We start from the raw sequence: 49,282 nt of genomic DNA on the forward strand, positions 1-49,282 counted from the left end.
AAAAACCGGAAAAGCAAAATAACAGACTTACCGGATCGGACAAAAAAAGGATGATGCGTCACCGAAACGCATCATCCTTTTTTCAGTTCTTTTCTTCTCCCTCTTCATAGGATTTTTCCCAAATCTCGGAAAATACTGCCAGCGGACAGTCTGTCAGCAGGCACATCAGAAGAAAGCACTCATATGGATTCACTATGTAGATCTCACTCATTTCGCAGCGGGCCAGGATCTCCTGGATCTCCTCCAGGAAATGGCGATATCTCGTATACGGATCATCCTCTGCCATCTCCTGAGAGATCACAAAAAACTCCAGCGTGATCAGATCAAACCGCTCCACCGGAAATTTATGGTTCAGGATATTGTTGATCCTCTGGCGGCTGAAGCGCTTCTGGCTGAAATGCTTTGCCAGAATGGATGCGGACATCTTTTTGAGATTTCCCATTTTATTAATAGGGATCCCGCTGCAGATAACCTTTTCCAGATCCGAAGCACTGATATTCTCAGGCTTCCAGATCTTTTTGCCACCGTTTTCTTCCTCATCTTCCTGATACATGGCTGCAATGATCTTCCTTGCCCGCTCCAGAAGGATCATAAATTCCTGAAAAGCCTGGCTCTTCTCTGATTTCAGATCATCATGTCTTCCTTTCAGAAAAGCCAGATATTCCAGAAGCTTTTCTTCACTGTCCAGACAAAGCCCTGTGCCATACACGATCTCTCCGGTCTTTTTTTCCACCGGAGTCATCTGTTTGTAGGTTTCTTTATATTCCTCCGCTTTATAATAGCCAAGATGATTCCGGTAACAATACCAGTAGATCACTTCTTCCGGATTATGAAAATCAAAATCCTGCTCACGAAGCACCCGGGTCAGAAAATCTGAAACATCCTCTGTACTCATCCGAAGTCCGAACCCCAGCAGAAAAACTGTTTCACGCTTCACAGATGCCTGAGTCAGCCAATTATTCACCAGAGAACTCAGCTTGGCTGATGTAGGTGACATGGATTTCGGTGTGTAGGTTTCCTTGAAGGATTCCACAACGATCTCTCTGTAGACTTCCTGCGGCACCTGGGAAAAAGGCTCCTCAAGCTCTGCACGCTCATACACATATCGTTTCAGATAGTCACCAAAGGAAACCAGTTCCATCTCCTTGTAAAGATAATGAAAAATAACATCTGCATCCTCATCCTCAAAGGAATCCAGACTGACAACCTGGCGGAACTTCTGTGCCGCCTTTCTTGTAAATTCAAAGTCCTTCACTGAATCGAAGGCAACTGTCTGTTCAAAATCAAGATCCTGCATTCGATTTCTCATCGCAAATTTTCTCCTTATCCCTTTTCTTACTCCCCGGGTTTATTACCGTCCGGTACTGTGGCGCTCTGCCCAGCGTTTGAGAATATTTTTTTCTTCATAGCCGCTGATCTGTGCAAGGACCAGTGTCACATTATCTCTGCCGCCTCTTTCCAATGCCTGTTCCAGGATCTTACCTACTTTTTCTTCTGCGGTTTCTGTCCCGTCAAGGATCTTCTGAAGCTCCTCATCAGAAAGCATGTCTGTCACTCCATCTGAACAGATCAGATACGAGCTTCCCGGCTGATAACCGATCTCCACGATAGAAGGCTCCAGTGCCATGTTTTCTTCCTGAAAGCCCAGATACTGCGTCAGCGGAGCTTTTCCCAGCATTTTTCCGCCGATCACATGGTCCGTGGAAATCTGCTGGAACTTCCCCTGAAAATGACGGTAGATACGACTATCCCCAAGGTTGCAGGCATAGATTGCCTTTTCGCTGAAAGACAAAAGTGCCATGGTTGTTCCCATGCTTCTGATACGGTTTTCATTGCTGTAGCGACATACTGCCTCATTCATATTTTCGCAGGCTCCTGTCAGAAAAACCACAGGCTCTTTTTTCAGGGTCTTTTTGTTTTCTTCATAGAAGCCTCCCAGCGCTTCCACAGCCGCAGAAGCTGCCATTTCACCGCAGCTTTCTCCGCCCATGCCGTCAAAAACAGCCAGCATTGGAAGCTGCCAGTGCTGTGTATGACCTGCCAGGATTCCGTCAACCCCCTGGTTGTGCACCGGCAGGCGCACTCCGCAGCACCAGAAATTATCCTCATTATTTGTCCTCACCTTTCCGGTGTGACATGTATACGCATAATCAATCTGATAGGCCATTCTTTTTCCTTTCGTAAAAACCCTTCGACATTACTGCTGAAGCTCCACTACAGAATTACTCCAGTATTTGTCTCCCAGTTCTACATATTTGTCGTTATCGCTCTCTTTATCATGAACCTTACCATCTGCATCGATCCATCGGATCAGAAGGCCGTCCTGATAATAAAAATACTGCTTCTCATCTCCGTCCCATACATAAGTATAAAACATCTGCTCGCCCCAGTAAAAATATTCCTCATAAACGCCATCTGCGGAACTGCCGGGATATACAAGTACTTTGGCGATCTCTCCTGATCCATTATAAAAGCGCAGGCGATCCCCCTCTGTACCTTCACGTCTATAGCTGTCCAGAGCATTTTCTATGGTTGTCGCATGGTCACGTATCGTTTCCATTGCCTGTGCGAAACTTTTATCCGAATTGTCTGCAGTACCGAAATTTCCTTTGTTCAGAGCATCAGAATCATCGGAATCTGTATACGAAGGTTCCCCGTTATCCGCAGGTTTCCGTATCGTTCGTACCGCAAGGATCCCGCCGATCAACACAACAAGGATCCCGGCTGTTATAAGCATTCTGAAAATACCTTTCCGTTTCCTTCTGTCATCGTCATTTCCGTCATTCTCTGGTACGGATTCTTCCCACTCCTGGAGATTCTGGTCACGGTCGTCTTCCAGATCTGTGATAGAAGTAACTCTGGGCTTTACAGCTCCGGTTTTTCTTATACCGGGATCTGACTGACGGGAACGTCCTGACGGATAACCGGACAGGCTATCCTTTTCGGATGCTGTTTTTCCGGATGCAGATTTCTGAGGCTTCTGTATTGTGCTCTGAGCCTTTGGCGTATTCCGGGCTGCATTTTTTGCTATTTCTCTGGCTGTCGGTTTCTCCGGCTGTATGAATACCGGCACAGGATTTTTACGTGCCTGACGGATCGCATCCGTATTCAGCTGACTCGTTCTTGCCAGCTGTCTGGCTGCACCCTCCTGAAGAAACTTCGGCATGGACTCCGGAACAGGTCTTTCCTCCACTGGTTTCGGTTTCTCATGAACTCCCTGTTCTCTGTTTGCCGCTCCATACCTGATTTCTTCCAGTGCTTCCCGAAACTTCTCAGGAGTCTGATATCGTTCTTTTGCATCATAAGCACAGGCTTTTAAGATAACGGAGCCGAAAGCCTCTCCTGCATCCACAGGTGGTGGCGGTGTTTCGCCTGACATCCTCCTCGTGAGTGCGTTTTCCTTATCTCTGTATGTGATCAGCTGTTTTTCAAGATTCAGAAACGGAAGCCTGTTATGATTCATCAGTTTATATAACACCAGGCCAAGTGCATAAATGTCCACTCTGCTGTCGTACTGTTCTCCCCTGTACATCTCCGGCGCCATATAGGAATAGGTTCCCTTTTTGGAAAGGGTACTCATGGTTTTTTCCAGTTCTCTGGCGATTCCAAAGTCCCCCAGCTTGAAATCCCCGAACCTGGATACAAAAATATTCTCAGGTTTGATATCCCTGTGGATGATGTGAAGCTGCCCACAGTATTCCAGTGATCTGCAAAGATCGATACCCAGCTTCATCACTTCTTTTTCTGTGAGATTTTTTCCCGCATAATATTCCATGAAGCTTGTGAGATATTCCATGCGGATAAAAATATCCCATCCGATCTCGTCCAGATATTCCATCACCTTGTAATCCTCTACAGATACAATATGGGAATTTCCCCGGAAATACTCCATGGTGCTTACTTCCTGAATGCACTCCTCCACCAGATTTTCAAAATAACCGCGGACAGATTTTTCATCACCGGATTCTGAGCGCACACTGTCCAGCTCCCCTTTACTGGCGGGGATTGTGATTATCTTAATTGCCGAGTAAAAAGAACGTCCCTTCTCAGTTCTCTGAGCTTTATACACTCTTCCAAAAGAGCCTTCCCCGATCTTGCTTACGATCTTCCATTCCGGCCACGGGGAAATTGGCAGTTCCTTGTCCATCGCAATCCCTCCTCTCTCAGAAAATCCCTGCTTATAAACAGAAATCTCCCTCCGGATTTCCGGGGGGAGATTTATTTATATTAGCAAGGTATATCGACTTATTCTTCTACCGGTGCAGTTTCCTCTGCTGTCTCTTCAACAGCAATGGTCTCTTCCTCCGGAGCAGTCTCAGTCTTCTCTTCCTCTACGGAAATTTCCTCTGTATCCTCAGGCTCCTCGGAAGCTGTTTTTACCTCCGGCATTCCTGTGTCAAGACTGATCTCACTGTAACGCTTCATACCTGTACCTGCAGGAATCAGCTTACCGATGATAACGTTCTCTTTCAGACCGATCAGCGGATCGATCTTACCTTTGATAGCAGCCTCTGTCAGGACTTTTGTTGTTTCCTGGAAGGATGCTGCTGACAGGAAGGAGTTTGTAGCAAGGGATGCTTTGGTAATACCAAGCATAACCTGTTTTCCCTCTGCCGGCTGTTTGCCCTCTGCCTCAAGTTTCTCGTTAACTTCCTCAACATCAAGGACATCAACAAGTGTTCCTGGCAGGAACTCTGTATCTCCGTTATCCTCGATACGGATCTTCTTCAGCATCTGATGAACGATAACCTCGATATGCTTATCGTTGATCTCAACACCCTGCAGACGATATACACGCTGAACCTCACGGATCATGTAATCCTGAACTGCACGCACACCCTTGATTCTCAGGATATCATGCGGATTTACACTACCTTCTGTCAGCTCATCGCCGGCCTCAAGAACCTGTCCATCAAGGACTTTGATACGAGAACCGTATGGGATCAGGTAAGTCTTGGAATCGCCTGTCTCCGGATCGTTTACGATGATCTCACGTTTCTTCTTAGTGTCGTTGATCGTGGCAACACCTGGGATCTCTGTGATGATCGCAAGACCTTTCGGCTTTCTTGCCTCAAAAAGCTCCTCGACACGAGGAAGACCCTGTGTGATATCTCCACCGGCAACACCACCGGTATGGAAAGTACGCATGGTCAGCTGTGTACCTGGCTCACCGATAGACTGTGCTGCGATGATACCAACAGACTCACCAACCTGTACCGGCTCACCGGTAGCCATGTTCGCACCATAACATTTTGCGCAGACACCAACCTTGCACTTACAGGAAAGGATGGTACGGATCTTCAGTTTGTCGATCGGTCCGCCTGTCTGGTTGCTTACGCCCTCTTTCATGATACGGGCTGCACGCTTCGGTGTGATCATGTGGTTTGCTTTAACAAGGATTTCTCCGTCTTTATTCTTAACTGTCTCACAGGAGAAACGTCCTGTGATACGCTCCTGAAGGCTCTCGATCTCTTCTTTTCCGTCCATGAATCCACGAACGACCATACCGGAGATCTCTGCTCTGTTCTCACAGCAGTCCGCCTCACGAACGATCAGATCCTGGGATACGTCAACAAGTCGTCTTGTCAGGTATCCGGAATCGGCTGTACGAAGAGCGGTATCAGAAAGACCTTTACGAGCTCCATGAGCGGACATGAAGTACTCCAGTACGTCAAGACCTTCACGGAAGTTCGACTTGATCGGGAGCTCGATGGTATGACCGGTTGTATCAGCCATCAGTCCTCGCATTCCGGCAAGCTGTTTGATCTGCTTATCGGAACCACGGGCTCCGGAGTCAGCCATCATGAAGATGTTGTTGTACTTATCAAGACCTGTAAGAAGTGCCTTTGTAAGCTCATCATCGGTCTTCTTCCAGGTATCAACAACCTCTTTGTAACGCTCTTCCTCTGTGATAAGACCACGTTTGTAGTTCTTTGTGATACGGTCAACAGTATCCTGAGCCTGCTTGATCATCTCCGGCTTCTGCGGCGGCACGGTCATATCGGAAATGGATACGGTCATGGCTGCACGTGTGGAGTATTTGTAACCCATAGACTTAACGGAGTCAAGTACCTCGGCTGTCTTTGTTGCACCGTGAGTATTGATAACCTTTTCAAGGATCTGCTTCAGCTGTTTCTTACCTACAAGGAAATCAACCTCAAGAAGCAGTTCGTTTCCAGGTACGCTTCTGTCCACAAATCCAAGGTCCTGCGGAAGGATCTCGTTGAACAGGAAACGTCCCAGTGTGGACTGAACATTGCCGCTTAAAACAGTTCCGTCCGGCATTGTCTTATGACAATGGACAATGATCTTTGTCTGGAGTGTGATGACCTTGTTCTCATATGCAAGAATTGCCTCGTTGACGCTCTTAAAGAACTTGCCCTCACCCTTGTTTCCAGGTCTTTCCTGTGTCAGGTAGTAGATACCAAGGACCATATCCTGTGAAGGAACGGCTACAGGACCACCATCTGACGGTTTCAGAAGGTTGTTCGGTGATAACAGAAGGAAACGGCACTCTGCCTGTGCTTCCTGGGAAAGCGGAAGATGTACAGCCATCTGGTCACCATCGAAGTCAGCGTTGAACGCGGTACAAACAAGCGGATGAAGCTTGATCGCCTTACCTTCTACAAGGATCGGCTCGAATGCCTGGATACCCAGACGATGCAGTGTAGGTGCACGGTTCAGCATAACCGGATGCTCCTTAATGACGTCCTCAAGGACATCCCATACTGCCGGCTCAAGCTTCTCTACCATTTTCTTGGCATTTTTGATGTTGTGGGAAGTTCCGTTGGCAACAAGCTCTTTCATAACGAAAGGTTTGAACAGCTCGATAGCCATCTCCTTCGGAAGACCACACTGATAGATCTTCAGTTCAGGTCCTACGACGATTACAGAACGTCCGGAATAGTCAACTCGTTTACCGAGAAGGTTCTGACGGAAACGTCCGGATTTACCCTTCAGCATATCGGAAAGGGATTTCAGAGCTCTGTTTCCAGGGCCTGTTACAGGACGTCCGCGGCGTCCGTTATCGATCAGGGCATCTACAGCCTCCTGCAGCATACGCTTCTCATTGCGGACAATGATATCCGGAGCACCAAGCTCCAGAAGTCTTTTCAGACGGTTGTTTCTGTTGATGATCCTTCTGTAAAGATCATTCAGGTCAGATGTTGCAAAACGTCCTCCGTCCAGCTGTACCATAGGACGAAGATCCGGCGGGATAACCGGGATAACGGTCATGATCATCCACTCAGGACGGTTGCCGGACTCACGGAAGGACTCCACAACCTCAAGACGTTTGATGATCCTTGCACGTTTCTGGCCTGTTGCATCCACAAGCTCTGCCTTCAGTTCTTCAGAATCTTTTTCAAGATCGATAGCCTGAAGGAGCTCCATGATGGACTCGGCACCCATACCTACACGGAATCCTTCTCCGTAAGACTCACGTGCTTCCTGGTACTCACGCTCGGTGAGTACCTGTTTGTACATAAGTCCGGAATCTGCAGGATCCAGAACGATATAGTTAGCAAAGTAAAGCACTTTCTCCAGTGTTCTCGGAGAAATATCAAGGATCAGACCCATACGGGACGGAATTCCTTTAAAGTACCAGATATGAGACACCGGAGCTGCAAGCTCGATGTGTCCCATACGCTCTCTACGAACGGCAGATTTGGTTACTTCAACACCGCATCTGTCGCAGACAACGCCTTTATAGCGAATTTTTTTGTACTTTCCACAGTGGCACTCCCAGTCCTTGCTCGGTCCGAAAATCCTTTCACAGAAAAGACCATCCTTCTCAGGCTTCAAGGTTCTGTAGTTGATCGTTTCAGGTTTTAAAACCTCACCGTGTGACCACTCTCTGATCTTCTCAGGGGACGCCAGTCCGATCTTGATGGCATCGAAAGTCATTGGCTGATATGTTTCATTGGCGTTGGTTGTTTCTGCCATGTATTCTTTCCCCTTTCTTATTCCTCATCATCAAAGGACTCTTCAAACTCGATCATATCATCTTCGTCTTCCATGTCCTCATCTTCTTCTACATTGACAAGCTCTTCTCCGCTGAACTCCTGCTTGGTGTAGCCGTGTTTACCGAAGGACTCCTCATCTCTGCGTCCTCTGGAATCGCCCTCGATGACATGACGAAGATCAGTATCTCCGTAATCAGAGGTTTCCATAATGTGTACCTCTGATCCGTCCTCGCTGAGCACACGTACATCCAGACCAAGAGACTGAAGCTCTTTAAGAAGTACCTTAAAGGACTCAGGAATACCTGGCTCAGGAATGTTGTCACCTTTGATGATCGCTTCATAGGTCTTAACACGTCCGATCACATCATCAGACTTCACTGTCAGGATCTCCTGCAGTGTGTAGGAAGCACCATATGCCTCCAGTGCCCAAACCTCCATCTCTCCGAAACGCTGTCCACCGAACTGAGCTTTACCACCCAGAGGCTGCTGTGTTACCAGGGAGTATGGACCCGTGGAACGTGCATGGATCTTATCATCTACCAGATGATGCAGCTTCAGGTAGTGCATGTGACCGATCGTTACAGGGCTGTCGAAGTACTCGCCTGTTCGTCCGTCACGAAGTCTTACCTTACCATCTCTGGAGATCGGAACGCCCTTCCAGAGTGCTCTGTGAGCTTTATTCTCATCGAGATACTGCATAACATCCGGTGCAAGGATGTCTTTATATTTCTCACGGAATTCCTCAAAGTCTTCCGTATTAACGTAATCGTTGGCAAGCTCCAGAGTATCCTGGATATCAACCTCGTTTGCGCCATCGAATACAGGTGTTGCAATATTGAAGCCAAGTGCTTTGGCAGCAAGGCTCAAGTGGATCTCCAGGACCTGTCCGATGTTCATTCGGGAAGGTACACCCAGAGGATTCAGCACGATATCAAGAGGACGTCCGTTTGGAAGGAATGGCATATCCTCAACCGGAAGTACACGGGAAACGACACCCTTGTTACCATGACGACCAGCCATCTTATCACCAACGGAGATCTTTCTCTTCTGTGCAATATAAATACGTACTGCCTGATTTACTCCAGGGCTCAGCTCATCGCCGTTCTCTCTTGTAAATACCTTGGCATCTACGATAATACCATACTCACCGTGCGGTACCTTAAGGGAAGTATCACGTACCTCTCTTGCCTTCTCACCGAAGATAGCACGAAGGAGACGCTCCTCAGCAGTAAGCTCAGTCTCTCCCTTAGGAGTAACCTTACCGACAAGGATATCACCGGCACGTACCTCAGCACCGATACGGATGATACCGCGCTCATCCAGATCCTTCAGAGCGTCATCGCCGACACCCGGAACGTCACGTGTGATCTCTTCCGGTCCCAGCTTGGTATCACGGGATTCTGCCTCATATTCCTCAATATGGACAGATGTATAAACATCATTCTGTACCAGTTTCTCACTAAGAAGAACAGCATCCTCGTAGTTATAACCCTCCCAGGTCATAAATCCGATCAGCGGGTTCTTACCAAGTGCAAGCTCACCATTGGATGTAGACGGGCCATCCGCGATAACCTGTCCTGCCTCAACATGCTCACCTTGGAACACGATCGGTCTCTGGTTGTAGCAGTTGCTCTGGTTGCTTCGCATGAATTTAGTCAGATGATAATCATCTTTTGTTCCGTCATCATTCTTGATAGAGATATCTGTAGATGTGGAACGAAGTACTGTACCTGCTTTTCTTGCAACAACGCATACACCGGAGTCAACAGCTGTCTTGGTCTCCATACCTGTACCAACAACCGGAGCCTCTGTTGTAAGAAGCGGAACGGCCTGACGCTGCATGTTGGATCCCATCAGCGCACGGTTCGCATCATCGTTCTGCAGGAACGGAATCAGGGCTGTAGCAACGGAGAATACCATTCGCGGAGATACATCCATGTAATCGAACATGTGCTGCTCGTACTCCTGTGTCTCCTCGCGGTAACGACCGGAAACGTTCTTATGAATGAAGTGTCCCTCTTCATCCAGCGGCTCATTCGCCTGTGCTACATGGTAATTATCTTCCTCATCCGCTGTCATGTATACAACCTCATCGGTTACACGCGGGTTGGAAGGATCTGTTTTGTCGATCTTTCTGTACGGAGCCTCTACGAAGCCGTACTGATTGATCCTTGCATAGGATGCAAGGGAGTTGATAAGACCGATGTTCGGTCCCTCAGGAGTCTCGATCGGGCACATTCTTCCATAGTGGGAATAATGTACGTCTCGAACCTCGAATCCGGCTCTGTCTCGTGACAGACCGCCAGGTCCCAGTGCGGAAAGTCTTCTCTTGTGAGTCAGCTCTCCAAGCGGGTTGTTCTGATCCATGAACTGTGACAGCTGGGAAGAACCGAAGAACTCTTTTACTGCTGCAGTTACAGGTTTGATATTGATCAGGGACTGCGGAGAAATACTCTCTGTGTCCTGTGTTGTCATTCTCTCACGTACCACACGCTCAAGTCTGGAAAGACCGATGCGGTACTGATTCTGAAGCAACTCACCGACAGCACGGATACGACGGTTGCCCAGGTGGTCGATATCATCATCGTTACCAAGGCCATACTCCAGATGCATATTGTAGTTAATGGACGCAAGGATATCTTCCTTGGTGATGTGTTTCGGGATCAGGTCGTGGATATCACGTTTGATCGCATCACATCTGTCCTCAAATGTGTCATTTTCTTCCAGAATTTTTTCGAGCACTGGGTAGTATACTAATTCTGTAACACCCAGGGACTTCGGATCCTCAAGCTCCGGCAGATAGTGACGGATATCAACCATAAGGCTAGAAAGAACTTTGATCTCTCTCTCCTCACCCTGGATCCATACGTACGGAACTGCGGAATTCTGTAATGTATCAGCAAGCTCTTTTGTAACAAGTGTCTCAGCCTCAGCAAGGATCTCACCTGTTGTTGTATCTACAACATCCTGGGAAAGCTTGTGGCCTACGATACGTTTATTGAAATGAAGCTTCTTATTAAATTTATAACGTCCGACTTTGGCAAGGTCATATCTTCTCGGATCGAAGAACATTGCCATGATCAGGCTCTCTGCGCTCTCTACTGCAAGCGGCTCGCCCGGACGGATCTTCTTATACAGCTCAAGGAGACCTTCCTGATAGTTTGTGGAGGTATCCTTTGTAAAGCTGGCAAGGATCTTTGGCTCTTCACCAAACAGATCGATGATCTCAGCATTGGTTCCAATGCCCAGTGCACGGATCAGAACAGTGATCGGAACCTTTCTTGTTCTGTCTACACGTACATAAAATACATCATTTGAATCTGTCTCGTACTCCAGCCATGCACCTCTGTTCGGAATTACAGTACTGGAAAACAGTCTCTTACCAAGCTTATCATGAGCGATCGCGTAGTAGATTCCAGGGGAACGTACTAACTGGCTGACAATAACACGCTCAGCACCATTGATAACAAAGGTACCCGTAGCTGTCATCAGCGGTAAATCTCCCATGAAAATCTCGTGTTCGTTGATCTCTTCTGTTTCCTTATTGATCAGCCTTACTCGAACCTTCAAAGGTGCGGCATAAGTCACGTCACGTTCTTTACACTGCTCGATGGAATATTTTGCATCTTTTTCATCGTATGTGAAATCGATGAATTCCAGACTGAGCTTTCCGCCGTAATCTGCGATCGGAGAAATATCATCAAATACTTCTTTTAAACCTTCGTCAAGAAACCACTGGTAGGAATCTTTCTGAACTTCGATCAGGTTTGGCATTTCCAGGACTTCTTTTTGTCTCTGGTAGCTCATACGCATGCTTTTTCCAGTTTTTACAGAACGAATTCTGTTTTTTTCCATTGACGTTTCACCCCTGTTTTTTTATTATTTATTACAACATGATCCCGCCTGACCTTTAGGCAGGCATATCTAGCCATAATATAGCATCCTCCACTTTAACATAAGAAAAAAAGTGTGTCAAGCACTTTTTTTGATTTTTTTACATTTTTCAAAAAAAAGATTCTGTTCCTTCTATACATACGATGTATGGATATCCGGAACAGAATCTTTTTTATCACACATACTTACTTCACAACAGTATTTACTGTTACTGTATTTCCGTATTTATCTTTTGAGACAAGTTTCAGAGCAGTATTCTTTTTTTGCTTCTTTATTTTAATAACGTACTGTTTCTTTTTGTTTACGGATGATACACCCAGCTTTGTCTGTTTTCCGGAACGCTGCACATATGCAATAACTGTCTGGCTACCTGATGCAGTTCCGCTTATAGCTGTACTTCTTGATGTAACAGTTCTGCATGAAGGACGGTTGATGCCGTTCCATCCTTTGCAGCTTTTTACATATACCGCCTGAACCTTTCCGTTTTCGCAAAATGTATTCTTTTTCATGACCGGTATTACAGATGCATATGCATAAACACCATTCCCCGTATTTTTCTCCGCACGGTTTCCTGATACTTCGAATACTTTTGATTTCCAGAGCAAAATACCACTTTTTGCATTTGATGTCACACGATTGCTTTTTACCCTGACTCCGCCGGCCACATACTCAATTTTCACGCCATGATTTTTGTTGGATAAACAGATATTACCAAGAACATTATTGTTCTTTCCTGCATTTACACGTATTCCCGAGCCGGCCACTGATTTAACAGTATTCTTCTGTGCAGTGGATGAAGTATTTACAGATTGCAGATAAATTCCATCTCCGCCTGCTCCGGAAACAGTATTCTGCTCTACAAGATTTCTCTGTTCTGATCCTGCTGCATAGACAGAACCGGAGAGATAAATTCCCGTATTTGCAGTTCCGGACACTGTATTCCTGCTGATAACGCTTCCTCTGGAATCCTGGGCATAAATCCCAAAATTGGAATATGAAGAAGTTTTTTTCATTGTTACCTGATTATCTGTTACGGTATCTGTGTCAGTAAGAGACATGCTGATTCCGTTTCCATATCCGCTGATCTGATTATCTTCTACAGTCACACCTTTCACCGGATATATCTTTTTAGGGATCACAGCTCCATCTTTTTTCATATTATAGCCTAAAACTTTTATACCACTGCAGATCCATGCAATTCCACCAATGCTGGTAGTTCTGGCAAGACTGATGTAGTTTCCTGCCACACGAAGATTCCTGTTTTTCAGCATGTCCGGCCCATCATCATAGCCTGGCGTCTGGTGTGTATTGCTGCTCACAGAAGAAATGTCCACTCCATTTCCCACATTTACCATGGTATTATTTTCTGCTGTAGAATCTTCATAATTCATAAACCTTATACAGCGTTTTTTTACATTATGGAAAGTATTATTCGTAACTGTGATCCTTTTATATGTTTTTCCGGACATCATACTGTGCGTTCCCAGCCCTGTAAAGACATCTTCGAACACATTTCCATCGATCACAAAATCTTCACAGGTCGTTCCATCATAAGGTCTGTACTGCGGAAAAACATTGCTCTCATCTGTACAGCAGTCGATCTGAATACATTCCTGTCCGCCTTCCACATAATTCTTATAATAGCCACTGAATGTACAGCCTGTGATCTTGGCATTTTTCACTCCGCCAAATTCCAGAAAATGAGATTTCAGATTATTAAGAAATGTAGCATTTTTAATCGTAACATTCGTAGCATGTCCAATGCAAAATCCCACAAATCCGCCTGGTGCATCCTTATTTTCCACACACTGATAATTGTAGTCCCAGGTTCCTCCATCGATCACAATGTTGCGATATCCATCATATCCGCCTTCTGAATCTTTGGTATTTCCAAGACGGAGGATCAGATGTTTGGTGGTAGACGTTTTTGTAATATTAGCGTCTCTTGCATATAAGTACATATTACTGTACATGCAAAGTGTACCTGTCAGTTCATAATTTCCCGGTGGAATTATGATCTTGCAGGGATTTTCATCTGTGGCCTGATCTTTCAGTTCAAGAAACAGTGTGTTCAAGGGTGCTGTGATATCCTGTCCTTCCTCAACTTCCAGAGTCACAGTCTGATAAGTTCCAAGTTCTCCATCTGAAGCATCTCCTGCGGAAAAATCCCCAGCAGCATTGGCATCATCTGTAAAATCAGCCTGTGCCTGACCTGCGCCTTCATCAGCTTTATTATTATCCGGCTCTGCGACGTTTTCTACATTACCGTTTTCCTGCTGAAGCTGAAGTTCTTCGGAACCGTTATCGCCGTTCTCCGTTCCTTCGGAAAAATCTGCCGGCAATTCTCCGCTGATACTGCCATCTGCTGTCTGAATATCCTCACTGCCAGCTTCCGTTGCTGCATTGTCAGAAATATTCTTATTTGTGTCAAAATCTCCATCTGTGCTTCCATCTGAAAATGTGTCTTCAGTTGAATTTTCCGATATTTCCTCATCCCCCGGTGCCTCTGATACATCCACTGCTTCTACAGCACCTGACTCTATTTTTGTCCAGGATGCCTGTGATGCAGGAACCACACTGCCATCGTTATCCAGCACAAGCGGATCCAGATCCTGTTCCGGCATATTTTCCTCTTCTTCAAGCTCCTCCTGCTGCTGCATTGCAGCTTCCTGAGCCCGAAGTTCATCCAGAGGATTTTTCACGTTTACATTTATATTTTTTACATTTTTTCCGACAGACACTGTCTTGGCTGCCGTCGGAAAAGAAACTCCTGTGATTCCCAACGCAGCAGCAAGGATACAGGCCATTATTTTTCGTTTCATATTCCATCCACCCTTTCCTGTCTCCTTTATTATCCTTTCTTTTTCTTCAAAAAGCAAGATTTACCCTGGATTTTTTCACTAAAAAAGCTGCTGTGCCGCCGGTAAACCGGCAGGCACAACAGCCTCAAAGCTCTTATTCTGACTGGATTATTTAAGTGTAACCTTAGCTCCCTCAGCCTCAAGTTTAGTTTTGATGTCCTCAGCCTCAGCTTTGGATGCGCCCTCTTTAACAACCTTCGGAGCACCATCAACGATAGCTTTAGCCTCTTTAAGTCCAAGACCTGTAACCTCACGAACAACTTTGATAACTTTAACTTTGTTAGCGCCAACCTCTGTAAGCTCTACGTCAAACTCATCTTTCTCCTCAGCTGCCTCGCCTGCTGCACCTGCTGCTGCTACAACAACACCTGCTGCTGCGGAAACGCCGAACTCTTCCTCACAAGCTTTTACAAGGTCATTTAACTCTAATACAGATAATTCTTTGATTGCTGCAATAAATTCTTCTGTTGTTAATTTTGCCATTTTAATTTCCCTCCATTTATAAATTTTAATTAATAATCATGCGGTCGTTATGCCGCCAATTGCACGTTGCTGGGATTACTCAGCAGCTGCTGCGTCAGCTCCGCCGTTCTGCTCTGCGATCTGATTAAGCACACGAGCGAAGTTTGCGATCGGAGACTGCATGCTTCCAAGCAGTTTTCCAAGAAGTTCCTCTCTTGAAGGAATTGTGGACAGTGCCTGAATTCCGGCCTGATCATTGTAGTTACCTTCAACTACACCTGCGATCAGCTCCAGTGCCGGGAACTGTTTTGCATATTTAGCAAGGATTCTTGCCGGAGCAGTTGCGTCTGTCTCGGAGATAGCGATCGCATTTGTGCCATGTAAATGATCACTGAGGCTCTCAAATGCTGTACCCTCGAATGCACGACGCATCATGGTATTTTTATATACCTTGTACTGAACACCAGCTTCTCTTAACTCTTTACGAAGAATTGTATCCTGCTCAACTGTAAGACCGCTGTAGTTTACAAGTACAACAGACTGTGCGTCTTTAATGCTGTTAGAGATCTCTTCTACGATTGGTTGTTTCAGTTCTACTTTTGCCATGAAATGGTACACCTCCTTATAGATTTTGTATACCGCCGTCGCAATAAGTCAATCTGTTTAAAAAAAGACCTTACTGCTTCGCAATAAGGCCTTGTGTAATCTTAACTCAGAATACTTGGACCTCGGTAGGCGTTTTGATCCTTATGCCTTACGGCACCTACTGTCTTCGGCAGCGTTCTTAGGTACAATACCATAACAGTGCCGGGTGTGTCAAGTATTTTTTTAGATTTTTTCAAAATTATTTAGTACCAAAAATACGGTCTCCGGCATCTCCAAGTCCCGGGCAGATATAAGCGTTCTCATTGAGCTCTCTGTCAAGGGAACCACAGTAGATCTGTACATCCGGATGTGCCTCGTGAAGTCGTTTCAGTCCCTCAGGAGCTGCGATGATGCACATAAACTTGATATTCTTTCCGCCCTGTTTCTTGACAAAATCAATGGCAGCTTCGGCAGAACCGCCGGTTGCAAGCATCGGATCAACGATCACTGAAATACGCTCGTCAATAGATTCAGGAAGCTTACAGTAATACTCATGGGGCTCATGTGTTACCGGATCACGGTAAAGTCCCACATGTCCGACCTTTGCAGACGGTACCAGTGTGAGAATGCTGTTTACCATTCCAAGTCCTGCACGGAGGACCGGGATCACTGCCAGCTTCTTACCTGAGATCATCGGTGTCTTACAGGTTTCTATCGGTGTCTCGATTTCCACTTCCTCTGTAGGAAGATCACGAAGCGCCTCATATCCCATCAGGATTCCGATTTCCTCCACCAGTTTACGGAACTCGTTTGTTCCTGTATTTTTATCACGGAGCATTGAAATTTTGTGTTTGATCAGCGGGTGATCCATAATATAAACATTTTTCATTTTTTCCATCGTGATTTCCTCTCTTTGTCTGTGTTTTTTGTAAAGCGAAACTTCTCATTCCACTCTGCTTCATACACCGGAACGCAAGCCTTTCGCTTTTCTGTATTCATCTTTCTACATTATAATATATATGACACTTTTTCAAAAGGGGGAAAAACTATTTTCCCTGGCGTTCCAGAACCTGATCAATAGCATAGGCCACACCAAATTCATTGTTGTTCTTTGTGATGTATTTTGCTGCTCTTTTAATCTCCGGAACTGCGTTTTCCATTGCAACAGTTGCGCCGAAATCCATGGAAATCATGGAATAATCATTAAGGCTGTCACCAAGGACCATCACCTCATCCATGGTATAACCCAGAGACTCGATATATTCTTTCAGCACCGGGCCTTTCTGCGCCTCTACTGCTGTAATCTCCTGATTATATATAAAGGAAGAAGCCACTGCAACGGCTGGATTTTCTTTCAGCTCATCGCTGAGTTTCTCCAGCTGCTCCACATCTGCCGCAAAAATGAAGATCTTATATACCGGCGCACCGCTGCTCTCCAGGGAACGGATATCGGAAATCCCTTTCGTGTTTCCGGCGATCCTGCGGTACTGCGGGGATTTCCGTACAATCTCCTCGCTGGTATCTATGTCCATATTGAAAAGACGGATCTGCTGAATGATCCCGTCTTCAATTTCTTTCTTTGTTCCAATACGGTAATCATAGCGATCCGTAAAAAATGCTACAGATACCGGGTATTTTTTTGCCGTATTGTAAACCTCCTCACACAGCTCAATAGAGATCGGTGTACTCTTTACAACCTCCTGCTGCGGATTTCGTACTTCAGCACCGCTGCTCACCACATAATCACAGGTCAGCTCTGTTCCCTTCAGTTCCTCCATGGCACCGGGGAAATTCCGGCCGGTGGCAACCATAAAGCGGATTCCCGCATCGCAGGCACGCCTGACCGCCGCAAGGGTTTCCGGTGCGATCCTGTGGTCATCACCAAGAAGTGTGCCGTCCATATCACTTGCAATTACTTTTATCATGAAAATTTTCTCCTTTTATCTGTAAAAATTCCGGTCAATCATTCGGATCCATAGCATCCATAGCAAATATGTCCTTTTTTCGGAGAAATTATATCTTATATTATTGCAAAATACAATGATTTTTGCGACAGGCATATGCCTTTCTGATTTCAGAAATACATGGTATAATGAGATTTCATAAATCTGTCCGATGTCGGTCAAGCGTATATCCGCAATCCGCGTCGCTGCTTGATCCGGTTAAGTGAATAACCCCATCCACATGTACTACATAGATTTGCATCAAATAAATGCTCTTCAGTTAAGTCAGTCAATCAGAAAGCAGGAGAATATTATGTCAACTTATTTTTTTCATTCCAAAAGAAGCCGCTCGCATTCCCGTTTCTTCTATTTAATATTGTGCACAGTCCTTGTCTGTCCAATGCTCCTTTTCACAGGCTGCGGAAATATCACGGATGCAGATACATCCACCACCGGAAATCAGCCCATCAGTATCAGCAGTATCAAATTGAATACAGCTGTACAGATCACAATTTACGATTCTCAGGATAAAGCTCTCCTGGATGACTGTCTGGCACTGTGCGATAAATATGAGCTGGTCTTCAGCCGGACAAATGAGAAAAGCGAGCTTTATAAATTAAATCACCGCAAAGATACATCGGATAAAGATTCCAATACCGACCGGCAGACTACTCCATATCCGGTCAGCGGCACAGCAGACACCTGGCATATATCTGAAGACCTTGCCGCTCTGCTTTCCGAAGGACTCGATATCACCAGGGAGTCCGACGGTGCCTTTGACATCGCCATTGCGCCTTTGACCTCTCTCTGGGATTTCACAGCAGAAGACCCGAAGGCTCCGGATGATGCAGATATTCAGAAAGTTCTCCCCCTGTGCAGCTCCGACGGCGTCACCATTGGCGGGCAGGATATCACACTTCCCTCTGATGACATCCAGTTCGATGTAGGCGCCATTGCCAAAGGCTATATTGCAGACCGCCTGAAAGATTTTCTGGTAAAAAAAGGCGTAAACAGTGCTATCATCAACCTTGGCGGCAATGTCCTCTGCATCGGCTCGAAGCCTGACGGCACTCCCTTCAAAGTAGGCATCCAGAAGCCCTTTGCAGATCGCAATGAAACAGAGGCTGTTATGGATATCGCCGGAAAATCCGTTGTATCCTCTGGGATTTATGAGAGGTGCTTTAAGCAGGGCGGTAAATTATATCATCATATCCTGAATCCCCAAACCGGCTATCCTTATGATAACGGCCTGATTTCTGTGACGATCATCTCCGACCAGTCTGTGGACGGCGATGCCTTAAGCACCACCTGTTTCGCCCTTGGCCTGAAAGACGGGCTGAAATTTGCAGAGAAAAAAGGCGTGCAGGCCGTTTTTATCACAGAAGATTATGAACTGCATTATACTGACGGATTCCAGGATGAGATCAATGTCACTGATGTGGAATCCTGAACCATGAAATCTTTTTCAGTAACAACCAAAAACCTTACGGATAGACCATATTTGTCACATAAGTCTGCGGATAATCTTTCAGAAGATTTGCCATTGCTGTCTGTGTCTGTGTCGTTGAAAATGGCTAGGATGGACCGTCCCACAGACATTCATAATCTGCCTCCGTACCGTGGATGTCTCTGTTCCGCAGTTGTAGGGCCACAGGGGGAGGCAAAACCTTCCGGATTCACAATCTGCTCCCAAGCTTCTTCATATCCCTTATCCGGAAGTTCAAAACACCATGGGATAAATCCGAGCAAACATTGATCTTCTGGAAGCAGATAATGCCGAAGATGGCCTGAAGATCATTCTCAAAGAGCATCCTGACATTATTATCACAGATATGAAAATGCCCGTCATGGACGGAATACAGCTCTAAAAAAAGCCGGAAGAACTTCACATCGACAGCAAAATCAGTGTGATCAGCGGATTCAGCGATTTCAAATATACAAGACTTGCGATCCAGGCCGGTGTTATTGATTACATACTGAAGCCTGTTGATCCCCAGAATTTGAACAATGCGCTTTCAGCCACAATTTCTCAGTTGGAAAGTGAAGCAGGCAAAACTTGGACTTCCGATTCTGCTTCATCACCCGAACCCTGCTCTGCGTTCACCAGTAGGGTAATCAGTGATGTTTTTGATTATATCAATGCACATTATCTGGAAAATATCTCCCTGGCCGATATTGCAGAATCTTTTTTCTAAGTAAGGAGCATCTGTCCAGATTGTTTTAAAAAAACGTCAGAATCTTTTTTCCTATACTATGCAGTTAAAGCTCACCGAGGTGAAACGGCTTCTGCAGTCTACGGATATAACTCTCGACGACATTGCCTGGCATCTTGGTTTCAGCAATGGAAATTACTTCAGCAAGGTTTTTAAAAAGAACTGTCAGATGTCTCCCAGTGAATACCTGAACGTACAGCTATAGTTCTTCAGAAAACTTTTCTCCGATAAAAAGTAGCTGTAACTGAGCGTATCCGTTCAGTTACAGCCACTTTATTCAATATTATTATATTCAGTTATTGATCATATCCGGCCAGGAAAGAATCTCTGCAGAAATCTTCTCTTCATAATCTCCGTCAATGTCCTCACTTCTTCCAGCCGCATAAATATTGGTCTCGGCACCCCAACCGTTGTCCTCGTATTCCCATACATGGAATTTCAGTCCACGGAACATGAAATCCAGACTTCCGCAACCATCTTCCTCTGTGTATTCGAATTTGATATTTTTTTTGTTCAGAGCATCCTGTACTTTCTGTAAACGCATATAATATCGCTCCTTCCACGCCTAAAATCTTCCTTTATACACAAAGTATAACATGTTGTGATTTTTGACACAAGTCAAGGATGAAAGTGCCTGTGAGCTGCAGATATCTCAGGCCCAGTAGAGTCTCATTCCAAACTCATGGCTCATACGGTCCGGATGCCCATCAACTCTTGAAAGCAAAGTACAGATATCCTGATAGGTATTCTTTGCCATACATTTACCGCTATTATCAGAAAGAATTAGTGTAAGGTTCCACTTCTTGCCTTTTCCGTATTCTTTCTCAAAGGTTTTTACCATGACACGGCTGTCTGCCGGAACTTCTGCTTTAACACTTCCCTTTTCCACCAGTTCTCCGTTCAATGTTTCTGTAATGATCCATGTAAGTTCACACTCTCCCAGAGCTCCATCTGTATCATTTACAATATACAGACTGTCCAGATAATCTTTGTGCTTTGCAAAAACACCCACTGGTGCGTTGCTTTCCAGTATAGCCTGAAGACCCTTTTTGGGAATTCCCCACCAGTCATATAAACCGTAGAAGCTCTGAGGACACAGGTCGATAAACATAAACTGTACATATCCTGAGCAAGGTTCATATTTCTGGATCCTGTAATGCTCTGTATAATATTTCAGAAGCTTATACTGATATTCCTGGATCTTCGGGATATCATCCACCAGTTTTTCCAGACGATGATATACCGCCGGAACAGTTTTCAGATTTTCACTGCTGCCCGGTGCATCAAATCCGTACTCTGTATTCAGCTTTTCTGTCTGCTCATAAATATCTGCATATTCTCCACCGCTTAAAGAACCCAGATAATTGTGGCTGTCCCCGCTAAGCGGATCATCTTCGCAGAAAGAACCCTTGATGATCGGTCTGCCCGGATCCATCTTCTGTACCTCCCTATACAGAGCAGGTCCCGGATTTTCCTCCATAAATCTCCTTCTCACATTTCCATCCGGATCAACACATCCCGGTTCATTCATAATGATCCAGCAGATCAGAGACGGATGATGCTTCAGAAGTTTCACATTTTCTCTGTAAACATCTGCAAATCTCTGCGCCCATTCATCTGTTGAAGGATGCGTCCAGTTGTACTCCGAATCCTGAAGAACTGCAATTCCCAGCTCGTCACACAGATCATAAAAAACTTCCTGCTCTGTGTGGACATGTACTCGTACCAGGTTAAAACCTGCCGCCTTTACATTAAGAAGATCTCTCAGGTACCGTTCCCTTGTCATTGCGGAAATATAACAATCCGGAAAATAAGAGGTTCCTCTTATATACAGCTTCCTGTTATTAAGCCAGAATCTTGTTATTTTTTCATTACGCTCAATCTGAATGTCCCGGAAAGCAAAATTCGTTGTTCTGCTGCTCAGTATGTCTTTTCCCCTGCTTAACGTAAGTTCTGCCTGATACATCCAGGGATAACCATGATCCCATGTGGACCACAGTCTGACATCTTCCACTTTAAGCTCACATTTAAAACCTGTCTCTGCTTTCTCTGCCATTATCTGAACAGTTTTTTCTGCCTTTATAAGACCGGACTCTTTTTCCCGGATCTTTACATTAAAATCATATGTCTCCCCGGATTTCAGACCTCGCGCTTCAGTTTCCACATATACGTCTGCTTTCTTTCCATCTGGATCCAGTTCATACTTCAGATCTGTCTGATCTTCCAGAACACCTTCTTCTGTCAGGATCAGCTCCACTTTTCCGTAGATTCCTACAGGATTTACATCTCTCTGGATAAATGTATCAGAATGTTCGTAGGTACCTTTTACCATATTTCTTTTTACCAGGGTGGTTCTGGAATCCTGTGCATCCAGCTCCACCTCATCATCCCATGGAGAACTTACCTTTACAATGAGATAATTTTTCTTTCCAAAAACAAGCTTATCTTTTACATTAAAGGAAAATGGAGCGGAATATCCTTCATGCTCTCCAAGAAATTCTCCGTTAAGCCATACTTTTCCATAATAATCCACATTGGTAAATTTAAGGACAGCATCCGTAACTTTCTGATCCGGAACTTCAAACTCTGTTTTGTACCACCAGGGTGCCTGATTGAAATATCTCAGTTCACGCCCGAAATATGGCTGTCTGGCATAGATAAGCTGCAGATGTTTCAGTTCCTCCAGTTCCTCCCATTCAGACACCTGGGAACCTACGGAAGTATCTGCTTCCCTGGCAGCATAAAGCCCGATCTTTTCCCCTGTATCATGAACATCCTGCAAAATTTTCCATCCTTGTTTCAATTCAATCCTTGTTTCCATTTCAGCCTCCTAACTCTTGACCGCACCTGCAGCCATACCTTCGATTATGTTCCTGTTAAGGATAAAATACACGATCAGTGTAGGCAGGATCGATATTACGATCGCCGCAAATGTACTTCCCCAGTCCACTCTTCCGAACTGCCCCACAAAGTCATTCAGGCCAATTGGCAGAGTTTTCATATCAGAAGATGAGATAAACGTATTGGCATAGGTAAATTCATTCCATACAAAAACAAAATTGTATGTAAGAACTGTCATTGTAGTATTTTTAGCCATAGGTACCACGATCTTGCGGAATGTGGTTCCCATTGTGGCACCGTCAATAACTGCCGCTTCCAGAAGAGAATCCGGCATAAATTTAAAAAATCCGGTGTAAAGATAGATACACATTGGAAGTCCGAACCCGATCTGCGGAAGCACCAGTGCCCAGTATGTATTTCTCAGTCCGATCCTGTTATAAATCTGGAACATGGGTACAAGGCAGGAAAAAATAGGCACCATCATTCCAAACAGGAAAAATGCCATCAGTGCATTGGCATATTTTACCTTTACCTTACTGATCACAAATGCAACCGGGCATCCCAGGACTACGATGCCAAGAAGTGTGAGAACTGCCACAACCGTACTGTTAAGAAAATATCTTGGAATGGATGAGATCGTCAGTGCGCTGATATAGTTTCCAAGATAAAATCCTGATGGCAGGGCATACTGTGCAGTATATGTCATTTCATCCGGTGTTTTCAGACTGGAGCAGATAACCCAGAAAATAGGGTAGACCTGTATCATGACAAAAATAAGGATCACTACATAGAACACAGCACGAATAGGTATATTTTTTCTTGATTTTATCATTCTGACCCATCTCCTTTCGCCGATCCCAGGCATTTCTGTATAATCCCTACTGCTACCAGACATTCAATGACCAGAAAAACGGACAATGTACTTCCATAGCCAAAGTCAGCCGAATTAAAAGCGGTTTTATACATATAAGTTGCCACCATCTCTGTTGATCTGGATTTATTGTCAAGAATATAGAATACATCAAAGGTTTTCAGACAACCATTTACAAGCATTACAATGACAATGCTGAATATATTTTTCACCAGTGGAAGCTTTATGTAACGATACTGTTGAAAAACATTGCAGCCATCCATTGTAGATGCCTCGATCACATCCTTTGATATGGATACAAATGCGGAATAAAAAATGATCATGTACAGACCACAGTATTTATATCCATCGATCAGGGTTATGGTAATCAGCGCTGTATGGGAATTTGCCAGCAAAGCGATAGGTTCCATTCCCAGTTTTTCCATCACATAGCAAACCAGGCCCTGGGGCTGGACAGAAAGCATTTTGGAAAAAATCTGGCAGATCGCCATAGATGAAATGATACATGGAATAAAATAAATAACCCGCAGAATATTTCCACCTTTGGAAATATGTGTAAGCAAAATTGCCAGGATCAGTCCTGCACATAACTGGAACAAACTTCCCAATACAACAAATTTAAGATTATTTACAACAGCCTCACGAAATGTCTCATCCTGAAACATCCTCACATAATTTTCCAGTCCGATAAACTTCATATCACCGATTCCATTCCAGGAAAAAAGGCTGTAACCCATTGACCACAGAATTGGGATGATAACAGTAAGAATATATACGAACAGTGCAGGAAGAACAAACGGTAAAGGCTGGATTTTATTTCTGGGCTTCATATCCTCTCCCCTTTCATACGCAGATGCAGATAAAATTCCGCATCTGCGTATTCTCTCAGTTATTCTTCAGTGTCAAAATAATCAGATGCATACTGTTCTACAGCTTTGTCCATGTTTTCGCAGAACTCTTCAGGAGTTGATTCTCCCATTCCAAGGCTTGCCAACTCTTTTCTGTAAACCTCGTTTGTAGAAGGATCCAGACGAACATCCCAGCACTGGGCAAAAGTGCCGCAGTTCTCAAGATCACTTAAAATCTGCTGTGTAAGCTCCGGAAGCTTCTCCGAATCACTTGGCATCATGGATGGAAGCATATTGAACTCATACATTGCCGTATCAGCAAAATTATCCCATACATAACTGATGAAATCTTTCATCTCATCACTCATGGAATCCTTGAGAATGGCAGTTCCGATTCCACAATTCGCATAGTAATCATTTTCTCCTGTAGCGGTTCCTTCGCTGTCTACAGGAAGTTTGAACATGGAAATGTCATCTTTAAGATTTCCCTCATCATCTACAAGATCCGGTGTATCCCATGTTCCGGTGTATAACATTGCCGCACCACTGTTCAGAAACAGATCCATCTGTGCGGTAGTATCTGAACTTGTCCATCCTTCACTGAAATACTGGGCTATATCCTGTGTATACTGGGCTGTTGCGATACCTGTCTCAGAATTAAATTTTTCTTTTCCCATTCTTGCATTGTCAATGAAGTCATTTCCTTCCAGTCTGAAAGCCTTAAATGCAGGATAACGCATGATCATGTCGTAATTTCCTGCGGATATCGGGGTCATTCCCGCATCTTTCAGCTTCTTGCACACATCCAAGAGGTCTTCCAGTGTCTGAGGTGTTTCAGTAATTCCGGCTTTTTCAAACATGTCTTTGTGATACCAGAAATACTCTACATTTCCCTGCCAGGTCATAAGGTAATTGCTTCCGTCACTGAGTTTCGGATAATTCAGTGCAATATCAAAGAACTTGTCTTTGATACCCAGTTCATCATAAAGGTCATCCACACTGTAGATCAGATCCTTTTTGCAAAGTCCTTCAAAAAATGCCTCCGGATCTGCGTCAAACCAGTCCGGCAGTTCATTGCTGGATGCAAGGATCTTGATCTTCTGAAGATATGTTTCTCTGTCTGCAATAGACTCTACATTGAATTCAAAATCCGGGTGATCTTTTTTATAATCTTCTGCAAGCTTCTTCAATGTTTTCAGTGCCGCATCTGTTTCGCCCCTGGCACTGATATAATTGATCACAAGTGGTTCGGAATCCTCTTTTTTATCTGCCCACACATTCATCATGCTGAATGAAGAGAGACACATCATTGTGGCAAGTGTAGCAGCCATCACTTTTTTTAATTTCATTTTCGTCCTCCTTTTGGTACATTTCTATTCATCCGGATTGAATATTTTGTTCCGCTTTCCTTATCGATGAGACCATTATATTAAATCCGTCCGGAAAAATACATGGAAAATCTTCGCTGTACCTGGAATATTTTCTCCAATCTTTCCCCCACACTTGTGAGAATTTTTCCCTTATTATATAATGTAGCCAATAAAACCAGAGGGGGGATTCCATGATAGAAAATCTGAAAAAAAAGGTGTTTCACTTATTTTTAGGAATCAGTCTGAAACGCAGGCTTTTTATTACATATCTGCTGCTCAGTTCTCTGATACTCATGCTTACTTCCGTGTTTTTTTATACTGCATCCAAAAAAGTACTGATCAAGCGTGCCGCACTTTCCAGTCAGCAGCAGCTATCCCTGATCACCAGCAACCTTGGAGAAAAGATCGATAATATATCAAACTATGCCATCACCCTTTCCATCAACAGCAATATCGCCGATGTTTTAAAAGAAAATCCCACAGTTCCCGAAAACACACTGGAACATTTTCTGGTAAATTCCGAGCTTACAGACCAGGCCCAGCGTATCATCGGACTTCACAAAAACATCTATGCCTGGGATATCCTGGATACAGAAAACCACTGGTTTCACAGCAGTACCACAGAAACAGATCAGCTTGATTCCATTTTAGGTCCCGAAGTCCTTGACAGCCTTCAGACTAATCTGGCCTTTCAGTTTCTCGGACCCTTCCAGATAAGTGGGGAACCAACCTTTGTAGCCTTAAAAAGTATTACAAACATTGATAACACCAAATATCTGGGCGCCCTGGTCCTTCTGATCAGAGAAACAAATATTTCCTCTGCATTCCGCGACCTTCCGGACAGCTCTTCCAGGGATTTCTATATTACTGATGAAAATGGACAGATACTTTCCTCTTCTTCATCCGGAGGTATTTATAAAGACTTCTCATCCTATACAAAAATCAGTTCAGAGAATTATAAAACCCTGACAGAAACCGACAGGCAGTTTTTTTCCGTAGACGGCACTGACACTCTTTTTATCTGCAAATCCTATCCTGACCTAAACTGGAATGTGATCAACCTGATTCCTCTGGAAAGCCTGACTCTGGATCATATGGTGATCCTGCACAACATTCTTCTGATCAGCATTGTAGTGTTTATTTTATCTGTATTTTTTTCCATATTATGTACAGGTACTGTCACCGCACCTATACAGAAACTTGTGGAAAAAATGAAATCTGCATCTGCCGGAAAGCTGAATATTTCTGCCAGTTACTCTTCAAATGATGAACTTGCAGTTCTCTATAACCAGTTTAACCTTATGATGCAGAAGATCCAGACATTACTTAACGATATCTATGAGGAACAAAATGCCAAACAGAAAATGGAAATACGTCTTTTACAGTCCCAGATCAATCCCCATTTTCTTTATAATACTTTAAACACCATCAAGTCTCTCATAGAACTTGACATGAATGATACTGCAGTAAAAGCAGTGTCTTCCATGTCATCTTTCTACAGAAACTCTCTTTCAAAGGGACAGTTTATCATTCCTCTGCGCCAGGAGCTGCTTCTTACAGAACAGTATCTTTATATCCAGAATCTGCGGTATATGGATTTTGTTGATTACGAGATCACCTATGAGCCGTCCTGGGAGGATCATGGGGCAGAGATACCCAAGCTGACCATACAGCCTGTTGTGGAAAATATTTTTGTCCACGGACTTACCAGCCAGATATGCCATATTCACTTAATTGTTTCTATCAAAAATGGTACCATCTGTATTTCTGTTTCTGATAATGGTTCCGGTATCCCGCCGGAAAAACTTGCCGAACTTAACCGTTCTATCAGAGACTTCAAAACTGCCCGACATTCTTTCGGGCTTCCAAGTATCAACCACAGGATTGCTCTTCTCTACGGTGAGAATTACGGACTTACCATCGAAAGTTCACCTGAAAAGGGAACCACTGTAACCATAGTAATACCTGACAAAAATCTGATCGAGGGGGAAATATAAAGTGAAAACACTTGTAATTATTGACGACGAAGTTTTTTTCAGAAAATCTCTGATCAATTTTCTTGAAAAACAAAACCTTTATAACATTGCAGGGGAAGCTAATAACGGACAGGCCGGAATCCGGCTTATTGAAAATGTTAAACCCGATATTGCCCTTGTGGATATATCCATGCCGGTTATGAGCGGTCTGGATATGATCGCAGCTCTTGGAACAGACTGTCATACCAGGTTCATCCTTTCCACAGGATACGAAGATTTTGACTATGCCAAAAAAGCCATCTCTCTTCAGGTCCGCGGATACCTCCTGAAGCCATTGGATCACCGGGAGCTTATGGAGACACTCCAGAAAGTAAGTGACGAGATCGATCAGGAAAATTCCAGAAACAGTTATGTGAATAATTATTTTCAGTTCCGCGATCTGTATACACGGCAAATGCAGCTTAATTTCTTCCAGAAGGTGATCAGCGGAACAACCATTTCCCCGGATGATCTGGAAAAAATTCCGATTCATAAAACTTCCGATTATCTTACCATTCTTATGGAGATCCACAATGCCAATCCGGAAATATGGGATGAAAAAGGTGATTTTTCTCTGCTCCACACCATCCTGGAAAATATATGCAGGGAAATCTTACAGCCTGTGTGCAAAGAGCTTATTTACATTGACTATTCTCAGATGAGACAGTATATCATCATGGAAAAAAGCTCTGATTTTTCTTTTACCGATCTGGAACAATCCTGTCTCAGACTTGCCGGGATATATGATAATATCGCACAGATTTCCACTTTTTTCTGCTGTGGAACACCTCATGAAGGCGTGGAAGGAATCCGCTATTCCTATGAAGAGGCTCTTTCTGTTTTTCATAACAGAACTGCGTCTTCTTCCGGATTTCTTTATTTCACGCCCCAGTCCCATTCCGGTGATTTTACATTAAAGCCTCTGGTTTATAATGATATCCTGATCTTTCTGCGCCAGCAAAATTCACCGGCTCTCTGTAAATATATTGATGAATATTTCAACGATATCATCACCAAAAAAATCCATATCCGGCAGACCTGGAGTGTAGCTGCTGCTTTTCTTACTGTACTTGACGGTTTTATCACGGAGTGCAGTCAGCGTGAAACGCTTTTTCCTCTTCTGGAAAACGCCCTGAATACTTACCAGAACTGCCAGAGTGCCCTGCAGTTAAAACAACTGCTCCAGTCTACCTGCAAGGCAGTTCTGGATTCTCTTGCTGATGAAAAAAATCCGCGGAAGTCAGCTCTTGTATCCCAGGTTCAGGAATATATCTGTCTGAATTTTAATCAGCCGGATCTTCGTCTTGAAACCATTGCTTCCCATTTTTTTGTCAATCCCCAGCATCTCTCTACTGTATTCAGTCAGGAATCCGGAGTTACACTTACCTCATATATCAATGTCTGCCGCATGAAAAAAGCCAGACAGTTTCTTCTGGAAGACAGCCCTTCCATTCAAAATGTAGCTTCTTTATGCGGATTTTCTGATTCCGGATATTTCAGTAAATGTTTCCGGAAATATTACGGGATCTCTCCGAAAAATTTCGTATCCCTGACTGAAGAGAATAGTTATTAAAGCGGACATTCAGATTCTGTTGATGTTTTTATTTCTTTAAAGTGTAACGATCCACCACTTTATCTTGTTAAAATAATGTTTTATTTTAACATATGTTTTATGCAAAATGCAAGTTCTTTTTATTGTGCAATATCGAGGAATGTGTTAAGATAAAACTTGCGACTTTATACAAATAGCAGTTTACCAAACTGCAACAATGAGGTGAGTTATGAAAGAAAGAGAAAAACTTGGATCCCGTCTGGGATTCATTCTGATTTCTGCTGGCTGTGCCATCGGAATCGGAAACGTCTGGAAATTCCCTTACATGGCCGGACAGGGCGGTGGCGGCACATTCGTACTGTTTTACCTGATCTTCCTGGCCCTTCTTGGACTTCCTGTTATGACTATGGAGTTTTCTGTTGGACGTGCCAGCCAGAAGAGTCCTGTCAAAGCATATTACGCACTGGAAAAACCAGGACAGAAATGGCACATCCATGGATATATCACTCTGATCGGATGTTATCTCCTGATGATGTTTTACACCACTGTTACAGGCTGGATGCTGAATTACTTCTATATGACAGCCACCGGTAAATTCCAGGGACTTGATTCCGACGGTGTTGCAGGACAGTTTACCAACATGCTTGGCCAGCCCGTTACTATGGGATTCTGGATGATCGTTGTTGTTATTGCAGGTGTTTTTGTCTGCTCCCGCGGTCTTCAGAACGGCCTTGAAAAAGTTACCAAGGTTATGATGATCTCTCTTCTGGTGATCATGGTTGTTCTTGCCATCAACAGTTTTACCATGGATGGTGCCAAAGAGGGACTGAAATTCTACCTGATCCCGGATTTCGAGCGTATGAAAGAAATCGGTATTATTTCTACCATTACCGGTGCTATGAACCAGGCATTCTTTACTCTCAGCCTTGGTATCGGTGCTATGGCTATCTTCGGAAGCTACATCGGAAAAGATCATGCACTGCTTGGTGAATCCATGAATATTGCGCTTCTGGATACTTTTGTTGCGATCACCTCCGGACTTATTATTTTCCCGGCATGTTTCACATTCAATGTTGACCAGACTTCCGGACCGAGCCTGATCTTCATCACACTGCCGAATATTTTCAACCACATTCCGCTTGGAAGACTGTGGGGAAGCCTGTTCTTCATCTTTATGTCATTTGCAGCTTTCTCTACCATCCTGGCTGTATTTGAAAATATTATTTCCTGCGGTATGGAGCTTACCGGCTGGAGCCGAAAAAAATCCAGTCTTGTAAATGCCATCGCCATCATCCTTCTGTCTCTGCCATGCGTACTTGGATACAATGTATGGTCCTGGGACTGGCTCAAGGTATTCGGCGGCGCAATTCTCGACCTTGAAGATTTTCTGGTAAGCAACATTCTGCTCCCGCTTGGTTCTCTTGTATACCTGCTTTTCTGTGTTTCCAAACGGGGCTGGGGCTGGGAAAACTTCACAAAAGAAGCCAACACCGGAAAAGGCATGAAGATCCGGAAATGGATGCGCGGATACATCACTTATATCCTGCCGCTGATCATTCTGTTTATCTTCTTCTTTGGTCTGTACGATAAGTTTTTTGCATAAAATAAAACTTTAAATAAAACACCCCTGACGGATATCGTATGTGATTTACACACGCGATTTCCATCGGGGGTGTTTTTGTTGAGTCAGGCGGATATTCACAGCCTACATTCTTCCCGATACAAGCAAGTCCCCTCACCGCGTATTGCTTTTCGTAATTGAAGCAGGGAACTTACTTGATTCAGTTAAGAATTTTACCTGCCTAGCAGCTCCAGTACTTCCTCTCTGCTGATCAAAGCCTGGCCGATTCCCTCGCCGCTTAAGATCTCATCAGCCAGTTCCCGTTTTCTTTCCTGAAGAGCCCGGATTCGTTCTTCTATGGTGTCTTTCATAAAGAGGCGGTAGACACTGACAACGTTCTGCTGACCGATGCGGTGGGCACGGTCTGTTGCCTGATTCTGCACAGCAAGATTCCACCATGGATCGTAGTGGATCACAATATCAGCTGCCGTAAGATTCAGGCCTGTTCCTCCTGCTTTCAGAGAAATGCAGAAAACAGAAGTATCGTCCTCATTAAATGCCTGTACCATCTGCGCACGTTTTTCCTTGGAAGTAGCCCCCGTCAGCATATAAAAAGAAATCTTTGCTTTTTTCAGACGGACAGCCAGCACATCCAGCATGGTAGTAAACTGGGAAAACAACAGGAGCTTATGTCCGCCATTCACCGCATTCTGAACCAACTCCATGCACATCTCCAGCTTGGAAGAATTCCCTTTGTATCCTTCATATACCAGTCCCGGATAACAGCAGATCTGCCGCAGCCTCGTGATCTCTGCAAGGATCTGCAGTTTAGAAGTGCGAAACTCCGCATCCGACTGCATCCCAAGCATCAGGCGAAGCCGTTCCGTATGGGCCTCATACAGCTCCTTCTGCTCGCTTTCCAACGGGGAAAACATATCTTTTTCCAGCTTATCCGGAAGATCCTTCAGCACATCCCTCTTCAATCTCCGCAGCACAAAAGGACGGATTATTTTCTGCAGACGCTCCATCGCATCGGAATTGCTGTACTGCACAGCTGGAAGCTCTATTTCCTTGCGGAATTTCTCATAAGAATACAAAAATCCCGGCATCAGAAAATCAAAAATACTCCACAGCTCACTGAGCCTGTTCTCCACCGGTGTACCGGTCAGCGCAAGCCTGAATTCCGACCGGATCTCCTTCACAGCCTTTGCCACCTGAGTTCCGTGATTCTTGATATACTGCGCCTCATCAATGATCTGCACAGCAAAATCCAGGTTCTGATAAGCCTTCAGATCCCGTTTCAGAAGGTCATAGGAAGTGATCAGAACCTCCCGTTCTCCCGCATTTTTGATCAGTGCTTTCCTCTCCTTCACATCACCAGTCACAACGGTAGCCGGAAGTCCCGGCGCAAAACGTTCGATCTCGTTCATCCAGTTAAACACCAGCGAAGCAGGCGTTATCACAAGGGCACGTCTGTTTTCTCCCGGCGCAGATTTCTGAAATTCTGACCAGAGAAATGTGATCACTTGGAGGGTTTTTCCAAGTCCCATATCATCTGCCAGGATCCCTCCAAACTGATTATGCTTCAAAGTTTTGATCCAGTAAAAGCCCTCTTTCTGATAGCCCCGGAGGATTTTTTCCTGCTCCCTGGGAATCTGAAATTTATGTTCTTCCATTGTCTGCATGTTCCGGATCAACGCACGAAAGGCATTGTCCTTCTCTACCTTGATCAGATCGCCGCCCTTCAGCTGACTGTCCAGATACATAGCACGATAGGCCGGAACCTGAGTCTTTCCTTTTTTCAGTTCACGATCACTGATCTGCAGTCCATTTTTCAGAGCAGAAAGCTCCCTGAGCTGACCATCGGAAACATCCAGAAAGCTGCCATCCTTCAGGCGGAAATATTTTTTCCTGCGATCGTACCTGGAAAGAATATCAAAAAGCTGCGCCTGATCCATCCCCTCCACATCCAGATCCAGGTTCAGAAGTCCGGCTGACAGAGAAACGCCAAGACGGATGTTTGGCAGCTTTGTCACCCGCATCTGTTTGATGGACTGGGAAATATAGACAGCTGCAACTTTCTGCATGGCGGGGATCCCTTCAGTAAGAAGCTGGTAGAGCTTTTCTTCGGAAGCTTTCACACTGTCGGGCTTCCCTGAACCTTCCCTGCACAAAGATTCCAGTTCCTCGGCACGACAATCCAATGCCAGCTCCATCCGCTGGTCATCATATCCGTTAAAATATTTTGACAGCAGCGCAAACACACCAAGCTCTCCCGGAATATCCCTGGTGCGGGCAGACACATCTCGGTCAAAAACCGAAAATTTATCCTTCCCGTAAACAGAAAATGCCTTACAGGTGATCCAGTCACGCTCTGGTGCATCCAGATAGATCTCATATGCAGCCTTGTAGCATTCAAGACCTGTTTCTTCCGGGAAATCCCTGAGATCACAGTGAAAAAAATTTTTCAGGGAAGGAAGTAGCTCACGCACAAACGCAGGCACATCCGGTTCATCAATAAAGCCTCGGCCTGCAGGAAGCCGCTCCAGACAGGTAACAAATTCCTCCACTGCTCCAAGCTCCTGCCTGGAAACCAGATATACCTTCGCATTATCAAAATACATATGATACCGTATGCCTGTCACACTGTATACCGGCGCGATCTCAAGAGATAACCCCTGATCCTTCTTCCGGATCATCAGCGTCCTGTCCGGAATTTCTCTGACAGAATGCCATGTTGTCTCCGGATCATTGTTCATTTTGAACTTGAAACTTTTTTCGCCAAGTATAAGAAGCAGATCCTCAAGTTCTTTTCTGTCAACGGTAAGATCCCTCACCTTTTCCACAGCTATATTCTTCAGCTGTTCATATCTGGACATGTAAGTGCCGTGATGATTCTCGACCCATTCCCGGATAAAGGCCAGCACGCTTCTGGATCCTTCTGAAAAGGCTTCATCGGAATGGATAAATTCCAGATTTTTTCCATAAGAAACCTTCTCATTATGATCCAGATTCCACACAAAGGCCAACACATCCTTGAGGATATATTTTTTCTCACAGCCAACACGGAATTCCACGGTAAAGCAATTTCTCACAGAATTAAATTTCAGACAGGTTTCCAGCTCCACCCTGCCAAAATACGGATCCCCGGAAAACGGAAGCATACGGCTGTATAGCTGGCGATTAAGGAGGCTTTTCAGCTCAACGGTGGTTTTCGTTGCAGGCTGCCCTGGTCCGGATAAAGCAGCCGGAAATGCTGTTCCACTGAATAACTCTGCCTGCTTCTGTTCCTCATCCTGCTGTCTGCGGATTTCCACACGCTCATAGGCCTTACGGTCTCCATATTCCAGAAGCACTGCCACGCAATGCTTACAGATCCCGGAATAGCTGCGAAAGGCCGGGCAGTCACAGTATGCTTCTTTTATGCGGTCCGCTTCTGTATCATACTGAAAGCCTGTATTGTATACATTACGCCCACTTCCCTTCACTGCTGCAGATATTTTATCCACAGCTCCTTCCGACTTAATATCCAGCGACTGGATCCTCTTTCCGGTACGGTAAATATCAAGGCCTCTCTGATATGCCGTTGTATTACAAAGTGCCCGTATGGCTGTTCGTTTAAGCATGCATCTTTCCCTTCTTTTCTTATCGCGTTTCTTCCATTATAAAAGGAGACCTGCACTGTGACAAGTCTCCTTTTAGTACTCATTGATATCTCATTCAATCGGATATTCGCAATCCGCTTTCGCTACTTGCTCATAACCGAATAACTGCTCCGCAGTTTATCAGGAGGGGCTTGTACCCCTCCTGATACAAGTAAGTCCCACCCACTGCTTATTGCTCCTCGCAATTGAAGCAGGGGACTTACTTGATTCGGTTAAAATCCCGCATCAGGTTCAGCTGCTCTGAAATGAATTGCTGCATCAGACGTTCCCGTCATACGTTAGAGCGTGTTTGAAAAATCATTCCTGCAATCTGCACGCCCCACTTTGTGGGAGATTTCACCCGAATTCGGTTGCCGTAGCCCGCTACGGCGCCCTCATCCGTGAGAAATCTCCCACAAATTGTGACGCACATCTTGCAGAAAGCCTTTTTCAAACACGCTCTAGTACAGATAACTTTCTCAGCAGGCTTTCCTTCTTGCTTCATCCTCTTTCCGCTCTTCTCCGACTTCTGTCATCAGATACGGATCAAGAACCTCTTCCAGCTCTTTCTCAGTCATGATCCCTTGTTCCAGAACAAGTTCCCGGACAGACTTGCCAGTTTTTACTGCAGTTTTTGCGATGGTTGCAGACGCCTTGTAGCCAATATGTGGGCAAAGAGCCGTTGCGATTCCTGCACTGCTTTCCATCAGGTCTTTGCAGTGTTTGCGGTTTGCGGTGATTCCTGTGATGCAGTTTACGATCAATGTATCCACTGCTTTTTCCAGAGTCGTAATGGATTCAAAAAGATTACAAAATACAACCGGCTCAAAAGCATTCAACTCCAGCTGTCCGGCTTCTGCCGCCATGGTAATGGTGGTATCATGTCCTACGATGTGGAAAGCGACCTGGCTTACTACCTCCGGAATGACCGGATTTACCTTACCTGGCATGATGGAAGACCCATTCTGCTTTGCTGGAAGATTGATCTCCCCAAATCCGGTTTTCGGGCCGGAAGACATCAGTCGAAGATCGTTGCACATCTTGGAAAGATCCACCGCACAGGTTTTTACTACACCGGATACGGCAACAAAGCCGTCCAGATTTTCTGTTGCGTCAAAAAGGTCCTCGGCCTGTTTCAGCGGATAACCTGTAAGCTTTTCCAGATTTGGCACGATCTTATAAAAATAAGAATCGGAAACGTTGATAGCAGTTCCCACTGCAGTTCCTCCAAGGTTTACGGTGTACATTTCCCTGTGAGCCTTTTCGATACGTTTCCTGTCTCTGGAAACCATAGACGCATAACCGTGGAACACCTGACCAAGACGGATCGGAACTGCATCCTGAAGCTGTGTACGTCCCATGGTGATCACATCATCGAACTCCTCTGCCTTTTTTGCAAGCTCCTTCTCAAGTCTTACCAATGCTTTTTCCAGAGGTGCAAGAAGATCCAGAACGGTAAGCTTACCGGCCGTCGGGATCACATCATTGGTGGACTGCGCCATGTTTACGTGATCATTTGGATGGACCATTTTATAGCTACCCTTCGGACATCCGAGGATCTCACCGGCTCTGTTTGCGATCACCTCATTCATATTCATATTTGCGCTGGTTCCGGCACCACCCTGAATGGCATCTACGATAAATTCCTCAGCCAATTTTCCTGCGATCACTTCATCACAGGCTCTGACAATGGCGTCTGCCTTATCCTCCGGAAGAAGCCCTGCATTATTATTAGTGATAGCTGCTGCTTTTTTAATCTGTGCCAGGTTCCTGATAAATACCGGATGAAGCTTTGTACCTGTAATAGGAAAATTCTGTTTTGCCCTTAAAGCCTGAACTCCGTAATAAGCCTCTGCAGGCACTTCCATAGTTCCGATCGAATCTGCTTCCAGTCTTGTTTCTGTTGTCATTTTATCATCCCTCTTCTTTCTTCTGATCCTGTGCACATCTGATTTGCTCCGCTGTCTGATCTCATCTTTTTCATTCGACGGATATTCGCTGTTTTCAAATCATTTTGTTATTTTCATTTTTATCAGCAGCTGTTTTCTGATGCCTAAGAAACTAACACTTTCTTTGTGGCTTGTAAATACTTTTAAGGGAAAACCATGATTATCCGTGTTTTTCAATAGTTTATATTAATCTTTTTAAGAGTTTCTTTTATTTTTCTTATTTTTATTAAGTCGTTTCTTGTGTTGTGATAACACACGCAGTATAATCAATACAGAAATACCTATTTTCAATCCACTTCCCTACGCAGCTCTGTACCAGTTACAAATAACATTTTTCATCGAAAGGAGACATTCTACATGGAACACAAACTCGACAACATCGACCGAAAGATCATCGAAATGCTTCAGAAAAACGCCCGCACCCCGGTAAAGGAAATCGCAAAGGAAGTCTTCCTCTCATCCCCCGCTGTTTCCGCCAGGATCGAACACCTCGAAAAAAACGGGCTGATCACAGGCTACCACGCCCAGATCAACCCAGTATTTCTCGGTTATCATATAAAAGCATTCATCAACCTGGAAGTAGAACCCAACCAAAAAAAAGACTTTTATCCCTTCATCCAGTCCATCCCAAACGTCATCGAATGCAACTGCGTCACCGGCGATTACTCCATGCTCATCGAAGTAGCCTTCCGCTCCACCATGGAACTGGACCACTTCATCAACGAACTCCAGCAGTTCGGCCGCACCAAAACACAGATCGTATTCTCCACCAGCGTAGAACACAGAGATCTGCCGGTGGAGTAACCATCCACCGGCATTTTTTATAAACCATATCACATCGCTCTACCAGCCGACAGCGAAGCGCCTCAGACAACCGGAAACTCAGCCTTTCCTCCCAGGCATCCAGCGCAGCGCTGATGCCTCATCGCATTCCCGGCAGACCACTCAACCCAACATTTACACCCAAACTCCCGAGCAGCCATCCTCCCCTGCCACCTTGAAAAACCAGCCCGTGAGGCGTGTGCTGCCTGTCACCGGACTCTGCAGGAGGGGAGCTGATTCTTGGCTGGCGGAAATCTGCGTTGTTTTTCAAAAGTCCGCTGTCTGAGCGGCTTCAAGACGCGAGTTCGGACTTTTGGAAAACGGTTTTAGCAGAATTCCGGCAGCCTAGAAGCCAGCCCCCGACGAAGCCCCGGCGACAGGCAGCACACGCCTCACGGGCGTCCGTATTTCAACAAAAAAAGAACAGCAATGAACCTCAAATCCACCACTGCTCTTCACTCATGTCCTAAATCACTTTCCCATCAAAGCAACAATCTTCTCCTTCAGCTCCCGCGCATTCTTCTTCGGATCCTCCGCCTTCATGATCGCAGAAACAACCGCCATACCACTCATACCGGCGCCCTCAAGCACATCCATATTCCCGGCATTCAATCCCCCGATCGCAACCGCCGGAATCGGAACCGCCTCACAGATATCCTTCAACGTAGAAACCTTGGTAAGGATCGTCACCACCTTAGTAGTAGTAGGATAAATCGCCCCCACACCAAGATAATCTGCACCATCCTCATAAGCCTTCACAGCAGCCTCCACCGTCTTGGCAGTAGCCCCCACGATCTTATCCGGTCCCATCAGCTTCCTTGCCACAGCAACCGGAATATCAGAAGCTCCAACATGCACACCAGCCGCATCACAGGCCAGCGCCACATCCACACGATCATCAATGATCAGCGGCACATTGTAACGATCTGTGATCTCCTTCACCTTAAAAGCCTTATCCAGATACTCCCGTCCACCCTTATTCTTCTCGCGAAGCTGGACCAGAGTCACGCCACCCTTACAAGCCTCCTCAACCGTACGAAGCAAAGACTCCTCCGTATGATAAGAACTATCCGTCACCAGATACAACGTTACATCCAAATCTTTTCTATCCATCCTAATCCCCTCTTTTTCAGTACATTTCAATCTTCAACAGATCCAGCAGCTGTCGATCCGAAAGCCCATAGATCTCATCCAGCAGATTTACCTGAAAGCTTCCCGGACCGCGGGAAATCTTCTCCGCTTCCTCGCCGGCGATACCCATAAGTGCAGTACCAAGCACTGCCGCAGCCAGATAATTCCCGGATCTCCCATTTAATTCCATCTCAACGCCAGACCAGACACCTGCCTCTATACTATCCGTCATCTCTTTCGCAATATTATCTTCGCACCCCGGCAAAAACGCCGCAGTCAGTGCACCGACCATACAGCCGGTTCCTGTGATCCCGGACAGCGCCGCACTGCCATTTTGTACCAGAACAACCCGTTCACCATCCGTAACAAAATCCTGTTTCCCGGTAGCCAGCACGATTGCCTGATTATTTCTGGAAAAAGCCTTAAGCACTTCACTGACTCCATCGATATTTTCCTCAGTCAGAGCATCCTCGACACCCGCATCGATTCCGATCGCATGAGACGGCAGCCCGGAAACAGCCAGAAGCTCTGACATATTTCCCTTCAGCACTGCCGGATGACCGATCCTTAAAAGCTCCCTCGCCAGATCCAGCCTGAGATCACTGCAGGCAACCCCTACCAGATCCAGAAGAACCGGGATCTTATTTTCCATCGCTGTTCTCATAGAACGCTTCATTGACTCGATCCTGGCATCGGTAATATTCCCGAGATTCAGCATCAGCGCACCAGCCGATGCCGTAATACCTGTCACCTCTGCCGGATGCTCCGCCATGATCGGCCTTGCACCTACTGCAAGGACCACGTTGGCACAGTCATGGATTGAGATCGGATTGGTGATGCAATGGATCAGCGGCTTTTCTTCTTTAATTCGCTTTCGCAGTTGTAAAATTCTTTGTCTCATATGTTTTTGAACCCAAAGCTGCCTGGAATTTCACCAGAAGACCTGCTTTACTCAGAGCCTTCAGGAAAATATAGGCAACACATCCTCCCATTGTGGTTGCTGCAAGGAACATCGGCGTATAATAAAATGCTGTCAGTCCGCCTCTTCCCATCAGGAATGCCATCACCGGATAAGAAACCATGGACCCGATGATACCCGTTCCAAAGATCTCACCGATCACCGCGCAGATGATCTTGCCTTTGGAAAGTCTGTAGAACACACCTGAAAGGAATGCGCCAAATACTGCACCGGTCAGTGCAAGTGGCGGGATTCCCATGAACATCATACGGATCACGCCGATCATGGTCGCACAGAGAAGGGAATACCACGGTCCCATCAGAACCGAGCATACGATATTGACAAGATGCGCCGTGGGGCACATTCCCTCAATCCTCAGGATCGGTGAAATAACGACACCGATCGCAACCATCATTGCCAGCATTACCATACGAAGCGTGTGCATCCTTTGTTTTTCCATAGTGTTTTTCCTCCCTGAAATATCAGGCAAAGCCCTGTCAGATCCGGGCAAAAGCTTCCCGTCTGCTGCAGTCTGCCCTTAGATTTTGGCGGTCGAAGTTCCCTTACTTCCTCTCACTCCGAAAACACGGATTCCCATCGCTTACATGATCCTTCCGGAAAAATCCTCCGGAATATCACTCTCCTGCCAGACATTAAGGCGCTCCCCTTCCTGCCCGCTCGCCGCAGAAGCTCCACATGCAGTCTCTGTCACTTTCACATTCCCACATTGTCAGACCATTCCAGTTCCATTCCTGCATCCGAAAAGAGCGCATCCCATGGCAAACTCCACGGAGACACGCTCTCAGATCACAATCCCTCCGTTGGCATTACCCAAATCAGGTACGGTCGAAGATCTATCTTCCTCTCAGCCTGTCACACAAGCTCCCGCTGGCTCTTTTCTTTTCTGTTTTTCAATATAGCACACACCTATCCCGTTGTCAAACCTCCACTGCTTATTGCTCTTTGCACTCCCGCCGGAGACGTTACTGTTCACTCCGTTCTCAGCAACACGCTTCGCGATGCACAGAATTTATGCTAATCGCATAAATTCGCGCGGTATGTCTCGGGTTTTCTGTGACCTTCGCTCACAAAAAACACCTCGCGGAATATTACCAGTGAACAGTAACCCGGAAACTTTCCTAATTCAGTTAAACAATTATTTTGACATAAAAAACTCCCTGCTTCACTACTTTTCATAGTAAAACAGGAAGTATATAAATCTTATTTTGAGATCTCGTCGATCAGACGCAGCTCCTCAGCTGTAAACGGTGCACAGTGGATCGCTTTCACATTATCAAGGATCTGCTGCGGCTTGGAAGCTCCGATCAGAACACTGGTAACTTCCTTATGCTGAAGCAGCCAGCCAAGCGCCATATCAGCCAGCTTCTCTCCACGCTGGGCTGCCAGATCGTTCAGTCTCCGGATCTGATCCAGACGCTCCGGCGTCAGCACACTTTCCTTAAGGAACCTTCCATCTTTGCGGATACGGCTGTCCTCCGGGATCCCGTTCAGGTAACGGTCTGTCAGCTGTCCCTGAGCAAGAGGGCTAAAGGTGATCAGACCTTTTTTCAAAATGCCGGTGGTTCTCTTGAGACCGTTTTCTTCCACAGTTCTGTCAAAAATGGAATACCGGTTCTGGTTGATCACAAAGGGACATTTCAGATCCTTCAGGATCGCTGCCGCCTGGCTTAAGGTTTTTCCATCATAATTGGAAAGTCCCACATAAAGGGCCTTGCCCTGCTGAACCGCTGTTGCCAGCGCCCCCATAGTCTCCTCAAGCGGAGTCTCCGGGTCCATTCTGTGATGGTAAAAAATATCCACATATTCCAGACCCATGCGCTTCAGGCTCTGGTCAAGGCTCGCCAGAAGATACTTGCGGCTGCCCCAGTTTCCATAAGGGCCCTCCCACATATCATAGCCTGCCTTTGTTGTGATGATCAGCTCATCACGGTATGGCATCAGTTCTTCTTTCAGGATCTTGCCGAAATTCCGTTCCGCACTTCCATAGGCAGGTCCGTAATTATTGGCAAGGTCAAACTGTGTGATACCATTGTCAAAAGCTGTGAAACACAGCTGCTTCATGTTTTCATAATCAGAAGTATCTCCGAAATTATGCCATAATCCAAGAGACACCTTCGGAAGCATCAGGCCGCTTTCACCGCAGCGGTTGTACTCCATAGTTTCGTAGCGTTCCTTTGCAGGTGTGTACATAAAAAAGACCTCCCATAATGTAGCATGATTTACATTTTCTGTAACTGCTTTTACTATACTTCACCGGCCCTTATTTCGCAAGACGGATCATATTCCAGCTGTGTTTTGCAAAAACTGCTTCCAGTTTTCCGCCGTCCAGCTTTGAGCATTCTGCACTGGCTTTTACAGGAACTACATTCTCGGGCTGCGTCTCTGTATTGACTGCCTGAAGATTATCGTTATTCAGCACGATATGCTCTATGATCTTATATCCCTCAAACTGTCTCAAGTCACAGGAAACTTCCATATCCTCATCCAGACTCTTATTCACTGCAAAGATCGTCAGCGTATCCTTTTCCTCATCCCAGACGCACACAGAATCCAGATATGGAGCTTCTCCATAAGTCTTGCTTTCATATATAGGTGTGAGAACCTGTGTATTAAGGACGGTTCCTCTTCCAAACACACTTGTCAGCATATACGGATAAAAGATCGTCTGACGCCATGCGCCTGTATCGGATGTCATGATCGGCGCAATAACATTTACCAGCTGTGCCATGCAGGCGATCTTTACACGATCTGCATGACGGAGAAGTGTGATCAACATGCTTCCCACAAGAAGTGCATCCTCAAAGTTATAAACATCCTCCAGCTGATGGGGCGCCTGTACCCATTTTTCCAGCTTTTTATCCTGTTCATTGCTGTGGTACCATACGTTCCATTCGTCGAAGGAAAGATTGATCTGTTTTTTTCCATGCTTCTTTGCTTTTACAGCATCGCAGATGGAAACCACTCCTGAGATAAAATCATCCATGCCCTTGGAGCTTGCCAGAAAATCGGCAGTGTCTCCCGATGCATTTCCATAGTACTGATGCAGGGAAAGATAATCCACCTGATCGTAAGCCTCGTCAAGAACCGTATACTCCCAGGAGCCAAAGGTAGGCATTTCCAGACTGGAGCTTCCGCATGCAACAGTCTCAACCTCCGGATCCATAAATTTCATCAGGCGGGCAGTCTCTGCTGCAACTCTTCCGTACTCTGCCGCAGTTTTATGTCCCATCTGCCACGGACCGTCCATCTCGTTTCCGAGACACCATAATTTGATATCATGCGGGTGTTCATAGCCGTGAGCCTTACGGAGATCACTGTAATAGGTACCACCCTTAAAGTTACAGTATTCCAGAAGATTTTTCGCATCCTCCGGTCCTCTTGTTCCCAGGTTTACTGCCATCATCACATCGCTGCCGGCTTTTCTGGACCAGTCCACAAACTCATTGAGTCCAAACTGGTTTGTCTCGATGACACCCCAGGCCAGCTCCGGTCTGGACGGACGCTGAGCTTTCGGTCCGACGCTGTCCTCCCAACGGAATCCGGATACAAAATTTCCGCCCGGATAACGAACGATCGGTACCTGAAGCTCCCTTACCAGTTCCAGAGTATCCTTCCTGAATCCCTGCTCATCAGAAAGGGGGCTGCCTTCCTGATAAATCCCCTCATAAACCGCACGTCCGAGATGTTCTATAAAGGAACCATAGATCCTTTTGTCTGTTTTTCCGGTGAGGAAATATTTGTCCACGATGATCTGCGCTTTTTTCATTGTAAAAATCCTCCTGCAAATTATTATTTTCTGCCTGCCACTGCATTGGACTCTGTTTCCGATTCCGCCATATACCGGCTCTTACGCCTCTGTTCGCTCACACACTCTCAGACAGATCGGAAATCAACCGTTTCTATGTTTCATTTTACCATCCTGTTCTATCCATACCAGTGATTATCTTCCGAAACAGTTGACTTTTTTTCCGGTAAGATTTATCGTAAAGACAGTCTTACCAGACGGACGTCCCTCTGTCACTTTACTTTATACTTCCAGACAGAAAGTTCTTTACAATGCCACAGTCGGATTGTCTGATCTACGTAATGAAAGGAGCGCAGCATTTTCATGGATTTCACCTTAAATTTCTGCGAATACAACCGTTCCAACTCCGATTACGACAGGATTTTCCGGCCGGAGGGAAGCGGAGATTTTCTTTTTCTTTTATTTAAAACACCAATGAAGGTTTATCTGGGCGATCAGCTTACTGTCACCCGGGATAATGCCTGCATCTTTTATATTCCGGGAAATCCCCAGCATTATCAGGCTGTGCGAAAATTTCGGAACAGTTATGTCCATTTTTCCTGCGGAGAAAATCTGGCAAAACGGTTCGGACTTCCCTGCAACGAAATTTTTTACCCCAGTGACTGCCAGGAGATCGATCACTGTATCCAGAAGCTGCAGCATGAATATCTGAACAGAGAAGTTTTTTCCCGGGACTACGAGTATGCCCTGCTCTGCCAGCTGATGATCACAGCCTCACGGGAACTCCGCAGTACAGATACAGGCAAGTCTGCAGACTCGGAGCTCTGCAGCCTGTTCCAAAAAATCCGTCTGGAAATGCTTACAAATTACGAAAAGCCATGGACAACAGAAAAGCTCTGCGCCATGGCTAATCTCGAAAAAAGTCAGTTTTATTCCTGTTACCGGAATTTTTTTGACAGTACCCCTCATGCTGACCTGAATCTGCTCCGTCTGGAAAAAGCCAAAAATCTGCTCACCAACGAAGCTCTGCCTGTTCAACAGGTGGCTCTGCTGTGCGGATTTTCAAATCTCTCCCACTTCAGCCGGTACTTCCGAAAGAACTGTGGCTGTTCGCCCAGTGAATGGGCACGCCGCCCCTGACCAAAAGGATATTCACACTCTGCATTCACTGCGCAGGCAACTTGTCTGATCTGATCACCGTGCCGCATTACACTTCTCATAAGCAAACAGTGCCGCACCAAGCGCACCACAAAGCTGTGCCTCATCACAGATATAAAGCTTCGCACCCAGCTTCTCCTCCAGTGCCTGGATGATACCTTTATTTCTGGCAACACCACCGGTCATCATGTATTCCCCCGGATTCTTTTTGCCAAGGCGGGCTGCAAGAGCTCCTACCTTGGAAGCAACAGATACATTCAGACCATGGATGATATCTGCCACGTCCTTATTCTGGGCAACCAGGGAAACTACCTCGGACTCTGCAAATACAGTACACATGCTTGAGATCACTACGTTCTCTTTCCACTCCAGACCACGGGTACTCATCTCCTCCAGGGAAAGTCCAAGAGTACGGGCCATCATTTCCAGGAATCGTCCGGTTCCTGCTGCACATTTATCGTTCATCAGGAAATTTTTTACCGCACCGTTCTCGTCAATGCTGATCGCCTTGATATCCTGACCGCCGATGTCGATAACTGTACGCACATTCGGATTCAGATAATGGGCTCCCTTTGCGTGACAGGTAATCTCTGTGATACTGTCATCACCACTGTCAATATAGGCACGTCCATATCCGGTAGTAACGATACGCACGATATCTTCTTTCCTGATCCCTGCTTTTTCCACGGCCATCTCCAGGCTCTTCTCTGCACTCATCATAGCGCCGCCGCCTGTGGGAATGATCATGGTCGATTTAATTTTTCCGTCTTTATCCAGGATCACAACATCCGTACTTGTGGAACCGCTGTCGATCCCTGCCACATAATAAACTCCTGATTCCATTTTTTTCCTTATCTCCTCGCTAATTCCTTTTGATGGGTCCATATCCTCAGAGCCTTCCAGGGTCTCCGCAAAAGCCTGCACTCTGGTAAGGAGCTGTCCTGCACTCTGGCTTGTAAAATCTGTCTCGATCTTCAGAAGCGGAACCTTGATATCACGCTTGATGCTTGCATACTCAAATCCGTAATAGTCGCAGAATTTAATAGTATGATAAATGATCCCCTTCAGGTTCGGATCCAGATACAGCCGGTTTCTTCGGGTGCTGTTGTTCATACGGAAGCAGGGCATCTGTGAAAGAAGTGCATCCGCATAAGCCAGGAACATAGCATCGTCTTCCATTTTTTCCAGCTCCTCACGGATCACTGCAAGACGTCTTCCACCTGTACAGGTCAGGTTTTCCACATCCATGCGGATATTATCCCGGATCATTTTTTCCAGGATGCCGCTGACACGGACACCCAGAACACCGATATACGGCTGGTTATCCACAGGCTCATGGGAAAAAGCATTCAGAAATCCACTTCTGTCGAAGGTTTTCCCCGAAAATTTCTCATAAGCTTTCTTCAGACGGTGGATGCCCTGGGCAAGCTTCACCTTTTCACAGTCGTTATCCTCATGAGGCATGTCCAGCATGTACAGAAATTTACATTTACCGGTACTTTCCACAATGTCGTACACACGACGCATGGAATCACAGCAGTTAACAAGAATAAGCTGCTCTACCTTTCCCTCCAGCACTGCCTGGATCACAGATTTTCCGAAGCCACAGAGATTAGCATGGGCGATCTGGTCCGAAAGCTCAAAATTCTCCGGCATTTCCTCAAGAACCGCACATTCCTCGCCAAAGCCCTTAAACAGCTCCAGCGGTGTATATTTACAGACGTAATGTATCATGACCGTTTTTCCTCCTTACCTTCTGACAGCATTTCCAGATATGCCTGAAGTCGTGTGGATACCTGGCCGTCACTGGAATTGGCCGGGTTACAGCCGTCACCGTCCAGGACCATGGTTGGAAGTCCTGCGTTTTCCAGAGAATTTTTGATCAGGCTGGAAGCTCCGATAGTTCCCTTGCAGCCCCAATGCGCAAAAAGGATCCCGCCGTCTGCCTCTGTAAGACTGGCCAGCTCCTGGGCACGCCGGATCCTCTGTTTCACACTTCCGTTGTAAATGCAGTTGACCATTTTTTCCGCAAGGGCCTCATAAGGATCCGAGGCCTGCATCCGCTGAAAACCGTCTGCAACAAAATCACAGGCACGGATATGCACGTTCTGGCTGTAATTAAATACATCCTTTACCGGCTCCTGCAAAAACGGCATCATATGCATCCACAAAATATGAAGACCTTCCCCCTTTGGTGCCTTCTTCACATCCTCAAGAAGCATTTTTGTATATTTCAGGGATTCCTCTGAGCCCGCCAGAAGATGACACATAAAGATCGCATACAGCTCATTTGTCAGGGAAGTCACCGGATCGTGATCCTTTCTGAGGGCAAGCTGGCTGCTGTAATAGGAGGCCGCTTCATTGCTGTTGGCAACTGCACGCTGTACCGACTGCTCGGAGATTTTTTTCCCGCCTACATCCTCCAGGAATTTCTTCAGCTCGCGGAGCTGATCTGCAACATAGCTGATGGAATCCTGATTTTTTTCATAGGGTACGTCAATATAAAAGCCCGGGATCTGATATTTCTGTTTCAGATAAGGAAACGTCATCATGTTTCCATCGCAGGCAAGGTTTGTGTAGATGGTACATTTGGGCTTCGGTACCAATCCTGTCATGGACGCTCCCAAAAAAACTCTGTGATAGGAGCACATGGTTTCCGGAAAGCCCTCTGATTCCGTCTGTGCCAGAAATGCCTGCTCACATCTGGTTCCGGCGATGAAGCAGGACATTGCCTCCACGGAATACGGAGTGATCCCTGCTGCTGTCAGAAGCTCTCCCGGTACAAAAATGCTCACAAGCGCGGTATCGTCCGGTTTTGCAAGGGCTTTGATAATATTCTGCATGACTACACGGGCTACATACTGTCCCGAAGCCGGAAGCTTCCTGTCAGGAAAAAGCTGCAGACGTTTTTCCTGAAGCCGGTATCCAGTGAGAAGAAGTTTTCGTGCTTTTTCCGGATCCCTGATGGATCTCTCTCCCACCATATCCCCGAATTTCTTTATAATATCCAATCTGTCACATCCTCCGTCAAATCAAAAAATCTATTATAAGTCTGTCAGACGCTTACCCGAAATTTTGTCTCAAACAAAATCCTGTAGCATTATCATCGTCTGGATGGTATAAAGGTTCCACCTGTCAGACCAATATTTTTATTATAAAGATATTTTTTTCAAATGTAAACACGCCAATTTTTACAAATTTGAAGCCTTTTGCACATATCAAAACATCAAAATGCAGATTTTCCACAAAACTCGCATTCCTTTTCGTGGAAAACCCGCATTTGTCTTATCGCATTATCTTCTGCTCTGTTTTTTCCGTTACTCTATATCACATCTGATGACGTACCACCTTATATTCATCTCCGGAACGATAATAGGGACATTCCTTGTAATCACTGCTCACAAAACGATAATATTCGTCCTCATCCAGATTGACATCACAATAATATTCGTCACACTCTTCATCATATGTATAGTTTGCACAGTATTCGCAGCTGGTTCCCTTCATATTTATTTCTCCTCTCTTTGCAGGAAAGTATTTCTCCCTGCTGTTCTCCTGATTATATAACAAAAAAAGGAAGAATTCCATTACTGAAATCCTCCCTTTTTTTATATATCAGAACATTCCGTTCACAGTCTTATATTTGTAAAGCATCTCCGCATGATTCTGCTCTTCCACCTGGATATCTGCCAGAAGCTTCCGCACACCACTGTCTTCAAAAGCAAAAACATCCGAGTTGTATTCTCCGGAAATCAGCTTTTCTGTTCCGATACAGTCTGTTGCAAGAAAAGCATCGTGTTCCTTATCCTCTGAGGACATCACCGATGTGTAAGCAGCCTTTGGCTGGTAATCACGGCCGTCACTGTCATTGCAGTTTACCTGGGGAACTGTACCGGAAAGCACCTGACTCAGGGAATCGTAATGCTCCTGCTCTTTTTTCTGAAGAGTCTGAAATAAGCTTTTAAGCTCCGGATCCCTGGCCTGCTGTGCGTATTTTCCGTATTTTTCAATGCAGCTTTTTTCTTGTGTCTGAAGATCCTGGATCACTGTGCGTTCTTTTTCCTTTAATATCATTATGATCATCCTTTCTTTTGATAATAATGATAGTATGGTTTGGAAACGCGATTTTATTCATATTTTACGCAGTCAGTATCTCCATCAGTGCTCCATAAAGATCCTTGTCCAGCTCCATGGACTGAAGCTCAGATAAAAGAACCGGCAGCTTCTTTCCTGCTGTGATCAGCTGATATAATCTGTCCTTCAGTACAAAACCGATCTCTGCCTGGTTCAGGAAATCAAAGATACGTTTCTCTATACGATTATCCGCTACCTCTCCTGCGAGAATGATCTGCACCTCTGCCGCTGTGTCTGCTTCCACTTCCACACAGATCTTCTGAAGCTTCTCTTCATATTTTACAGCAGCCTCAGTCTCTGCTCCGTTAACCAGAACCTTCACAGTATCTGTTCCTGTTTTCGCAAAATCACAGAACTCCACGGTATAAGCTCTCTTTGCCGGGATCAGCTCTGTTTTTCCCTGTGCGGGATGAATGGTAAACACTCCCTGATCCTTTTCCTTATAATCCATTTCCGTAAATACACAGGCACCATTTTCGTAAGCACAGGTTTCGTTGTCATCCTCATACAATCTGAAGCTTCCGTCAGCACCCGGGAATACCCGGATATTCAGGCTTTCCGGATTCTTTTCCACCTCTGTTCCACGGATCTCATCGGTCATCACCAGAATACCGCCTGCTTTTGCAAGAACCGGGATACTGTCCAGAGTACGGTACATATCCACCATTCGTCCACCCTCATAGCGCAGACCTGTTTGACACTCCCCACAGCTAAAGCAGGGGGATTCTTGCTTCTCCCAC

37 protein-coding genes, 1 pseudogene, 1 riboswitch and 1 other annotated feature (1 of these 40 only partly in view) are annotated in these 49,282 nt (G+C 45.5%); of the genes and pseudogenes, 10 read left to right on the forward strand and 28 right to left on the reverse strand.

What is annotated here, in order from left to right; genetic code table 11:
• Positions 1-22, forward strand: partial view of a CAP domain-containing protein gene (locus DW694_RS08475; protein ID WP_118752853.1) — the 3' portion only. 2,888 nt of this gene lie to the left of the window's left edge; only the last 22 of its 2,910 coding nucleotides appear in the window; the start codon falls outside the window, past its left edge; it ends in the stop codon at positions 20-22.
• 60 nt (positions 23-82) lie between these two features.
• Here DW694_RS08475 and DW694_RS08480 read toward each other — a convergent pair whose 3' ends face one another.
• The 10 genes from DW694_RS08480 to DW694_RS08525 all read right to left on the reverse strand — a co-directional run bounded on the left by DW694_RS08480 (position 83) and on the right by DW694_RS08525 (position 17,691).
• Positions 83-1,309, reverse strand: a complete 1,227-nt coding sequence (locus tag DW694_RS08480; protein WP_118752854.1) for a hypothetical protein — start codon at positions 1,307-1,309, stop codon at positions 83-85.
• A gap of 42 nt (positions 1,310-1,351) precedes the next feature.
• Positions 1,352-2,167 carry a protein phosphatase 2C domain-containing protein gene (locus tag DW694_RS08485; protein ID WP_118752855.1) on the reverse strand — a complete coding sequence of 272 codons (816 nt, stop codon included), beginning with the start codon at positions 2,165-2,167 and terminating at the stop codon, positions 1,352-1,354.
• A 30-nt stretch (positions 2,168-2,197) separates the two neighbouring features.
• Complete coding sequence (locus tag DW694_RS08490) at positions 2,198-4,147, reverse strand: serine/threonine-protein kinase (RefSeq protein ID WP_118752856.1); 1,950 nt, start codon at positions 4,145-4,147, stop codon at positions 2,198-2,200.
• Positions 4,148-4,245: 98 nt separating this feature from the next.
• Entirely contained in the window at positions 4,246-7,944 is a 3,699-nt protein-coding gene (gene rpoC / locus DW694_RS08495; protein ID WP_015526299.1) for a DNA-directed RNA polymerase subunit beta', read from the reverse strand.
• A 17-nt stretch (positions 7,945-7,961) separates the two neighbouring features.
• A complete protein-coding gene (locus DW694_RS08500) occupies positions 7,962-11,819 on the reverse strand; it encodes a DNA-directed RNA polymerase subunit beta (RefSeq protein WP_021652198.1) in 3,858 nt (1,285 codons plus the stop codon).
• 224 nt (positions 11,820-12,043) lie between these two features.
• Positions 12,044-14,680, reverse strand: coding sequence for a right-handed parallel beta-helix repeat-containing protein (locus DW694_RS08505; RefSeq protein WP_147420726.1), 2,637 nt, complete (start codon positions 14,678-14,680; stop codon positions 12,044-12,046).
• Between the two features lie 147 nt (positions 14,681-14,827).
• The gene (gene rplL / locus DW694_RS08510) at positions 14,828-15,202 is read right to left on the reverse strand and encodes a 50S ribosomal protein L7/L12 (protein WP_015526302.1); all 375 of its coding nucleotides are present in this window, start codon (positions 15,200-15,202) and stop codon (positions 14,828-14,830) included.
• Between the two features lie 75 nt (positions 15,203-15,277).
• Complete coding sequence (gene rplJ / locus DW694_RS08515; RefSeq protein WP_021652200.1) at positions 15,278-15,787, reverse strand: 50S ribosomal protein L10; 510 nt, start codon at positions 15,785-15,787, stop codon at positions 15,278-15,280.
• A gap of 51 nt (positions 15,788-15,838) precedes the next feature.
• Positions 15,839-15,975 (reverse strand) — a sequence feature (ribosomal protein L10 leader region).
• Between the two features lie 50 nt (positions 15,976-16,025).
• Entirely contained in the window at positions 16,026-16,655 is a 630-nt protein-coding gene (gene upp, locus DW694_RS08520; protein ID WP_044961929.1) for a uracil phosphoribosyltransferase, read from the reverse strand.
• 157 nt (positions 16,656-16,812) lie between these two features.
• On the reverse strand, positions 16,813-17,691 hold the full coding sequence (locus DW694_RS08525; protein WP_021652201.1) for a Cof-type HAD-IIB family hydrolase: 879 nt from the start codon (positions 17,689-17,691) through the stop codon (positions 16,813-16,815).
• A gap of 331 nt (positions 17,692-18,022) precedes the next feature.
• On the opposite strand from DW694_RS08525, the gene DW694_RS08530 reads away from it, so the two are divergent.
• The 3 genes from DW694_RS08530 to DW694_RS08545 all read left to right on the forward strand — a co-directional run bounded on the left by DW694_RS08530 (position 18,023) and on the right by DW694_RS08545 (position 20,127).
• Positions 18,023-19,159 (forward strand): FAD:protein FMN transferase, encoded by a 1,137-nt coding sequence (locus DW694_RS08530; protein WP_049947012.1) that lies wholly within the window; start codon positions 18,023-18,025, stop codon positions 19,157-19,159.
• A gap of 310 nt (positions 19,160-19,469) precedes the next feature.
• Complete coding sequence (locus tag DW694_RS17425) at positions 19,470-19,577, forward strand: response regulator (RefSeq protein WP_180211352.1); 108 nt, start codon at positions 19,470-19,472, stop codon at positions 19,575-19,577.
• A gap of 346 nt (positions 19,578-19,923) precedes the next feature.
• Positions 19,924-20,127 carry a helix-turn-helix domain-containing protein gene (locus DW694_RS08545; RefSeq protein WP_255363757.1) on the forward strand — a complete coding sequence of 68 codons (204 nt, stop codon included), beginning with the start codon at positions 19,924-19,926 and terminating at the stop codon, positions 20,125-20,127.
• An 87-nt stretch (positions 20,128-20,214) separates the two neighbouring features.
• Here the strand turns inward: DW694_RS08545 and DW694_RS08550 are convergent, their stop codons facing one another.
• From DW694_RS08550 to DW694_RS08570, 5 genes are all read right to left on the reverse strand, one after another.
• Positions 20,215-20,466: a hypothetical protein gene (locus DW694_RS08550; protein ID WP_044961921.1), complete on the reverse strand. Its 252-nt coding sequence runs from the start codon at positions 20,464-20,466 to the stop codon at positions 20,215-20,217.
• 108 nt (positions 20,467-20,574) lie between these two features.
• The gene (locus DW694_RS08555; RefSeq protein ID WP_114001822.1) at positions 20,575-22,743 is read right to left on the reverse strand and encodes a glycoside hydrolase family 2 TIM barrel-domain containing protein; all 2,169 of its coding nucleotides are present in this window, start codon (positions 22,741-22,743) and stop codon (positions 20,575-20,577) included.
• Positions 22,744-22,752: 9 nt separating this feature from the next.
• Positions 22,753-23,595, reverse strand: a complete 843-nt coding sequence (locus DW694_RS08560; RefSeq protein ID WP_021976595.1) for a carbohydrate ABC transporter permease — start codon at positions 23,593-23,595, stop codon at positions 22,753-22,755.
• Positions 23,592-24,464, reverse strand: coding sequence for a sugar ABC transporter permease (locus DW694_RS08565; RefSeq protein WP_015526310.1), 873 nt, complete (start codon positions 24,462-24,464; stop codon positions 23,592-23,594). Before DW694_RS08565 ends, DW694_RS08560 begins: the two co-directional genes overlap by 4 nt.
• A gap of 59 nt (positions 24,465-24,523) precedes the next feature.
• Complete coding sequence (locus DW694_RS08570) at positions 24,524-25,831, reverse strand: extracellular solute-binding protein (protein WP_092069690.1); 1,308 nt, start codon at positions 25,829-25,831, stop codon at positions 24,524-24,526.
• A gap of 212 nt (positions 25,832-26,043) precedes the next feature.
• On the opposite strand from DW694_RS08570, the gene DW694_RS08575 reads away from it, so the two are divergent.
• From DW694_RS08575 to DW694_RS08585, 3 genes are all read left to right on the forward strand, one after another.
• Entirely contained in the window at positions 26,044-27,849 is a 1,806-nt protein-coding gene (locus DW694_RS08575) for a sensor histidine kinase (protein ID WP_118752858.1), read from the forward strand.
• Between the two features lies 1 nt (position 27,850).
• A complete protein-coding gene (locus DW694_RS08580) occupies positions 27,851-29,440 on the forward strand; it encodes a response regulator (protein WP_118752859.1) in 1,590 nt (529 codons plus the stop codon).
• Positions 29,441-29,648: 208 nt separating this feature from the next.
• Positions 29,649-31,022 carry a sodium-dependent transporter gene (locus DW694_RS08585; RefSeq protein ID WP_021652213.1) on the forward strand — a complete coding sequence of 458 codons (1,374 nt, stop codon included), beginning with the start codon at positions 29,649-29,651 and terminating at the stop codon, positions 31,020-31,022.
• Between the two features lie 191 nt (positions 31,023-31,213).
• On the opposite strand, the gene DW694_RS08590 is transcribed toward DW694_RS08585, so the two are convergent.
• On the reverse strand, positions 31,214-34,606 hold the full coding sequence (locus tag DW694_RS08590) for a DEAD/DEAH box helicase (RefSeq protein WP_118752860.1): 3,393 nt from the start codon (positions 34,604-34,606) through the stop codon (positions 31,214-31,216).
• A 310-nt stretch (positions 34,607-34,916) separates the two neighbouring features.
• Positions 34,917-35,057, reverse strand: coding sequence for a DUF6783 domain-containing protein (locus DW694_RS17430; protein WP_353615809.1), 141 nt, complete (start codon positions 35,055-35,057; stop codon positions 34,917-34,919).
• Between DW694_RS17430 and DW694_RS17435 the strand changes: the two are divergent.
• Positions 34,995-35,204, forward strand: a pseudogene (locus DW694_RS17435) (DUF6783 domain-containing protein); the annotation flags it as partial. The gene DW694_RS17430 and the pseudogene DW694_RS17435 sit on opposite strands and share 63 nt — an antisense overlap.
• Here the strand turns inward: DW694_RS17435 and DW694_RS08600 are convergent.
• Complete coding sequence (locus tag DW694_RS08600) at positions 35,104-36,534, reverse strand: aspartate ammonia-lyase (RefSeq protein ID WP_118752862.1); 1,431 nt, start codon at positions 36,532-36,534, stop codon at positions 35,104-35,106. The pseudogene DW694_RS17435 and the gene DW694_RS08600 sit on opposite strands and share 101 nt — an antisense overlap.
• A 396-nt stretch (positions 36,535-36,930) precedes the next feature.
• Between DW694_RS08600 and DW694_RS08605 the strand changes: the two genes are divergently transcribed.
• Complete coding sequence (locus DW694_RS08605) at positions 36,931-37,377, forward strand: Lrp/AsnC family transcriptional regulator (RefSeq protein ID WP_021652217.1); 447 nt, start codon at positions 36,931-36,933, stop codon at positions 37,375-37,377.
• A gap of 489 nt (positions 37,378-37,866) precedes the next feature.
• Here DW694_RS08605 and thiE read toward each other — a convergent pair whose 3' ends face one another.
• From thiE to DW694_RS08630, 5 genes are all read right to left on the reverse strand, one after another.
• Positions 37,867-38,508, reverse strand: a complete 642-nt coding sequence (gene thiE / locus DW694_RS08610; protein WP_015526321.1) for a thiamine phosphate synthase — start codon at positions 38,506-38,508, stop codon at positions 37,867-37,869.
• 16 nt (positions 38,509-38,524) lie between these two features.
• Complete coding sequence (locus DW694_RS08615) at positions 38,525-39,427, reverse strand: hydroxyethylthiazole kinase (RefSeq protein ID WP_118609114.1); 903 nt, start codon at positions 39,425-39,427, stop codon at positions 38,525-38,527.
• Positions 39,390-39,944, reverse strand: coding sequence for an energy coupling factor transporter S component ThiW (gene thiW / locus DW694_RS08620; RefSeq protein WP_015526323.1), 555 nt, complete (start codon positions 39,942-39,944; stop codon positions 39,390-39,392). Before thiW ends, DW694_RS08615 begins: the two co-directional genes overlap by 38 nt.
• A gap of 336 nt (positions 39,945-40,280) precedes the next feature.
• Positions 40,281-40,383: riboswitch (TPP riboswitch) on the reverse strand.
• A 322-nt stretch (positions 40,384-40,705) separates the two neighbouring features.
• A complete protein-coding gene (locus DW694_RS08625; protein WP_059086650.1) occupies positions 40,706-41,695 on the reverse strand; it encodes an aldo/keto reductase in 990 nt (329 codons plus the stop codon).
• Positions 41,696-41,765: 70 nt separating this feature from the next.
• On the reverse strand, positions 41,766-43,271 hold the full coding sequence (locus DW694_RS08630; RefSeq protein WP_118752863.1) for an alpha-N-arabinofuranosidase: 1,506 nt from the start codon (positions 43,269-43,271) through the stop codon (positions 41,766-41,768).
• Positions 43,272-43,613: 342 nt separating this feature from the next.
• Here DW694_RS08630 and DW694_RS08635 point away from each other — a divergent pair, with 342 nt between their 5' ends.
• On the forward strand, positions 43,614-44,390 hold the full coding sequence (locus DW694_RS08635; protein ID WP_110103609.1) for an AraC family transcriptional regulator: 777 nt from the start codon (positions 43,614-43,616) through the stop codon (positions 44,388-44,390).
• Positions 44,391-44,444: 54 nt separating this feature from the next.
• On the opposite strand, the gene DW694_RS08640 is transcribed toward DW694_RS08635, so the two are convergent.
• The 5 genes from DW694_RS08640 to DW694_RS08660 form a co-directional block, all read right to left on the reverse strand.
• Complete coding sequence (locus DW694_RS08640) at positions 44,445-46,142, reverse strand: acyl-CoA dehydratase activase (protein ID WP_118609116.1); 1,698 nt, start codon at positions 46,140-46,142, stop codon at positions 44,445-44,447.
• The gene (locus DW694_RS08645; protein WP_118609117.1) at positions 46,139-47,419 is read right to left on the reverse strand and encodes a 2-hydroxyacyl-CoA dehydratase family protein; all 1,281 of its coding nucleotides are present in this window, start codon (positions 47,417-47,419) and stop codon (positions 46,139-46,141) included. Before DW694_RS08645 ends, DW694_RS08640 begins: the two co-directional genes overlap by 4 nt.
• 316 nt (positions 47,420-47,735) lie before the next feature.
• A complete protein-coding gene (locus DW694_RS08650; protein ID WP_015526328.1) occupies positions 47,736-47,915 on the reverse strand; it encodes a DUF6472 family protein in 180 nt (59 codons plus the stop codon).
• A gap of 108 nt (positions 47,916-48,023) precedes the next feature.
• Positions 48,024-48,482, reverse strand: coding sequence for a ferritin-like domain-containing protein (locus tag DW694_RS08655; RefSeq protein WP_044961927.1), 459 nt, complete (start codon positions 48,480-48,482; stop codon positions 48,024-48,026).
• Positions 48,483-48,546: 64 nt separating this feature from the next.
• Positions 48,547-49,282, reverse strand: a 736-nt coding sequence (locus DW694_RS08660) for a DUF5110 domain-containing protein (protein ID WP_207664237.1), incomplete at its 5' end; no start/stop codon positions are given.

Source organism: Ruminococcus sp. AM26-12LB (assembly GCF_003480785.1).
Classification (GTDB): domain Bacteria; phylum Bacillota; class Clostridia; order Lachnospirales; family Lachnospiraceae; genus Blautia_A; species Blautia_A fusiformis.

Coding starts and splice junctions, on each gene's coding strand:
- DW694_RS08480 (WP_118752854.1), bottom strand. CDS start 1,309: ATGAGAAATCGAATGCAGGATCTTGATTTTGAACAGACAGTTGCCTTC.
- DW694_RS08485 (WP_118752855.1), bottom strand. CDS start 2,167: ATGGCCTATCAGATTGATTATGCGTATACATGTCACACCGGAAAGGTG.
- DW694_RS08490 (WP_118752856.1), bottom strand. CDS start 4,147: ATGGACAAGGAACTGCCAATTTCCCCGTGGCCGGAATGGAAGATCGTA.
- rpoC (WP_015526299.1), bottom strand. CDS start 7,944: ATGGCAGAAACAACCAACGCCAATGAAACATATCAGCCAATGACTTTC.
- DW694_RS08500 (WP_021652198.1), bottom strand. CDS start 11,819: ATGGAAAAAAACAGAATTCGTTCTGTAAAAACTGGAAAAAGCATGCGT.
- DW694_RS08505 (WP_147420726.1), bottom strand. CDS start 14,680: ATGAAACGAAAAATAATGGCCTGTATCCTTGCTGCTGCGTTGGGAATC.
- rplL (WP_015526302.1), bottom strand. CDS start 15,202: ATGGCAAAATTAACAACAGAAGAATTTATTGCAGCAATCAAAGAATTA.
- rplJ (WP_021652200.1), bottom strand. CDS start 15,787: ATGGCAAAAGTAGAACTGAAACAACCAATCGTAGAAGAGATCTCTAAC.
- upp (WP_044961929.1), bottom strand. CDS start 16,655: ATGAAAAATGTTTATATTATGGATCACCCGCTGATCAAACACAAAATT.
- DW694_RS08525 (WP_021652201.1), bottom strand. CDS start 17,691: ATGATAAAAGTAATTGCAAGTGATATGGACGGCACACTTCTTGGTGAT.
- DW694_RS08530 (WP_049947012.1), top strand. CDS start 18,023: ATGTCAACTTATTTTTTTCATTCCAAAAGAAGCCGCTCGCATTCCCGT.
- DW694_RS08550 (WP_044961921.1), bottom strand. CDS start 20,466: ATGCGTTTACAGAAAGTACAGGATGCTCTGAACAAAAAAAATATCAAA.
- DW694_RS08555 (WP_114001822.1), bottom strand. CDS start 22,743: ATGGAAACAAGGATTGAATTGAAACAAGGATGGAAAATTTTGCAGGAT.
- DW694_RS08560 (WP_021976595.1), bottom strand. CDS start 23,595: ATGATAAAATCAAGAAAAAATATACCTATTCGTGCTGTGTTCTATGTA.
- DW694_RS08565 (WP_015526310.1), bottom strand. CDS start 24,464: ATGAAGCCCAGAAATAAAATCCAGCCTTTACCGTTTGTTCTTCCTGCA.
- DW694_RS08570 (WP_092069690.1), bottom strand. CDS start 25,831: ATGAAATTAAAAAAAGTGATGGCTGCTACACTTGCCACAATGATGTGT.
- DW694_RS08575 (WP_118752858.1), top strand. CDS start 26,044: ATGATAGAAAATCTGAAAAAAAAGGTGTTTCACTTATTTTTAGGAATC.
- DW694_RS08585 (WP_021652213.1), top strand. CDS start 29,649: ATGAAAGAAAGAGAAAAACTTGGATCCCGTCTGGGATTCATTCTGATT.
- DW694_RS08590 (WP_118752860.1), bottom strand. CDS start 34,606: ATGCTTAAACGAACAGCCATACGGGCACTTTGTAATACAACGGCATAT.
- DW694_RS17430 (WP_353615809.1), bottom strand. CDS start 35,057: ATGTGCGTCACAATTTGTGGGAGATTTCTCACGGATGAGGGCGCCGTA.
- DW694_RS08600 (WP_118752862.1), bottom strand. CDS start 36,534: ATGACAACAGAAACAAGACTGGAAGCAGATTCGATCGGAACTATGGAA.
- DW694_RS08605 (WP_021652217.1), top strand. CDS start 36,931: ATGGAACACAAACTCGACAACATCGACCGAAAGATCATCGAAATGCTT.
- thiE (WP_015526321.1), bottom strand. CDS start 38,508: ATGGATAGAAAAGATTTGGATGTAACGTTGTATCTGGTGACGGATAGT.
- DW694_RS08615 (WP_118609114.1), bottom strand. CDS start 39,427: ATGAGACAAAGAATTTTACAACTGCGAAAGCGAATTAAAGAAGAAAAG.
- thiW (WP_015526323.1), bottom strand. CDS start 39,944: ATGGAAAAACAAAGGATGCACACGCTTCGTATGGTAATGCTGGCAATG.
- DW694_RS08625 (WP_059086650.1), bottom strand. CDS start 41,695: ATGTACACACCTGCAAAGGAACGCTACGAAACTATGGAGTACAACCGC.
- DW694_RS08630 (WP_118752863.1), bottom strand. CDS start 43,271: ATGAAAAAAGCGCAGATCATCGTGGACAAATATTTCCTCACCGGAAAA.
- DW694_RS08635 (WP_110103609.1), top strand. CDS start 43,614: ATGGATTTCACCTTAAATTTCTGCGAATACAACCGTTCCAACTCCGAT.
- DW694_RS08640 (WP_118609116.1), bottom strand. CDS start 46,142: ATGATACATTACGTCTGTAAATATACACCGCTGGAGCTGTTTAAGGGC.
- DW694_RS08650 (WP_015526328.1), bottom strand. CDS start 47,915: ATGAAGGGAACCAGCTGCGAATACTGTGCAAACTATACATATGATGAA.
- DW694_RS08655 (WP_044961927.1), bottom strand. CDS start 48,482: ATGATATTAAAGGAAAAAGAACGCACAGTGATCCAGGATCTTCAGACA.